The sequence below is a fragment of the Rhizorhabdus sp. GW822-FHT03C02 genome, assembly GCF_058801765.1.
On record NZ_JBXANN010000014.1, the window covers coordinates 109,637 to 165,482 of the forward strand.

Annotated in this window: 49 protein-coding genes and 1 riboswitch (2 of these 50 cut by a window edge); of the genes, 18 read left to right on the forward strand and 31 right to left on the reverse strand. The window is 68.9% G+C overall.

Annotation, left to right across the window (positions count from 1 at the left end; translation table 11 throughout):
* Nucleotides 1–562, forward strand: partial view of a PAS domain-containing hybrid sensor histidine kinase/response regulator gene (locus tag AC1RM6_RS26165; protein ID WP_493106781.1) — the 3' portion only. Its footprint begins 2,951 nt before the window's first position; the window shows 562 of its 3,513 coding nt (coding positions 2,952–3,513); the start codon falls outside the window, past its left edge; it ends in the stop codon at nt 560–562.
* 46 nt (nt 563–608) lie between these two features.
* Here the strand turns inward: AC1RM6_RS26165 and AC1RM6_RS26170 are convergent, their stop codons facing one another.
* The 5 genes from AC1RM6_RS26170 to AC1RM6_RS26190 are packed head-to-tail and all read right to left on the reverse strand — an operon-like array spanning nt 609 to nt 7,277.
* The gene (locus AC1RM6_RS26170) at nt 609–3,830 is read right to left on the reverse strand and encodes an efflux RND transporter permease subunit (protein ID WP_493106783.1); all 3,222 of its coding nucleotides are present in this window, start codon (nt 3,828–3,830) and stop codon (nt 609–611) included.
* Nucleotides 3,831–3,833: 3 nt separating this feature from the next.
* Complete coding sequence (locus AC1RM6_RS26175) at nt 3,834–4,979, reverse strand: efflux RND transporter periplasmic adaptor subunit (RefSeq protein ID WP_493106785.1); 1,146 nt, start codon at nt 4,977–4,979, stop codon at nt 3,834–3,836.
* Nucleotides 4,976–6,238: a TolC family protein gene (locus tag AC1RM6_RS26180; RefSeq protein WP_493106787.1), complete on the reverse strand. Its 1,263-nt coding sequence runs from the start codon at nt 6,236–6,238 to the stop codon at nt 4,976–4,978. Before AC1RM6_RS26180 ends, AC1RM6_RS26175 begins: the two co-directional genes overlap by 4 nt.
* A 53-nt stretch (nt 6,239–6,291) precedes the next feature.
* Nucleotides 6,292–6,642 (reverse strand): hypothetical protein, encoded by a 351-nt coding sequence (locus AC1RM6_RS26185; RefSeq protein WP_493106789.1) that lies wholly within the window; start codon nt 6,640–6,642, stop codon nt 6,292–6,294.
* Complete coding sequence (locus AC1RM6_RS26190; protein WP_493106791.1) at nt 6,639–7,277, reverse strand: cation efflux transmembrane domain-containing protein; 639 nt, start codon at nt 7,275–7,277, stop codon at nt 6,639–6,641. The genes AC1RM6_RS26185 and AC1RM6_RS26190 overlap by 4 nt, the downstream gene beginning before the upstream one ends.
* A 71-nt stretch (nt 7,278–7,348) precedes the next feature.
* On the opposite strand from AC1RM6_RS26190, the gene AC1RM6_RS26195 reads away from it, so the two are divergent.
* On the forward strand, nt 7,349–7,750 hold the full coding sequence (locus tag AC1RM6_RS26195; RefSeq protein ID WP_493106793.1) for a MerR family transcriptional regulator: 402 nt from the start codon (nt 7,349–7,351) through the stop codon (nt 7,748–7,750).
* Between the two features lie 46 nt (nt 7,751–7,796).
* Here the strand turns inward: AC1RM6_RS26195 and AC1RM6_RS26200 are convergent, their stop codons facing one another.
* From AC1RM6_RS26200 to AC1RM6_RS26215, 4 genes are all read right to left on the reverse strand, one after another.
* Entirely contained in the window at nt 7,797–8,453 is a 657-nt protein-coding gene (locus AC1RM6_RS26200; RefSeq protein ID WP_493106795.1) for a sulfite oxidase-like oxidoreductase, read from the reverse strand.
* Between the two features lie 55 nt (nt 8,454–8,508).
* On the reverse strand, nt 8,509–9,384 hold the full coding sequence (locus tag AC1RM6_RS26205; RefSeq protein WP_493106797.1) for an EF-hand domain-containing protein: 876 nt from the start codon (nt 9,382–9,384) through the stop codon (nt 8,509–8,511).
* A gap of 115 nt (nt 9,385–9,499) precedes the next feature.
* Nucleotides 9,500–10,534, reverse strand: a complete 1,035-nt coding sequence (locus tag AC1RM6_RS26210; RefSeq protein ID WP_493106799.1) for an LLM class flavin-dependent oxidoreductase — start codon at nt 10,532–10,534, stop codon at nt 9,500–9,502.
* A 113-nt stretch (nt 10,535–10,647) separates the two neighbouring features.
* Nucleotides 10,648–11,424 (reverse strand): class I SAM-dependent methyltransferase, encoded by a 777-nt coding sequence (locus AC1RM6_RS26215; protein WP_493106801.1) that lies wholly within the window; start codon nt 11,422–11,424, stop codon nt 10,648–10,650.
* 86 nt (nt 11,425–11,510) lie between these two features.
* On the opposite strand from AC1RM6_RS26215, the gene AC1RM6_RS26220 reads away from it, so the two are divergent.
* Nucleotides 11,511–12,323, forward strand: a complete 813-nt coding sequence (locus AC1RM6_RS26220) for an AraC family transcriptional regulator (protein ID WP_493106803.1) — start codon at nt 11,511–11,513, stop codon at nt 12,321–12,323.
* A gap of 18 nt (nt 12,324–12,341) precedes the next feature.
* Here AC1RM6_RS26220 and AC1RM6_RS26225 read toward each other — a convergent pair whose 3' ends face one another.
* The 7 genes from AC1RM6_RS26225 to AC1RM6_RS26255 form a co-directional block, all read right to left on the reverse strand.
* Complete coding sequence (locus tag AC1RM6_RS26225) at nt 12,342–12,770, reverse strand: hypothetical protein (RefSeq protein ID WP_493106805.1); 429 nt, start codon at nt 12,768–12,770, stop codon at nt 12,342–12,344.
* 83 nt (nt 12,771–12,853) lie between these two features.
* On the reverse strand, nt 12,854–14,155 hold the full coding sequence (locus tag AC1RM6_RS26230) for an amidohydrolase (protein WP_493106807.1): 1,302 nt from the start codon (nt 14,153–14,155) through the stop codon (nt 12,854–12,856).
* Between the two features lie 68 nt (nt 14,156–14,223).
* On the reverse strand, nt 14,224–15,000 hold the full coding sequence (locus tag AC1RM6_RS26235; RefSeq protein ID WP_493106808.1) for a hypothetical protein: 777 nt from the start codon (nt 14,998–15,000) through the stop codon (nt 14,224–14,226).
* A gap of 10 nt (nt 15,001–15,010) precedes the next feature.
* Complete coding sequence (locus AC1RM6_RS26240; RefSeq protein ID WP_493106810.1) at nt 15,011–16,399, reverse strand: hypothetical protein; 1,389 nt, start codon at nt 16,397–16,399, stop codon at nt 15,011–15,013.
* Nucleotides 16,396–17,037, reverse strand: coding sequence for an ATP-binding cassette domain-containing protein (locus AC1RM6_RS26245; protein ID WP_493106812.1), 642 nt, complete (start codon nt 17,035–17,037; stop codon nt 16,396–16,398). Before AC1RM6_RS26245 ends, AC1RM6_RS26240 begins: the two co-directional genes overlap by 4 nt.
* A 196-nt stretch (nt 17,038–17,233) precedes the next feature.
* Nucleotides 17,234–17,710, reverse strand: coding sequence for a nuclear transport factor 2 family protein (locus AC1RM6_RS26250; RefSeq protein WP_493106814.1), 477 nt, complete (start codon nt 17,708–17,710; stop codon nt 17,234–17,236).
* The gene (locus AC1RM6_RS26255) at nt 17,707–20,040 is read right to left on the reverse strand and encodes a membrane-bound PQQ-dependent dehydrogenase, glucose/quinate/shikimate family (protein ID WP_493106816.1); all 2,334 of its coding nucleotides are present in this window, start codon (nt 20,038–20,040) and stop codon (nt 17,707–17,709) included. The genes AC1RM6_RS26250 and AC1RM6_RS26255 overlap by 4 nt, the downstream gene beginning before the upstream one ends.
* Between AC1RM6_RS26255 and AC1RM6_RS26260 the strand changes: the two genes are divergently transcribed.
* Nucleotides 20,030–20,236 (forward strand): hypothetical protein, encoded by a 207-nt coding sequence (locus AC1RM6_RS26260; RefSeq protein ID WP_493106818.1) that lies wholly within the window; start codon nt 20,030–20,032, stop codon nt 20,234–20,236. The genes AC1RM6_RS26255 and AC1RM6_RS26260 overlap by 11 nt on opposite strands.
* Nucleotides 20,237–20,288: 52 nt before the next feature.
* Nucleotides 20,289–21,764, forward strand: coding sequence for an MATE family efflux transporter (locus AC1RM6_RS26265; RefSeq protein WP_493106820.1), 1,476 nt, complete (start codon nt 20,289–20,291; stop codon nt 21,762–21,764).
* Between the two features lie 171 nt (nt 21,765–21,935).
* Here AC1RM6_RS26265 and AC1RM6_RS26270 read toward each other — a convergent pair whose 3' ends face one another.
* Entirely contained in the window at nt 21,936–23,777 is a 1,842-nt protein-coding gene (locus AC1RM6_RS26270) for a methyl-accepting chemotaxis protein (RefSeq protein WP_493106822.1), read from the reverse strand.
* Nucleotides 23,778–23,906: 129 nt separating this feature from the next.
* Here AC1RM6_RS26270 and AC1RM6_RS26275 point away from each other — a divergent pair, with 129 nt between their 5' ends.
* The 4 genes from AC1RM6_RS26275 (at nt 23,907) to AC1RM6_RS26290 (ending at nt 32,454) form a co-directional block, all read left to right on the forward strand.
* A complete protein-coding gene (locus tag AC1RM6_RS26275; RefSeq protein ID WP_493106823.1) occupies nt 23,907–24,965 on the forward strand; it encodes a glycosyltransferase in 1,059 nt (352 codons plus the stop codon).
* A gap of 327 nt (nt 24,966–25,292) precedes the next feature.
* The gene (locus AC1RM6_RS26280) at nt 25,293–27,803 is read left to right on the forward strand and encodes a TonB-dependent receptor (RefSeq protein WP_493106825.1); all 2,511 of its coding nucleotides are present in this window, start codon (nt 25,293–25,295) and stop codon (nt 27,801–27,803) included.
* A 158-nt stretch (nt 27,804–27,961) separates the two neighbouring features.
* Nucleotides 27,962–28,206, forward strand: a riboswitch (cobalamin riboswitch).
* A 176-nt stretch (nt 28,207–28,382) separates the two neighbouring features.
* Complete coding sequence (locus tag AC1RM6_RS26285; protein WP_493106827.1) at nt 28,383–30,461, forward strand: TonB-dependent receptor; 2,079 nt, start codon at nt 28,383–28,385, stop codon at nt 30,459–30,461.
* Nucleotides 30,462–30,609: 148 nt separating this feature from the next.
* Nucleotides 30,610–32,454, forward strand: coding sequence for an eCIS core domain-containing protein (locus AC1RM6_RS26290; RefSeq protein WP_493106829.1), 1,845 nt, complete (start codon nt 30,610–30,612; stop codon nt 32,452–32,454).
* Nucleotides 32,455–32,461: 7 nt separating this feature from the next.
* On the opposite strand, the gene AC1RM6_RS26295 is transcribed toward AC1RM6_RS26290, so the two are convergent.
* The 9 genes from AC1RM6_RS26295 to AC1RM6_RS26335 all read right to left on the reverse strand — a co-directional run bounded on the left by AC1RM6_RS26295 (nt 32,462) and on the right by AC1RM6_RS26335 (nt 42,015).
* The gene (locus AC1RM6_RS26295) at nt 32,462–32,995 is read right to left on the reverse strand and encodes a CAP domain-containing protein (RefSeq protein WP_493106832.1); all 534 of its coding nucleotides are present in this window, start codon (nt 32,993–32,995) and stop codon (nt 32,462–32,464) included.
* 485 nt (nt 32,996–33,480) lie between these two features.
* Entirely contained in the window at nt 33,481–34,521 is a 1,041-nt protein-coding gene (locus AC1RM6_RS26300) for a DUF4198 domain-containing protein (RefSeq protein WP_493106834.1), read from the reverse strand.
* 190 nt (nt 34,522–34,711) lie between these two features.
* Entirely contained in the window at nt 34,712–35,173 is a 462-nt protein-coding gene (locus AC1RM6_RS26305) for a protein tyrosine phosphatase family protein (protein ID WP_493106836.1), read from the reverse strand.
* 17 nt (nt 35,174–35,190) lie between these two features.
* Entirely contained in the window at nt 35,191–36,471 is a 1,281-nt protein-coding gene (locus AC1RM6_RS26310) for a cytochrome P450 (RefSeq protein ID WP_493106837.1), read from the reverse strand.
* A gap of 19 nt (nt 36,472–36,490) precedes the next feature.
* Complete coding sequence (locus AC1RM6_RS26315; protein ID WP_493106839.1) at nt 36,491–38,089, reverse strand: GMC family oxidoreductase; 1,599 nt, start codon at nt 38,087–38,089, stop codon at nt 36,491–36,493.
* A 392-nt stretch (nt 38,090–38,481) separates the two neighbouring features.
* Nucleotides 38,482–38,853 (reverse strand): VOC family protein, encoded by a 372-nt coding sequence (locus AC1RM6_RS26320; protein ID WP_493106841.1) that lies wholly within the window; start codon nt 38,851–38,853, stop codon nt 38,482–38,484.
* 14 nt (nt 38,854–38,867) lie between these two features.
* Nucleotides 38,868–39,677 carry an SDR family oxidoreductase gene (locus tag AC1RM6_RS26325; RefSeq protein WP_493106843.1) on the reverse strand — a complete coding sequence of 270 codons (810 nt, stop codon included), beginning with the start codon at nt 39,675–39,677 and terminating at the stop codon, nt 38,868–38,870.
* 158 nt (nt 39,678–39,835) lie between these two features.
* A complete protein-coding gene (locus AC1RM6_RS26330) occupies nt 39,836–41,062 on the reverse strand; it encodes a PQQ-dependent sugar dehydrogenase (RefSeq protein WP_493106845.1) in 1,227 nt (408 codons plus the stop codon).
* Nucleotides 41,059–42,015, reverse strand: a complete 957-nt coding sequence (locus AC1RM6_RS26335) for an SMP-30/gluconolactonase/LRE family protein (RefSeq protein WP_493106847.1) — start codon at nt 42,013–42,015, stop codon at nt 41,059–41,061. Before AC1RM6_RS26335 ends, AC1RM6_RS26330 begins: the two co-directional genes overlap by 4 nt.
* A 177-nt stretch (nt 42,016–42,192) precedes the next feature.
* Between AC1RM6_RS26335 and AC1RM6_RS26340 the strand changes: the two genes are divergently transcribed.
* Together AC1RM6_RS26340 and AC1RM6_RS26345 are read left to right on the forward strand one after the other, a co-directional pair.
* Nucleotides 42,193–42,732 carry a hypothetical protein gene (locus tag AC1RM6_RS26340; RefSeq protein WP_493106850.1) on the forward strand — a complete coding sequence of 180 codons (540 nt, stop codon included), beginning with the start codon at nt 42,193–42,195 and terminating at the stop codon, nt 42,730–42,732.
* Between the two features lie 20 nt (nt 42,733–42,752).
* On the forward strand, nt 42,753–44,156 hold the full coding sequence (locus tag AC1RM6_RS26345) for an aldehyde dehydrogenase family protein (RefSeq protein ID WP_493106852.1): 1,404 nt from the start codon (nt 42,753–42,755) through the stop codon (nt 44,154–44,156).
* 238 nt (nt 44,157–44,394) lie between these two features.
* Here AC1RM6_RS26345 and AC1RM6_RS26350 read toward each other — a convergent pair whose 3' ends face one another.
* On the reverse strand, nt 44,395–45,441 hold the full coding sequence (locus tag AC1RM6_RS26350) for a Rieske 2Fe-2S domain-containing protein (protein WP_493106854.1): 1,047 nt from the start codon (nt 45,439–45,441) through the stop codon (nt 44,395–44,397).
* Between the two features lie 108 nt (nt 45,442–45,549).
* Between AC1RM6_RS26350 and AC1RM6_RS26355 the strand changes: the two genes are divergently transcribed.
* Nucleotides 45,550–46,461, forward strand: coding sequence for a LysR family transcriptional regulator (locus tag AC1RM6_RS26355; protein WP_493106856.1), 912 nt, complete (start codon nt 45,550–45,552; stop codon nt 46,459–46,461).
* Between the two features lie 4 nt (nt 46,462–46,465).
* On the opposite strand, the gene AC1RM6_RS26360 is transcribed toward AC1RM6_RS26355, so the two are convergent.
* From AC1RM6_RS26360 to AC1RM6_RS26370, 3 genes are all read right to left on the reverse strand, one after another.
* Nucleotides 46,466–48,202 (reverse strand): cytochrome c biogenesis protein DipZ, encoded by a 1,737-nt coding sequence (locus AC1RM6_RS26360; RefSeq protein WP_493106858.1) that lies wholly within the window; start codon nt 48,200–48,202, stop codon nt 46,466–46,468.
* Between the two features lie 261 nt (nt 48,203–48,463).
* Nucleotides 48,464–48,766 carry a UBP-type zinc finger domain-containing protein gene (locus AC1RM6_RS26365; protein ID WP_493106860.1) on the reverse strand — a complete coding sequence of 101 codons (303 nt, stop codon included), beginning with the start codon at nt 48,764–48,766 and terminating at the stop codon, nt 48,464–48,466.
* A 70-nt stretch (nt 48,767–48,836) separates the two neighbouring features.
* Nucleotides 48,837–49,658: an alpha/beta fold hydrolase gene (locus tag AC1RM6_RS26370; RefSeq protein WP_493106862.1), complete on the reverse strand. Its 822-nt coding sequence runs from the start codon at nt 49,656–49,658 to the stop codon at nt 48,837–48,839.
* A 366-nt stretch (nt 49,659–50,024) separates the two neighbouring features.
* Between AC1RM6_RS26370 and AC1RM6_RS26375 the strand changes: the two genes are divergently transcribed.
* The 4 genes from AC1RM6_RS26375 (at nt 50,025) to AC1RM6_RS26390 (ending at nt 53,785) form a co-directional block, all read left to right on the forward strand.
* Complete coding sequence (locus tag AC1RM6_RS26375) at nt 50,025–50,732, forward strand: sensor histidine kinase (protein ID WP_493106864.1); 708 nt, start codon at nt 50,025–50,027, stop codon at nt 50,730–50,732.
* Nucleotides 50,733–50,832: 100 nt separating this feature from the next.
* Entirely contained in the window at nt 50,833–52,701 is a 1,869-nt protein-coding gene (locus AC1RM6_RS26380; protein ID WP_493106866.1) for a PAS domain-containing sensor histidine kinase, read from the forward strand.
* Nucleotides 52,698–53,336 carry a response regulator transcription factor gene (locus AC1RM6_RS26385; protein WP_493106867.1) on the forward strand — a complete coding sequence of 213 codons (639 nt, stop codon included), beginning with the start codon at nt 52,698–52,700 and terminating at the stop codon, nt 53,334–53,336. The genes AC1RM6_RS26380 and AC1RM6_RS26385 overlap by 4 nt, the downstream gene beginning before the upstream one ends.
* Nucleotides 53,337–53,419: 83 nt before the next feature.
* Nucleotides 53,420–53,785: a response regulator transcription factor gene (locus tag AC1RM6_RS26390; protein ID WP_493106869.1), complete on the forward strand. Its 366-nt coding sequence runs from the start codon at nt 53,420–53,422 to the stop codon at nt 53,783–53,785.
* A 423-nt stretch (nt 53,786–54,208) separates the two neighbouring features.
* On the opposite strand, the gene AC1RM6_RS26395 is transcribed toward AC1RM6_RS26390, so the two are convergent.
* Nucleotides 54,209–54,838 (reverse strand): hypothetical protein, encoded by a 630-nt coding sequence (locus AC1RM6_RS26395; RefSeq protein ID WP_493106871.1) that lies wholly within the window; start codon nt 54,836–54,838, stop codon nt 54,209–54,211.
* 358 nt (nt 54,839–55,196) lie between these two features.
* Here AC1RM6_RS26395 and AC1RM6_RS26400 point away from each other — a divergent pair, with 358 nt between their 5' ends.
* Both AC1RM6_RS26400 and AC1RM6_RS26405 read left to right on the forward strand, forming a co-directional pair.
* Entirely contained in the window at nt 55,197–55,718 is a 522-nt protein-coding gene (locus AC1RM6_RS26400) for a DUF2975 domain-containing protein (protein WP_493106872.1), read from the forward strand.
* Nucleotides 55,718–55,846: the 5' portion of a helix-turn-helix domain-containing protein gene (locus tag AC1RM6_RS26405; RefSeq protein ID WP_493106874.1), read on the forward strand. The gene runs 81 nt beyond the window's last position; 129 of the gene's 210 nt are visible here — the first part of the coding sequence; it begins with the start codon at nt 55,718–55,720; its stop codon lies beyond the right edge, outside the window. The genes AC1RM6_RS26400 and AC1RM6_RS26405 overlap by 1 nt, the downstream gene beginning before the upstream one ends.

Genomic DNA, 55,846 nt, shown 5'->3' on the forward strand with positions numbered 1-55,846 from the left:
CACCACCAAGCCGCTCGGCCAGGGCACTGGCCTCGGCCTCTCGATGATCTACGGTTTCGCGCGCCAGTCCGAAGGCCATGCCCGGATCGAGAGCGAGGTCGGCCGCGGCACCACGGTGAAGATTCTCCTGCCGCGCCACCATGGCGATGCCGACGCCGCCGAAGCGGCGCGATCGGGCCTGAGCGACCAGCATCTGAGCAGCGGCCGCGAGCGGGTGCTGGTGGTCGAGGACGAGGCTGCGGTGCGTGCGCTGGTCGTCGATGTCCTCGACGAGCTCGGTTATGAGGCGATCGAGGCGGTCGACGGCCCGTCGGGGCTGGCGATGCTCGACCGCGACATGGCGATCGACCTGCTGGTCACCGACGTCGGCCTGCCCGGGCTCAACGGCCGCCAGCTCGCCGACGCCGCCCGGGTCAAACGCCCCGGACTCAAGATATTGTTCATGACCGGCTATGCCGAAAACGCCGCGATCGACGGGCTCGACGCCGGCATGGAGCTGATCACCAAGCCGTTCGCAATCGAGACGCTGGCGCAGCGGATCCGCGAGATCATCGACGGCTGATGCCAACGGTCGAAATGCCTGACTCTTTTTTCCGTTCGTGTCGAGATCACACTCCTCTGGTTCGAAGATCCGCGTCGGCGACGACGACCAGCGCTTTCGGCCGCCATCCCCCGAAGCGGGCGTAGAGCGTCGGCAGCACGAACAGGGTGAGCAGGGTCGCCGAGACCAGCCCGCCGATCACCACCGTCGCCAGCGGCTTCTGCACCTCGGCGCCGGCGCCATGGCCCAGCGCCATCGGCACGAAGCCGAGCGACGCGACCAGCGCCGTCATGACCACCGGCCGAAGCCGCGCGAGCGCGCCCTCGCGTGCCGCCTGCGCACGCCCGACGCCCTTCGCCAGCAAATCGTGGATCGACGACACCATCACCAGGCCGTTCAGGACCGCAATGCCCGACAGTGCGATCAACCCGACCGCCGCCGACACCGAAAAGGGCATGCCGCGCAGGACGAGCGCGAGCACGCCGCCGATGAGCGCCAGCGGCACGCCGGTGAACACCAGCACGGCGTCGCGCAGCGACCCCAGCGCCGCGTAGAGCAGCATCATGATCACCGCGAAGCAGAGCGGTACGACGATCAGCAGGCGATCGCGCGCCGACGCCAGATTCTCGAACTGCCCGCCCCAGATCAGATAGGTGCCGGGCGGAAGCTTGACGCTCGCATCGATCGCTGCGCGCGCGTCGGCGACCACGCCGGCGACATCGCGGTCGCGCACATTGGCCTGGATGACGACCCGCCTTTTGCCATTTTCCCGGCTGATCTGGTTGGGACCGTCGACGACGGCGATGTCGGCGACGGTGGACAGCGGAACGAACGTGCCCCCCGATGTCGGCACCGGGATCTGCGCGACCTGGGCCGGATCCGAGCGCGAAGCCTCGGACAGGCGGATGACCACCGGAAAGCGGCGATCGCCCTCGAAGATCATCCCGGCCTCGCGTCCGCCGATCGCCGCCGCGACCGTGTCGCGGACGTCGCCGGCGCTCACCCCGATTCGCGACATCGCCATCCGGTTGGGCCGGATATCGAGCATCGGCAGGCCCTCGGTCTGTTCGACCCGCACGTCGGCGGCGCCCGGCACCGCGCGCAGCGCCGACGCGATCTGACGGGCCGCGGCGTTCATCTCGCCGAAATCGTCGCCGAACAGCTTGATCGCGATATCGCCGCGCACACCCGCGATCAGCTCGTTGAAGCGCATCTGGATCGGCTGGGTGATCTCATAGGCGTTGCCCGGCAGCGTCGCGAGATGCGTCTCGATCCGTTCGACCAGCTCGGCCTTGGCGAGCCCGGGATCGGGCCATTCCTCCCGCGGCTTGAGGATGACGAAGGTGTCGGTGGCGTTCGCCGGCATCGGATCGCTCGCAATCTCGGACGTGCCGGTGCGCGAGAAGGCGAAGCGCACCTCGGGCTCGCGCGCGAGCATCTTTTCGACCTGGAACTGCATCTTCTGGCTCTGGTCGACCGAGGTGCCCGGAATACGCACCGCCTGGACGAGGATATTGCCCTCGTCGAGCTGCGGCAGGAATTCCTGGCCGAGGGTCGCGAACGCCCCGCCGGCGAGGACCAGCGCCCCGATCGCGATCCCGATCGTGGTGCGCGGACGCCCCATCGCGGTGACGAGGCCCGGCTCGTAACGCCCGCGCAGCCAGGAGACGACACGCCCTTCCTTTTCCGCGATCGGCCCGCTCAGGCCGATCGCGATGGCGGCGGGGACGAAGGTCAGCGACAGGACGAACGCGACGACCAGCGCGATGATCACGGTCAGCGCCATCGGCTCGAACATCTTGCCCTCGACGCCCGAGAAACCGAGCAGCGGCGCATAGACGAGGATGATGATCGCCTGGCCATAGACCGACGGCCGGATCATCTCGCGCGCCGAGGCCGCGACTATGCCGAGCCGCTCGGCCAGCGGAAGCCGCGCGGGCCGCTCATGCTGCGCATCGCCCAGCCGGCGCAACGCATTTTCGACGATGATGACCGCGCCGTCGACGATCAGGCCGAAATCGAGCGCGCCGAGGCTCATCAGATTGGCCGATACGCCCGCCCGCAGCATGCCGATGCCGGTCAGCAGCATCACGATCGGGATCACCAGCGCGGCGATCAGCGCGGCCCGGACATTGCCGAGCAGCACGAACAGGATGACGATCACCAGCACCGCGCCCTCGGCAAGGTTGCGCGCGACCGTCGCGATCGTCGAGTCGACCAGATCGGTGCGATCGAGCACCGGCTTCACCACGACGTCGACCGGGAGCGACCGGCCGATCTCGACCAGCCGCCGGCCGACCCCCGTCGACACGGTGCGGCTATTCTCGCCGATCCGCATGACCGCCGTCCCGACCACGACTTCATGGCCATTTTCCGAGGCCGACCCCATCCGCAAGGCCTGGCCGGTGCGGACGGTGGCGATCTGGCGGAGCAGGATCGGCACGCTTTCGCGCGTCGCGATCACGCTATCGGCGAGTTCGTCGGCGTTGCGGATGCGGCCGTCGACACGAACCGCGAGCCCTTCGCCATTGCGGTCGACGATCCCGGCGCCGGCACTGGTGTTGCTGCGCTCGAGCGCGGTCGCCAGTTCGTCGAGGCCGATCTTCATCGCCGCCATCCGCTGGACATCAGGCACCACCAGATATTGCTTGGTATAGCCGCCCAGCGAGTCGATGCCGGCAAGGCCGGGCGCGCCTTTCAGCTGCGGGGTGACGATCCAGTCCTGGACGGTGCGCAGATAGGTCGCCTTGTCCGCTTCGCCGACGAGATGATCGCCCTCGGGAGTGATATAGCTCCCGTCCTTCTGCAGCCCGGGTTCGCCGTTGCGATGGTTGACCTTGTCGAGCTCGCGATATTCGACGGTCCACATGAAAATGTCGCCAAGCCCCGTGGCGATCGGCCCCATTTCGGGATCGATGCCGTCGGGCAGGCTTTCCCGGGCGGTCCGCAGCCGCTCGGCAACCTGCGCGCGCGCGAAGTAGATATCGGTGCTCTCGTCGAACACCGCGGTCACCTGCGCGAAGCCGTTGCGGCTGAGCGAGCGCGTATGTTCGAGGCCCGGGATGCCGGCGAGCGCGGTCTCAATGGTGAAGGCGACCTGCTTTTCGATCTGGTCGGGCGCCAGAGCGGGCGCCACGACATTGATCTGGACCTGGTTGTTGGTGATGTCGGGGACGGCGTCGATGGGCAGGCGCTGGAGCGCGAAGATGCCCAGCAGCGCGGCGGAGGCGGTCAGAAGCAGGACGAGCCAGCGCTTCTCGACCGCGAAGGTGACGATGCGGCCGATCATGGTTCAGTCCTCGTCCTTCGCTTCGCCCTTGCCGAGTTCGGCCTTGAGCGTGAAGCTGTTCGAGGAGGCGATCCGCTCGCCGCCGTCGAGCCCGGCGACGACCACAACATTGCCGCCGATCGTCCGTCCCAGCGTCACCGGTACCGCGCGGAATCCAGTCGCGGTGCGGACGAAGACGAACGGCTTGTCGGCGATCATCTGGACCGCGGCCGATGGCACTGCGACGGTGCGATCGCCGGTCGCCGGGATCAGGATCGAGGCGGTGACGGTCTCGCCGATGCGCCATGTCCCCCTGCGGTTGTCGATGGTCGCGATCACCGGAACGAGCCGGGTGGTCTCGTCGAGGATCGGCGACACGAACGTCACCCGCGCGTCCTGCCGTCGATCGTTCTGGACCACCTCCACCCTGGCACCGGGACGCACCCGCCCCGCATCGGCCGGGAGCAGCGACATGGTGATACCGACCCTCGACAGGTCGGCGACCCGGAACAGTTCCGCATCGGCCGCCACCTGCGCCCCCAGCGTCGCCGAGCGGGCGATCACCTGCCCGGTCAGCGGCGAGCCTATGGCGATCCGGTTGAATCCGCCACCGGCGCTACCGGTCGCCGACAATTGCTGCCGCGCGAGCCGCAGGGCGATATCGGCTTCGGCCGCCGCCGTGCGCGCCGCGATCAGATCCTGTTCGGGCGACACGCGTTCGGCGAACAATCGCTCCTCCCGGCGCAGATGGGATCGGGCCAGCGCCGCCCGAGCCCGCGCGGCCTCGATTTCGGCGGCAAGCGATGCGGCTTCGCGGCTTTCGATGATCGCGAGCGTGTCCCCACGCCGAACCGACTGACCGAGATTGCGCGTCAGCGACACGAGGCGGCCGCCGATCGGGGCGGATACGACCTGCACCGCCTGCGGATCGCCCTCGATCGTCGCGGGGATTTCGATCGCACCGGCCTCACCGCCGATGGTCGGCCGGGTGATGGCGATGCCGGCATCGGCGATCTGCTGGGTCGACAATGTGACGACCGCAGCATCGCCCGGTTTCGCTTCGGCCTCGACGGCCTCCGGCGTGTCGCCGGCAGGGGCCGGCTTGCCGCAGCCCGCCAGCAGGACGGCCAGGATCGCGGGCGCTGCGGCCCGATGGAGGTTCATGCTCATTGGGCGGATTCCATGGTGGCGGACGCGGGCGTGGTGAGCCGTTCGAGGCGCGCCCTCGCGTCATGATAGGTGGAGAGCGCGTCGATCGCGGCGGCACGGGTGTCGGCGAGCGTGCGTTCGGCATCGAGCAGATCCAACTGACCGAACTTGCCTTCGCGGTAGCCGATGCGGGCGATCCGCGCGGCTTCGGTGGCGGCCGCCAGCGCCGGTCCCGCGGCATAGCGCGCGGTGGTCGCGGCATTGGCGACCTCGGCACGGGCCGAGGCGATGTCGCGCGTCGTATCGAGCAACGCCGCCCTGCGGATCGCTTCGGCCTGATCGCGCTGGGCGGTCGATACGTCGCGCGCGGCGCGGCCGCCGTTGAAGAGCATGAGCGGGATCGAGACGCCGACCACCGCGGCGGTGTCGTTGGTCTGCTCCAATCGTCGCGCCCCGGCGCTGAATATGATGTCGGGGACACGCTGGCTGCGCGACAGGTCGAGCTGGGCATTGGCGGTCGCGAGGTCGGCCCGCGCCACAGCGGCGGCGAGCGTATCGCCAGGATCGACGGGCCGCTCGGGGCCGACCGCATCGATGCGGTCGAACCAGCCGAGATCCAGCGCGCCGACAGGCCCGCCGACGAGCAGCCCCAGATTGCCGGCGGTCACCGCGGCGGTGCGCTCGGCGCGTTCGACGGTGCCCTGCGCGGCAATGCGCGCGACTTCGGCGCGCTGCTCCTCGAACGGCGACGCGCGTCCGGCGGCGACCCGGACGCGCGCCGCCCGAGACGCCTCGTCCGCGATCCGGACCTGATCTCGCGCGACCGCCAGCCGCCGATCGGCCGCGGCGGCCTCGGTATAGCTCCGGATGACCCGGACGCGCAGATCGGCGCGGGTGATCTCGGCGTCGAGCCCCGCCTGGTCGCGCTGGGCGCCGGCGACCGCGACCCGGGCGCCGCGCTTGCCACCCAGTTCCACCGGCCATGCGAGGCCGGCGGTCGTTTCCGATGCGCGCAGCCCCTTGTAGAGGCCGCTCCCCGCGACATTCTCCGACTGGACCTCGACGGCCGGGTTCGGGCGAAGCGCGGCCACCCGGCGCCGGGCCTCCGCCGCGCGGATATTGGCGGCGGCCGCCTCCTGTACCGGCGATGCGGCACCGGCCCGCGCCAGTGCCTCGGCCAGGGTGAGAACGGGCGCCGCCGTCGGGGGCGGACTGGTCTGGGCCTGCAGCGACGATGCGCAGACGCCGGCGGCCAGGACGGCCGCGACAATGCGTTGCATGGAATATGCTCCTGACGATGAAAGGAAGGCGCGAGGCGCGCCCGGTCCGGTCGTCAGGCCTGCGGCGGTCTCAGCGCAGGGCCGTCATGATGCCCGGCCAGTATCACCGACCGGCCGGACGCGAACCGGCGAGCGGCCGATGCGCGGGTCAGGCGAAGATCGTCGGCGACCGGGGTGCCGATATGATGGCCGTGGCATGCGGCATGGTGGTGCGGATAGCCCTTCTGATCGTCGGACGGCACCTGGTCGCCATCGCCGTCGACATGCGATGCAACCTCCGACTCCGACATCTCGCCGCACCCCACCGCCTCGACGGCATGGGCGACGCCGGACCAGCTTGTCAGGACCAGCATCAGGCAGGCGAACAGGGGCAACAGGCGACGCATCGGCCGCGTGCCTATCATGCCGCGATCCTTTTGGCAGGTCCCGATCGAGCCTGCGCCATGTCGCGTCGCGCGGCGAGCATGATCTGGAGACCGCCCGAAAGGCCGAGACCCGCCATGATCGCCGCGACGATGAGGTCGGGCCAGGCGGTGCCGGTGCCGAAGACGCCGACTGCCGCGAGCAGCACGGCGATATTGCCGATCGCGTCGTTGCGCGAGCAGATCCACACCGAGCGCATATTCGCGTCGCCGGTGCGGAAGCGGTAGAGCATGACGGCCACCGCGCCATTGGCGACCAGCGCGACGAGCCCCACCGCCCCCATCATCTCCGCCTGCGGGTGGGCGCCGTGCCCGATCGCCCAGAGCGTCGCGCCCAGCACATAGAGCCCGAGCAGGCCGAGCGTCGCGCCCTTGAACAAAGCGGCGCGGGCGCGCCATGCGAGTGCCATACCGGCGACGCCGAGGCTGATCGCATAGTTGGCGGTGTCGCCGAGGAAATCGAGTGCATCGGCCTGGAGCGCGCGCGATCCGCCGATCAGCCCCGCGAGCAGTTCGGCAGCGAACATCGCGCCGTTGACGGCGAGCGCGATCCACAGCGCCCGGCGCCAGCGGGGATCTTCATGGGGCTGGGGGGATGCGCAAGCCTTGCAGGCCATGGTCGTCGGCTTTCTCGAATCGATGCGACAGCCTATATGAACCCCGTAGTCGCTACAGGGTAAAGCCGAAAATGAAAGCATTGACGATCGGCAGGCTGGCCGCCGCCGCCGGCACCAAGGTCGAGACCGTGCGCTATTACGAGAAAGCGGGGTTGATCGCGCCGCCGGCGCGCACCGACGGCAATTACCGTTCCTACCGGCCCGACGATCTCGACCGCCTCGCCTTCATCCGCCGGACGCGAGCGCTCGGTTTCTCGCTCGACGAGGTGCGGGCGTTGCTCGACATGGCGGCGGAACGCGACCGCGACTGCGCCAGGGTCGACGCGCTCGCCAATGCGCATCTCGCGGCCGTCGACCGCAAGATCGCCGACCTCGTCGCGCTGCGCGAACGGCTCGCATCGGTGATTGCGAGCTGCGCCGGCGGCACCGTCGCGCAGTGCCGTATCCTGGAGGCTTTCTCGCCTGAACGATAATGGGCGGGCGATCGGCCGGACCACCGACGGCCCCTGCCCGCGCCGTTCAGGAATAACGCTGCTCGGTCCAGGGATCGCCGCGCATATGATAGCCGTTGACCTCCCAGAAGCCGGGCTTGTCGGCGCCGAGAAAGTCGATCCGCTTGATCCACTTGGCGCTCTTCCAGAAATAGAGATGCGGGATCACCAGCCGCGCCGGGCCGCCATGGTCGCGGGCGAGCGGCTGCCCCTGCCAGCCATGCGCGATCAGCGCGTCGGGGGCGGCGAAATCCTCGATCGGGACATTGGTGGTGTAGCCGTCATAGCCGTGCAGCATCAGGAAGCGCGCCTCGTCCTTCGGCCGGACGAGGTCGATCAGCGCGGCGGTGGCCACCCCGGCCCAGTCATTGTCGTAACGCGACCAGGTGGTGACGCAGTGGATGTCGGACCTTTTCTTCGCCTGCGGCAGCGCCATGAACCCCGCCCAGTCGAGATCGACCGGCCGTTCGACCATCCCGCCGATCGCCAGCCGCCAGCGATCGCGGGCGATGTCGGGCTGCTTGCCGAGATCGAGCACGGGCCAATTGCGCACCAGATGCTGGCCGGGCGGCAGCCGCTCGCTGTCGGGCCTCGCGCTATGGCCGGTGATGAAGCGGCCTTCGTCGGCCCAGCGCCGCTTGGAGCGGGTCAGCTTGCTGGGGTCGGGCAGTGGCTCGTCGTCCATGGCGCCGAGGTTACACGCTTGCGGCCGATGGCTCCAGACCCGGCCGCGATGACGATCAACGGCGTGGACGGTCCGGGCGTTTCGGCAGTTCGGCGCGCGAGAGCACCCCGTCATGGTTGGCGTCGAGCATCAGGAAGCGCTGGCCGGCCGCGGTGACGAACTCCTTCGCGCTGACCCCGCGGTTGAGGTCGGCGTCGGCGGCAATGATCGGTTCGGGATAGGCGAAGAAGCCGAAGCGCGCGGCGCCTTGCGGCCGCTCCGCCATCGCGCCGCCCGACGGACGGGAATTTTCGCCGCCCCCTTCGCCCCCGCCCCCTTCTCCGCCGCCTTCGCCACCGAAACCGCCGCCGCCGGGACCACCGCCACCGCCGCCCGGGCCGCCGCCACCACCGCCGGGACCGCCGCCGCCATGGCCACCGCCACCACCCGGGCCGCGCCGCCGGCCGCCGCCACCGGGCCGCCCGCCGCCTTCGCCGCCACCAGGGCCGCCGACCCGGATCTCGGGGACGATGGCGGTCTCATAATGGTCGAGCTCGTCGGGCGCGATCTCGCCATCCTTGTCGGTGTCGAGCGTGCGGAAGAAGCGCAGCGCATCGCGCTGGAACTCGATCAGGGTCAGCCGGCCGTCATGATCGGCGTCGGCGGCGTCGAACCAGGTCGTGACAAGCGCTTCGCCGCCGCCTTCGCCGCGAAACGGCTCGCCCATCGGGCTGATGAACAGCCCGCCGAACATCGGCCGCCCGCCCGGTCCGCCGGGGCCACCCTTATGCCCGCCGGGTCCGTCGCCATGCCCGTCGGGACCGCCGCCCGGGCCGCCGGGACTTGCCGCGGCGGGCGGGACATCGGCGTCGGGATCGGCCTGCCCGGCCCAGCCCGGGGACGTGCCCGCGGCCGCCGCCAGCAGCGTGAATATGACGATCGACCTGCGCATGGGACCCCGGACCTTTTCGATGATGATCGAAGGGCGGTTAGCGCGCGGTCATGTCAGGCGATTTCCATCATGTTGCAGGCTCGAAATGTTCGCCGCCCGGATTGCTGGCGCGATGTCAGCCGCCGACCGGCTCCGGCTCGCGGTCGCACGGCACCTGGCCGCCGATCCCGATGTCGCGCGCCGCCTCGGCGATCAGTTCGTAGGAGCGCAGCCGCTGCGCATGATCATAGACGTCGGAGACGATCATCAGCTCGTCGGCGCCGGTCTCGGCGACCAGCGCGGCGATGCCCGCGCGCACCGTCGCCGGCGACCCGTAGATCGCGCGCTCGAGCATCTGGCCCGCCTGCATCTTTTCGGCGGGCGACCAATAGGCGTCGATATCGTCGATCGGCGGCCCGCTGAGCCCGCGCGCGCCGCGGAACAGGTTGACGAACGACATCTGCTGGGTGGTGGCGAGCCGCCGCGCCTCGGCATCGGTCTCGGCGGCGATGATGTTGACCCCGACCATCGCGTGCGGCCTGGCGAGCTGCGCCGAGGGCTCGAAGCGCTCGCGATAGATGCGCAGCGCCGCCATCAGCTGCTGCGGCGCGAAATGCGAGGCGAAGGCATAAGGCAGGCCCAGCATCGCCGCGAGTTGGGCGCCATAGGTGCTCGATCCGAGGATCCACAGCGGCACGTCGGTGCCGGCGGCCGGCACCGCCTGGACCTGGGCCGAGGCGGCTTCGGCGCGGAAATAGGATTGCAGCTCGACGACATCCTGCGGGAAGCTGTCGGCGCCCATCGAGCGGCGCAGCGCACGCACGGTGATCTGGTCGGTGCCCGGCGCCCGGCCGAGGCCGAGGTCGATGCGGCCCGGAAACAGCCGCGCGAGCGTGCCGAACTGTTCGGCGATGATCAGCGGCGCATGGTTGGGCAGCATGATCCCGCCCGCCCCCAACCGGATATGCTTCGTCCCCGCGGCGATATGGCCGAGCACGATCGAGGTCGCGGCGCTGGCGATGCCGGGCATGTTGTGATGCTCGGCCACCCAGAAACGCCGATAGCCCCACCCCTCCGCATGCGCCGCCAGATCGCGCGCATTGTCGAGCGCCCCGCGCGCGTCGGTCTCCTGGGTAACGCGGACCAGATCGAGGATGGAAAGGGCGGTCATGCGGATCTCCTGCTGTCGTGCAGCATGTAGGGACGATCCCGAGCGATGCTAATGGGAGCGGAGATTTTTTAGAGCAATCGTCGCCCCGGCCTCCGCCGGGGCGACGGTGATTTTTACCGCTCCCACGCCATAATCGACACCGGGAAGAAGAACCTCACCCCATCCTCCGCCCGCCAGGCGCCGACCCCGATCCGGTCCTCGCCGCCGGCGATATCGGCGTCGAACATCGCCTCGAGCGCGGCCATGTCGGCCGGGTCGGCGAGCGTGCCGAGCGACGCCTCGAGCCGGTAGCCGTCGATCGCGACCTCGGTCAGCCCCGTCTCCCGCCCGATCGCACGCAGCTGGTCGAGGGTGAGCGCACTGGCGTGCGAGGGATCGCGCAGCGTCTCCATCCGGTCATAGGCGGCCTGGCTATCGGCGGTCGGGGTCGCGTCGATGACGACGATGCGGCCGCCGGGTCGGCAGACCCGCCGTATCTCGTGCAAGGCCGCCGCCGGATCGGGGAGATGGTGGAAGCTGTAGCGGGTCACCACCCGGTCGAAGGCGCCATCTGTGAACGGCAACGCAGTGGCGTCGCCGACCTGCCAGGCGAGATTGGCGAGCCCCGCCGCCGCCTGGCGCGCCCGCGCCTGCTCGATCATCGCCGGGGTCAGGTCGATCCCGGTGACATGGCCGGCATGCGGGGCGATCGCGCAGGCGACGATGCCGGGGCCGCAGGCGACGTCGAGGATCTCGTCGCCGGCCGCAGGCGCGATCGCGGCGAGGCTCATCGCCATCGCATCGTCGGCGGCGTGGAGCGGCAGATCGGCAAAGGGCTTCGCCCAGCGGGTGAACTGGTCGACGATGCGGCGATCATGGTCGGTTCGGTCGGTCGTGCTTTGAGTCGTCATGCTCTGCTCCTGTTGGCAGATCCCCTCTAGCTCTCCGCGATTTGGCCGACTAACGACATCCGGTCAAAAACAGGCGATTATCGGCCATGCGACATCTAGACGACCGACAGACGGTGGCGGCGCTCCACGACTATGGGCTCGATCGGCCAAGCGGGCCGGCGTTCGCCTTTCGCGACATGGCGCTCAACACCTTCTACGACTGGCACGACCATCCTTATCACCAGCTGATCTATGCGACCGGCGGGGTCACGCTGATCGAGACGCGGTCGGCACGCTACCTGCTGCCCGCGGGCCGCGCGGCGTGGATCCCTGCGGGGACGCTGCACCGCACCGGCGTGTCCGACCATGAAGGCGCCTCGCTCTATTTCGAGCCCGCCAGCATCGCCGATCCGGGCGACCGGCTGCGCATTCTGGTCGCGACGCCGGTGATGCGCGAGATGATCCTCCATGCGATGCGCTGGCCGCAGGGCAGCGCACAAGCCGACCCGCTCGCGGCGAGCTTCTTCGCCACGCTGGCGCTGATGTGCGGCGAATGGCTCGAAAGCGAATTGCCGCTGAGCCTGCCCGGCGCCAGCCATGCCGGGCTCGCCCGCGCGATGGACGATGCGCTCGCCGACCCGGCCGCCGCGACGATCGCGCGCGCCTGCGCGGTCGCCGGCATGTCCGAACGCAGCTTCCGCCGCCATTTCCTCGGCGAGACCGGCATGGGCTGGCAGCCATGGCTGGGCCAGGCGCGGATATTGTCGGCGATGACCCTGCTCGCGGAGGGCCGGCGGGTGACCGACGTCGCGCTCGACGTCGGTTATGCCTCGCCGAGCGCCTTCGCCAAGGCCTTCGCGCAGCTGACCGGCGAGAGCCCAGCCGATTATCGTCGACGGTGCCGGGCGGCATCGGGCTGAAGGTCCGGCGGTGTGGGCTCAGGTGTCGTCTTCGGACGCCGCCAGCGACGTGATCTGGCGAGAGCGGAACAGCAGCGATCCGATGTCGTCGAAGATATGGTCGATATCGTCGGCGGACAGGACCCACGGCGCCGCCGCATCCTGAAGAAATCGAGTCCTTTCCTCGATGGTCTTCGACCACCAGCCATTCTGGAAGCTGCCGTCGAATACCCCCTTGGCGATCAGCCGCAGGTCATCCCGCACGAAGCAACCGCCCGATGGCCGCAGTGGGTCCGGGAGTGCGCGATCGAGTTGGCGGATCAGATCGGTCACCCGCGCGTGAAAGAGGATCTCCGGATCGAAACGCTCCCCGAATTTGGCCTTCATCAAAAGGGTGAGCATGATGTCCGCACCGCCATTGAGGCGGATTGAATCGGTCGAGGGATCGTAGCTCGGGAACGAAGGCATCTGGACCTCGGATCGTGCAGCAGAGGATTTCTGGTCGGTATCGCCGACGGCCCACGGGCCGCCCCATTGTCAGCAGGGCCGCCCTATTTGAGAAGCCCGATCGCGAGCGCGGTCATCGATCGCACGCCCGTTTCGAGGGTCGGTTCGGGATCGGGCTGGAAATGGTCGTTGTGCGGGCCGGGCAGGCTCTCGCCCTTCGCGCTCGCCGCGGCGAAGCGGTCGGGGTTCATCGCGCCGAGCGTATAATAGACGATCGGGATGCGGTGATCGAGCGCGAAGCGGCCGACATCCTCGCTCGGCATGATCGGTTCCTCGACCACGACATTGCCGGCGCCGATCGCCGACGCCAGGATCGCCTGCGCGCGGGCGGCGAGCGGCTTGTCGTTGATCAAGGGCGGGGCCGATTCATTGGCGAGCACGGTGACGACCGGCGCCTTCTCCGGCGGCAGTCCGGCGGACAGGGCGACGCCCGCGGCCATCCGGCGGATGCCGTCGAGGGCGATACCGCGGGCCTTTTCGGAAAAGGCGCGCACGGTGAGCTGGAGCTTCACTTCCTCGGGGATGATGTTGCGCTTGGTGCCGCCGTGGATGCTGCCGACGGTGATCACCGCCGGATCGAGCGCATTCTCCTCGCGGCTGGCGATCGTCTGGAGCTGCGCGATCAGCAGTGCGGCGATCACCACCGGGTCCTTGCCGTTCTGCGGTTCGGCGCCGTGCGCGCCGACGCCGCGGACGAGGATGTCGACCGAATCCGCACCCGCCTGGACCGCGCTGGCGGCGATGCCGACCTTGCCCGCCGGCAGGCCGTTGCTGTCGTGGAGGCCGATGATCATGTCGGGGGTACCGAAGCGCTGGTAGAGCCCGTCCGCCAGCATCGCCGCGGCGCCGTCGACGGTCTCCTCCGACGGCTGGCCGACCAGCATCAGCGTGCCGTGCCAGCGCCCCCGCGCCGCGGCCAGCGCGCGCGCGACCCCGATCAGGTTGGTGGTGTGGATGTCATGGCCGCAGGCATGCATCACCCCGACCGACTGGCCGGCATCGTTCGTCGTCACGACATGGCTGGCATAGGCCACCCCGGTCTTCTCGACGATCGGCAGCGCATCCATGTCGCCGCGGATCAGCAGGGTCGGCCCCTTGCCGTTGCGCAGGATGCCGACGACCCCGAAGGCGCGGCTGCTATCGGCATAGACCCCGACATGATCGGTGACGTCATAGCCGGCGGCGCGCAACTCGGTCGCCAGCAGCGCCGAGGTCCGCTCCTCATGATGCGACAGTTCGGGATGGGCATGGATCGACCGGTAGATGTCGATCAGCGGGGTCGGCGGCGCCGCCAGCGCCGCGGCCGGAACCAGAGATGCGGACAGAGCCGCCACAAGATAGCGCATGAAGCCCCCGATAGCTGAGATCCATCTTGTCGAGCGAACGACGCGCGGCGGCAAGCGCAGATTGCGGTTCAGGCGAGCGGACCGATCCCGCGCGCCTGGAAAATGACGAAAGCCGCGAAGCTGACGATAGCCGCTGCGATCCACATTCCCGACCGCTCGACAGACATACTGTGATCGCGGCCCGTCGCCCGCACCGCCGGCCCCAGCGATATCCACAAGGGCGCCACCGCAACCCCGATCGTCATGAAACATTCGACCGCGGCGGCGACCGGCGCGCGCACCCAGCACAGGCCGGCGATGGTGAAGGACAGGGTCGCGGCGGCATGGACGATGCCGAAACGCCGGCGCAGCCCGCCCGGCGGATCACCCTGGCGAACGAAATCGATCAAGCTGTGTGCGACCAGCCGGATCGTGCCGGCATAGACCGCCAGCCCGAGCGCGAAGGCGATCGGCCGCCAGATCGCCGGCCAGTCGAACTGGCGCGCGATCGCCGCCTCGTCATAGCCGCCGACCAGCGGCGACGAGACCAGCTCGCCCGCGAACCAGCACAGGTTGATCCCGCCGAGCGACAGCAGGAACCAGCGCATCGTCACGGTCTTCGGCGCGCCGAACCGCAGCAGCGCGCAAGCGAGGCCCGCGAGGATGAGGTTCATCAGCGGCCCGGCGGCGTCGACGGCGATGCCGCCACCCGCGCAGGCGAAATGGGTCGCGGTCAGCAGCGAGATGCTGCCACCGACCGCAAGGCAGGCGCCGCCATGACCGAACGCCTCATGCCCGAACGCCGACAGGCAGGTCGCGATCACCCCGATCGCGGCGAGCGTCCAGCCCTTGTCGTGCCTGCTCATCCGCCTGCCGTCATGACGACAAATAGCCATACCACAGGATCAGCAGCACCAGCCGCGACGCGAACGCCGAGCGGCTGATCGTCGCGAGGCCGATCGAGATCAGGCTCGCCGCCGCGCCGGTCGCCAGCGCGAGCAACAGCGGCTGCGGCGACAGATGAGCGACCGCCGCCGGAATCGCGAGCAGCAGCGACCAGCCGAGCCCGGCGATCAGGAAGGCCACCCGGCGCGTCATCGGCGTGAACAGCGCGGTGTGGGTGAGCGCGAGCAGCCCGCGCGCCTCGCTGCGCCCGGCATGGGCGGCGAACCCGAAGATCAGCAGCAGCGCCGCGGCCGGGCTGCCGATATGGCGATAATCGGCGAGCAGCCCGGCTCCCGCGGCGGCGATCGCCAGCAGCTTGAAGATCCGCCCCGCGCCGATCAGCCGATACTCGGCGGCGATCAGCCCGGCGAACGGCATCGCCGCGCCGCGCGCGGGCGGTGCGGCGGGATCGGCCGGGCGCGGCGTGCCGCCGGCCAACCAGCGCGCGATCCGACCGCTGCCCTTGATCCGCCGCGGCACCCGGTGCGGGCGGTAGAGCAGCCCGGCGAGCCCGACCAGCGCGACCGCGATCCCCGCCCAGGCGAAGCGCGACGCGACATAGCCGGGCGAGGCGATATTGGTCATGACGTCGAGCGGCACCCGCCCCGGCCGGAGATCGTTGATGCCGCCGATCGCGAAATCATCGTTCTTGGGATGCGCACCGAGCAAAGGCCGCACATAGCCCGCGGCATCGTAGAGATTGGCGGTGAAACTCGATGGCTGGTCGCTGACCGCCGACGGCATGACGATCGACGCCATCCAGATGACGAAATAGAAGAATTCGCCCAGGCCCCGGCGGGCGATCGGCAGCGCGTCGAACAACAGCCGGACCGCCGCCAGCCCCATCAGCGTCGGCGCGGCGACCAGCCACAAGGTCAGGCTGATCTGTGCGACGTCATAGGGGCCGCTGACGATGAACCAGCCGAGCAGCCAGCCGGCCAGGGTCAGCGTCGCCAGCATCCCGAACAGTATCGCGACATCGGCGGCGAAGCGGCCATAGACGATCGCGATCCGCGAAGCGCCGCTCACCTCCTCGACCTGCCAGGGCTGGCGGCGGGTGACGTTCGACCGCAGATAGAGGAAGCCGACCGGCACCAGCAGCAGCGACACGACGATGCCGAGCGACACGCCGAGCGTCGCCGAGGTCATCACCGGCAGATGCTTGCCGATCGCGATCTGGACCCCCGATCCGTCGTCGCGGGCGATCATGAAGCGCGCGCCGACCGGACCGGCGAGCAGCAGCAGCCACAATCCCCAGCTGCGCGAATAGCGGGTCAGGCTGGTCAGCAGCGACGAGCGCGCGACCGCGAGCGCGGTCATTGCCGGACCACCTTGCCGCCCTCGACCCGCAGCACCGCCACCGCATGCGGCGCGAGCTCGTCGGCGAGATGGGTGGTCATCACCACCGCCGCGCGCTTCGCGCGTTCGAGGATCAGCGTGCCGAGCCGGCGCGCGGTGTCGCCGTCGAGTTCGGCGGTCGGCTCGTCGAGCGCGAGCAGTTCGGGCGCGCCGAGCAGCGCCTGCGCGAAGATCAGCCGCCGGCGCATGCCGCCCGAGAAGGTGGCGATGCGGTTGTCGATATCGGCATGGAGCCCGATCGCTTCGGTGATCGCCCCGAACTGGGCGTCGGCGGCGGCGAGATCGAGCCCCTTCAATGCCGCCATGTGCAGCGCGAAGCCGCGCGCGGTCAGGTCCTCGGGCAGATCGACCGCCTGCGGCGCATAGCCGAGCGACCGCCTCAGCGCCTTGCGCGCGCCCGGCAGTTTCTCCCCCTGCCAGAATATCTGGCCACTGCGCGGCTTCTCGGCGGTCGCGATCAGCCTGAGCAGGGTCGACTTGCCCGCGCCGCTCGGGCCGACGAGCAGGGTCAGCCCGACCGGAAAATCGGCGGTGACGCCGTCGAGCACGCGCTTGCGGCCATAGGATTTGGTGATGCTGTCGAGGCGGAGAATGGTCATATGGGTGTGTTATTGTAGCAATACGGATGTGGCAAGGGTGCGACCCTTCTTCGCGCCACAAACGTCATCCCGGTGGAGGCCGGGATCTCGGGCGGCAAGGGCGCGCGCTAACCTCCCGAGATCCCGGACGGTGCCTGTCCTCGGACGGGGCGAAGCCTCGATCCGGGGGCCGGGATGACGTCATCGGTAAGCTCCCTCACCCCCGCGCCACCACTTCGACCCGGATCCGCGTCAGCCGAATCGCCGCGATCCGCCAGCCGGCCGCGGTCCGCACATATTCTTCATGATAATGGCCATAGCCGACCATCAGCGCATAAGCCGCGCCCTCGGGCATGTAGAGGCGGTCGGTCATCGACCAGATGCCGGTCGCGCGGTCGCCGCCGTCGAACTCGACCTCGAACATATGGCCCTGGTGGACGCTGACGATGCCCGCCCTGGCGAGCGCGTCCATCGCCAGGATCTCGCCGCCGTTGCGGCGGATGACGACGTTCATCGCCGGCAGATGATCGATCCCGGTCGCCGGATCGGTGCAGCAGCCGCGATAGTCGAGCACGCAGTCGTCGGCGAGCACGGTCGCCATCAGCGCCGAATCCGCACTGTCGACCGCGCGGAAATAGCGGGCCTTGAGCTGGCGCAGCGCCTCGATCGCGGCGAGGCGTTCAATCTCGGTCATTTCGGCTCCTTCGGCAGGGCATAGGCGATCAGGCTGTCGCCGGTCTTGGTGCCGATGATGCCGTGGCCGCCGGCGGCGATCACGACATATTGCCGGCCCGCGGTGGTGACATAGCTCATCGGCGTCGCCTGGCCGCCGGCGGGCAGCCGGCTGCGCCACAGCTCGCGCCCGTTCGCGACATCGAAGGCGCGCAGATAGCGGTCGATCGTCGATCCGATGAACACCAGCCCGCCGCCGGTGACGACGCTGCCGCCCATGCTGGGCGTGCCGCCGGGCAGGGGCAGATGGGAGGCCATGCCGAGCGGCCCACTGTCGCGGCCGGTGCCGAGCGGCCGGCGCCAGACGATCTTGCGGTCGGCAAGGCGGATCGCGACCAGCTCGCCCCAGGGCGGTCGCTGGCACGGCATGAACAGCGGGCTGAAGAACGGCATATAATGGACCGCATAGGGCGTGCCTTCCTGCGGGCTCCAGCTCAGCGCTTCGAGCGGCGACAGTCCCGGATCGGGCGGCGCGCCCACCGCGGGCATCGCGCGCGCATGGCGCGGGGCGTCGCTTCGCCGCGCCAGCCGGAAACCGATCGCCTGCCGGTTGATATTGGCGATCGCGATGCCCCGTTGCGGGTCGATCGCGAGCCCGCCCCATTCGATCACCCCCATCGCCCCGGGAAAGGTGATCGAGGGCGTCAGGCCCGGCGGCGTATAGGGGCCGTCATAGCGCGCGCCGCGAAAGGCGATCCGGCAGGCGAGCTGGTCGAGCGGGCTCAGCCCCCACATATCGGCCTCGGTCAGGCGCGGCGGCATCAGGCTGAGGCTCGAAAAGGGCTGGGTCGGCGACAGCCGCTCGCCGGGGGCCGCCCCCTCCTGCGCCACCGGCCGCTCGACCACCGGCACCAGCGGCCGGCCGCTGCGCCGGTCGAGGACATAGATGTCGCCGGTCTTGGTCGCCTGGACCAGCGCGGGCACGCGCCCCTGCTTCGTCGGCCAGTCGATCAGCGCCGGCTGTGCCGGCACATCCTCGTCCCACAGATCATGATGGACCGTCTGGAAATGCCAGCGCGGCCGGCCGGTCCGCGCATCGAGCGCGACCACCGCGCTGCCATAGGTCTCGTCGAACGGCCGCCGCCGGCCGCCGAAAAAGTCGGGCGAGGGATTGCCGGTCGGGACATAGACCAGGCCGAGCTTCGGGTCGGCGGCGAGCGGCGCCCAGGCATTGGGGGTGCCGCGGGTATAGGTCTCGCCCGGAGGCGGCGCGCCGGCACGGTCGGGGCGGCCCATGTCCCACGCCCAGGCGAGCCGGCCGGTGACGATATCATAAGCGCGGATCACCCCCGAGGGAACGTCGACCGACTGGGCGTCGGCGACCTGCAGGCCCAGCACGATCCGATCGCCGATGACGATCCCGGGCGAGGTCGCCTGCGCGAAGCCCGGCCGGACCGCGCCGAGCCCGTCGAGCAGCGAGACGAAACCGCCTTGGCCGAAACCGGCGCAGAGCCGGCCGCTGCCGGCGTCGAGCGCCATCAGCCGCCCGTCGATCGTCGGCGCGAGGATACGCCGCGCGCAGGCGCCCTGCCTGCCGATCTCGGCATAGGATAGGCCGCGGCAGACGAAGCCGCCCGCGCGGCTGTCGGCCTTCGGATCGAAGCGCCAGCGCGGCTTGCCGGTCGCGGCATCGAGCGCGACCACCCGGCTGTCCGGACCGCACAGATAGAGCGTCTCGCCGATCTTCAGCGGGGTCGCCTCGAACATATATTTGGCGCCCGGCCGCGTCGCGAGCGCGGCGGTCCCCATATGATAGGTCCAGGCGACCTTCAGCCCGGCGACATTGCCGGCATCGATCTGGCGCGCGGACGCGAAATGGGTGTTGCCGGGGCCGTCGCCATAAGCGGGCCAGTCGCTCGCCGCAACCGCGGCCGGCGGCACGACCTCGCGGGTCGCGGGCGCGGCGCCCGTGATGAAGATCGTCGCGAGCGCGGCCAGCGCCGCGACCGAAGCCCCGCCGCCGACGAGCAGCCGGGTGCGCCGCGCGACGGGCCCCGCCAGCAGGATGACGATCAGCAGCACGCCCGGCGCGAGCAGCCGCGCCTGCAGTCCCCAGGGATCGAGCCCGATCTCGGCGAAGCTCCACAGCAGGGTCGCCAGCCAGCCGGCGATCGCGAGGCGCAGCGCCCAGCGGCTGCCCCGCCACAGCAGCGCCGCGAGCAGCGCGAGCACGAGGCCGGCGGCGAGATAATAGACCGATCCGCCCAGCACGATCAGCCGCGCCCCGCCCCACAGCAGGACCAGTGCGACGATCAGGCACAGGCCCGCCACCATTCGCCGGATGATCGTCATCGTCGCTCTCCCCTGCCCGTTCTTCGCGGATTCTGTTAACGGCTATTACACCGCGTCGGAGCGCCGCTTGTCCAGCGGGGAGTCGCGCGATGAGCGGATGCAGCGCCTCCGCCGTCATGCCGGCGGGTACGGCATCCCCCCTTCGGCCCGGACCTTCCTCGAGCCTGAAGCAGGCAACGGCATTGAGCCGGTTTAAATCTTGAACTAATGCCGGGCCAACCGCCAGAGTGCGGGCGGGGAGAACAGCATTGAGCGATGACGATATGCGCGACGCCGCGCCGACGAAACGCGGTCGCGCCCCGCTCGACCTGACCGACGGCCCGATCACCCGAACCCTGCTCGCGTTCGCGCTGCCGACATTGGCGTCCAGCGTGCTCCAGTCGCTCAACGGCGCGATCAATTCGGTGTGGGTCGGGCAGTTGCTCGGCACCACCGCGGTTGCCGCCACCACCAATGCCAATCTCGTCATGTTCATGGTGTTCGCGCTGAGCTTCGGGCTGAGCATGGCGCTGTCGATCCTGATCGGCCAGAGCATGGGCCGGCGCGATATCGACGGGATGCGGCGCTTCGTCGGCGCGGGCGTGACCCTGTTCGCCATGGCCGGCCTGATCGTCGCGATCGGCGGCTGGTATGCGATGCCGGCGATCCTCGGCGCGCTGCGAACCCCCGCCGACGTCTATCCGCTGGCGCTCGACTATGGGCGGATCTCGATGATCGGTCTGTTCCCGGGGCTGATGATGTCGTTCCTGCAATCGGCGCTGCGCGGCACCGGCGATTCGGTCACGCCGCTGCGGTTCATCATCCCGTCGACGGTCATCGACATCGCGCTCAACCCGCCGCTGATCCTCGGATGGGGTCCGGTGCCGGCGCTGGGGATCGCCGGGTCGGCGATCGCGGGGCTCGTCGCCAACGCCGTCGTGCTGCTGGTGCTGCTGCGCTTCCTCTATCGACGCGATCTGCCGATCAGGCTGCGCGGCGCCGAATGGCGCTATCTGCGGCCGTCGGCCTCGACGATCGGCGCGATCATGCGTCGCGGGGTGCCGATGGGGCTGCAGATGGTGGTGGTGACGCTGACCTCGCTCGCGACGGTCGGGCTGATCAACCGTTATGGCACGATCACCGTCGCCGCTTATGGCGCCGCCAACCAGCTCTGGACCTATGTCCAGATGCCGGCCTTCGCAATCAGCGCCGCGGTCAGCACGATGGCGGCGCAGAGCATCGGCGCCAACCGCTGGGACCGGGTCAACCGGATCATGATCAGCGGGGTCTGGCTCAACTTCGCGCTGACCGGCGGGCTGGTGCTGATCTTCACCCTCGCCGACCGGATGCTGCTCGGGCTGTTTCTCGGCAACGAACGCGACGCGGTCGAGGTCGCGCGTCACATCAACCTGCTCGCCGGCTGGTCGCTGGTGCTCGCCGGGGTCGGCATGGTGGTCGGCGCGGTGCCCCGCGCCAACGGCGCCACCGTCGTCCCGCTGATCATCACCTTCGTCGCACTGGTGCCCGGCCGGATCGGGCTGGCGTTGTGGCTGTCGGGGCGACAGGGCGCCGACGGGATCTGGTGGAGCTTCCCGAACGGCTATTTCGTCTCGCTGCTGCTGACCGCGCTTTATTATTGGCACGGCGGCTGGCGCCGGATCCGCCTGCTCGCCCCGGCCGCCGCCGAAGAGGTCCGCGAGATCGTCGCCGAGGACGAGGCGCTCGCCAGCCGGCCGCCGGCTTAGGGCGATTCTCCTCCCCTTCGTCGCCCCGCACTTGTTGCGGGGTCCATGGCTATCTCCGCGCACGCCGCCGCCAAAGATCGAGCGCAGCACAGCCGGCCCGCTTTCTTTTAGCCATCGCGCCAGGCGCACCAGCCATGGACCCCGCAACAAGTGCGGGGCGACGATAAGGTCCTAAAATTCCGACCAGTCCTCGTCGGCCGCCACCGCTACCGCCGCACTACCACGCGCGATCCGGCGCCCCGCCGAGGCGGCGCGCGCCTGGAGCTGGTGGACCGGCGCGGCCGATCGCGGCGCCGGCGCGGCCGCCCTGCCCTCGCCGACCGTGAAGCGCGCGACCTCGGCGGCGAGCGCATCGGCCTCGACCGCGAGGCTGCGCGCCGCGGCGGTCGATTCCTCGACCATTGCCGCATTCTGCTGGGTGACCCCGTCCATCTCGGACACCGCGCTGTTGACCTGCTGGAGCCCGGTCGCCTGCTGCTCGGCCGAGGCGGCGATCTCCGACACCAGGGTGCTGATCTCGGCGATGCGGCCGATGATCCGTTCGAGCGCCTTGCCGGTCGCGCTGACCAGTTCGACCCCGGCGTCGACCTGCTGGCCGCTCGCGGTCACCCGCGCCTTGACGTCCTTGGCGGCGTCGGCCGAGCGCTGGGCGAGCGCACGCACTTCGGAAGCGACCACAGCAAAGCCGCGGCCGGCGTCGCCGGCGCGCGCCGCCTCGACCCCGGCGTTGAGCGCGAGCAGGTTGGTCTGGAAGGCGATGCCGTCGATCACGCTGATGATCTCCGAGATCTCGGCCGAGGTCCGCTCGATCCCGCCCATCGCATCGACCGCACGGCGCACCACCTCGCCCGATTCCTCGGCCTCCTTGCGCGCCATGCCGACGATGCCGTTGGCGCGGTTGGCGCCCTCGGCGGTCTGGCGGACGGTGGTGGTGATCTCGTCCATCGCCGCCGCGGTCTCCTCGAGCGACGCCGCCTGCTGCTCGGTGCGCTGCGACAGTTCGTCGGATGCGAGCCGGATGTCGCTGGCGCCGGCATTGATGCCGCCGGTCGCCTGGGTGACGCTGGTCATCGCCTGGCGCAGCGCCGCGGTCGCGGCGTTGAAATCGCGCTTGAGCTTGGCGAACGGGCCGGTGAGTTCGGCATCGACCTGCGCGGTCAGATCGCCCTCGGCGAGCTGCGACAGGCCATGGCCGATACTGTCGCAGATCAGCGCCGCCTGGGCCTCCTTGGCGCGCTCGGCGGCGCGCAGCTGGTCGCGGAACATCGCCATCGACTGCGCCATCTGCCCGACCTCGTCGGCGCGGCCGCTGTGCGGCACGTCGATATCGGTGCGGCCCGACGCAAGCTGGCCCATGCTGGCGCGCAACTGGTGGAGCGGGGTCACAACGCTGCGCCGGGTGATCCAATAGCCGGCGACCAGCCCGGCGATCGCGAGGATCGCGGTCGCCGCGATCTGCATCGTCTGCGCGGCGGCGGCGGTCGCGTCGGCGGTCGCGCGCAGCGTCACCACCGCCTGCTTGAGCGCGTCGATCTTGGCGTCGGCGATCTTCGAGGCGGCGCGCTCGGCGGGCCGGACCTGGCTGTGGAAATCGCCGAGCGCACCCGCCTGGTCGCCGGCGGTCGCGCGCCCGGCGACCCTGGTCAGTTCCTCGACCACCATCTTCTGGCTGCCATAATATTCGTCGGGCAGCCCGCCATGATGGGGGCTCGCCTCGATCGCCGACAGATCGTCGGCCATCTGCTTCGTCCGCGTCGCGAATTTCTCGGCGATCGTGCCGCGCTCCTTGGCGTCGGTCTCGGTGATCAGGTTCAGCGCGTCGCGCTGCAGCGACCGGCTGAGCGAGCGTAGTTCACCCAGATCGAACACCAGCGCCTGCGCGTCGATCGCCGCCGCATCGGCCGCGGCGACATTGCGCTGCGCGTGCATGGTCAGCGCGGCGAGCGCGAGGAGGAGGAGCATCGAGATGATGAGCGGCGCCATCAGTCGCGCGGTAACACTTCGGTTGAACATGGTCGTCCTTCGGCTTCGGATGCCCAGCCCATGCCATGCAGCCCTTAGACAAAAGTGAATCCGCCTGCCCCCGCGATACGATTGATGGTTAACGCTTTATTGGCGAAAGGCCGGCGATAATGGCCGGCGATGGCGGCTTCCCAAGACATGACGGCCCGGCAGGGCGCACCCGTTCTCGCGGCGGTGCTGATCGTCCGCGACGAGGCGCGCTGCATCGCGCGCTGCCTCGCCAGCCTGACGCCGTGGGTCGATCGCATCACCGTCGTCGACACCGGATCGACCGACGCCACCGCCGACCTCGCCCGCCAGGCCGGCGCCGAGGTCCATCATCTCGCCTGGCCGAACGACTTCTCGATCGCGCGCAACCATGCGCTCGATCTCGCCGATGCCGACTGGAACCTCGTCATCGATGCCGACGAATGGATCGCCGCGGGCGGCGATGCCTTGCGCGCCTGGTGCGCAGGGCCGGCGCGGCTCGGCACGATCTGCGTTCATAGCGGCTATGACGCCCCCGGCGCCGCGGCGACCGGCGCGCCGTCGCCGACCAACCGCAGCTGGCTGACCCGGCTGCTGCCGCGCGGGGTGCGCTATCGGGGGCGCGTCCACGAACAGCCGGTGTCGGCGCTGCCGCGCCAGCGGCTCGATCTCCATGTCGGCCATGACGGCTATTTCGACGCGCAGATGGCGGGCAAGCGCGATCGCAATCGGCCGCTGCTGCTGCGCGACCTTCAGGATCATCCCGGCGATTCCTATATCCTCTACCAGCTCGGCCAGGACGCCGAGATCCGCCATGCCTATCCCGAGGCCTGCGATCGCTATGCCGCCGCGCTCGACCGGACCGCGCCCGACGCCAACTGGCTCCACGAACTGACGGTGCGCCATCTCCACTGCCTCGGCCAGGCCGGCCGCGCCGGCGACGCGATCGACCTCGCCCACGACCTGATCGACATCTGGCAGGATTCGCCCGACTTCTTCTTCACCTTCGGCAACCTCCTGCTCGAACAGGCGATCGTCGATCCCGCCCAGGCGATCGACCATTGGCTGCCGATGGCCGAGGCAGCGTGGGAACGCTGCCTCGAGATCGGCGAACGCCCCGACCTCGAAGGCAGCGTCGAGGGCCGCGGCAGCCACCTTGCGCAACATAATCTCGACGTCATCCGGTCGCAGATGGCGATGCTCGCAGCCTGAACCGACCTGCCGCCCCGATACGCGAAGTCAATCCGGGACATCAACGGCCCGGACATATCAGCGCCAGTCAAATGAGACTGCAGCGACAATAAAAATCAGATCATGTGATTTTCCGCGCTTCGGTTAGCTTCGCGATGCGCATATCAGCGAATGATAGTTCATAATCCGGAATAATCGGACAGATGGACGAAAGCGAGGGGAGGATCGTCACGCGGGGCCCGATCGGCCTGCCGCATCTGCGTCCGGGCGCGACATTGCGCCCGTGCACCGCCAACCACCTGAATATCCACCATAATCATATAAGCACTTTCTTTGGGGAGAGAGATCATGAACAGGACAGACCTGAAAAAATCGCTGTTGGGCGGCGTCGCATGCCTGAGCGCCGCGACTGCCGCGCCGGCCTGGGCGCAGAGCGACGACATCGCGCCCGAGGACATCATCGTCACCGCCCGCCGCGTCGAGGAGCGGCTCCAGGACGTGCCGATTTCGATCACGGTGTTCGACCCGAAACAGCTCGCCAACCGCAACATCACCGTCGCCAACGACCTGGCGACCTACACTCCGTCGCTGTCGACCAACGAGCGTTACGGCCCGGAGAAAAGCAGCTTCTCGCTGCGCGGCTTCAACCAGGACCAGTCGACCGCGCCGACGGTCGGCGTCTATTTCGCCGATGTCGTCGGCGTGCGCGCGCAGGGCGGCACCACCTCGGGCAACACCGTCGGCGCCGGCGCCTTCATGGACCTGCAGAATGTCCAGGTGCTCAAGGGCCCGCAGGGCACGCTGTTCGGACGCAACACCACCGGCGGCGCGATCCTGCTGGTGCCGAAGAAGCCGACCGGCGAATATGAAGGCTATGTCGAGGGGTCGGCCGGCAATTACGACATGAAACGGCTCCAGGCCGCGGTGAACCTGCCGCTCGCCGACAGCTTCCGGGTGCGGCTGGCCGGCGACCGGATGGGCCGCGACGGCTATATGCACAATCTGTCGGGGGTCGGCGCGAAGGACTATAACGACCGCAACTATCTGGCGCTCCGGCTCAGCGCGGTCGCCGACCTGACGCCCAATCTGCAGACCTACACGATCGCGCATTACAGCAAGTCGGACACCAACGGCTATGCGTCGCGGATCGTGTCGTGCGATCCCAACGCCACCACCGGCACCCGCGGCCTGACCGCGACCTCGGCCTGCGAGCAGATCGCCCGCCAGAATGCGCGCGGCGACAGCCTCTACGACGTCGAGACCGCGGTCACCAATCCCTATCTCAAGATCGACCAGTGGCAGGTGATCAACACCACCATCTGGAACGCGACCGACACGCTGACGATCAAGAATATCGCCAGCTATGGCGAGTTCCGCGAGCGCGGCCATTTCGACCTCTACACCACCAATTTCAGGGTGCGGCAGGGCGGCTTCAACATGGCGACGATCAACCCGCTGCTCGCCTTCACCGCCCCGGCCGGCACCCCGTATAAATATATCGAATTCGATGCCGCCCCCGGCCAGGACGCCTCGTCGCAGTCGACGATCACCGAGGAACTCCAGATCCAGGGGACCGGGCTCGACGGCAAGCTCAACTATGTGGTCGGCGGCTATCTCGAATTCAGCCGCCCGCGCGGCAACAGTTCGGGCCGCACCGGCATCTTCCTCAACTGCACCAGCCCCGAAAATCTCGCCTGCTCGAACCCGCTGCAGATCGGCTCGATCTCCGAATCGCGGACCCGGATATCGTTCGACAATCATGGCGTGTTCAGCCAGGCGACCTATAATATCGACGAACGCTTCGCGGTGACCGCGGGCGTCCGCTACACGTTCGACAAGATCGTCGGCAGCACCACCAGCACCCGCGCCTCGCTCGATCCGACCGGGCGCAACCCGGCCTCGTTCCTCGACGCGGCGACCGGGGTGCGCATCACCCGCCAGTGCACCGACACCTTCCGCCATGGCAGCGGCTTCGTCCAGGATCCCGAATTCTGCCGGACCGCGCTGACCAACAAGTCGACCGCGCCGACCTGGCTGATCGACCTCGATTACAAGCCGAGCGGCGACCTGCTGTTCTACGGCAAATATGCGCGCGGCTATCGCCAGGGCGGGCTCAACTTCACCAATCCGGGGCTCGAGACCTGGAAGCCCGAACATCTCGACTCGTTCGAGATCGGCAGCAAGACCTCGTTCCGCGGAACGGTGAGCGGTTATCTCAACGTCGCCGCCTTCTACAACAATCTGCGCAACCAGCAGGTGTTCGGCGGACTGACCTCGGGTGTGCCCAGCGTCGCCGGCGGCGCCGCGATCATCAACGCCGGCAAGTCGCGCATCTGGGGCGTCGAGGTCGACGGATCGGTGACCCTGTTCGAAAGCCTGCGCTTCGACCTCGGCTATGCCCATCTCGACACCAAGGTGAAGGAGATCGACATCAGCGGCATCAGCCTGGCCGGCACCCCGTTCATCGCGATCGCGCCGACGGTGTCGCCGGGCAGCGAGTTCACCTTGTCGCCCCGGAACAAGGTGACGCTGACCGGCACCTATACGCTGCCGCTCGACGCGAGCTGGGGTCGCTTCTCGGTCGCCGGCACGATGACCTACACCTCGCGCCAGATCGCCAATGGCAGCGTCCCCGCCAATGTCGGGGTGCTGCCGTCGCGCACGCTGGTGAACCTCAACATCAACTGGGAGAAAGTCGGCGGAACCCCGATCGACGCCGCCTTCTTCGTCACCAACCTCACCAAGAAGGTCTATGCGGTCAACACCGGCGGCGGCTACAACTCGGCCGGCCTCGGCGACCTGTTGATCGGCGAACCCCGCATGTACGGCTTCCGCCTGCGCTACAGTTTCGGGCGGTGAAGAGTACCGACCGCCGCTGAACGCGACCGGCATCCCGCATGGCGCGCGGCCATGCGGGATGCCCTTCCCCATCATCGCCACAGCGACGCGAACGGGCTTGCGCATCGCCCGGCGGCTCCGTAACGACACCGCGTCCGTCGGCGGTTGAACCGCCAGGGCGGACGTCAGATCGCGCCGGTGCCCCGCGAGGGGCTTGAAAGGGAATGCGGTGCGGGAGGCTGGCCCTCCTCAATCCGCGGCTGTCCCTGCAACTGTAAGCGGAGAGCGAGACGCACATCGCTTCCTTCCCGAGGTGGAGGGAGGCAGCCACTGGGCCGGACGCTAAATCCTGCGAGGCCTGGGAAGGCCGTGCATCGAGCGACGACCCGCGAGCCAGGAGACCTGCCGGCGTCTGGTCGCTCTTGCCCTGGCCCAGGGGATGGCCGCGGCACGGTGAACTCCGTCTGAGCGACGAAGCCGAGGCGGGGGCCGCGTCGGTTCGTGCCGCGGGCGCTCGACGGCGTCCGCCCGCCGGCGCGCGCCGACCGTTGATCGACGGCACGCCCCTGCCCCATGTCGCTCGACGCCGGGGGAAATATGATGCGGAATATCGGATATGGACGACCGGCACAGTGGCTGGTCGCCGCGGCGGCACTGACCTGCTGGACGCATAGCGCGCTCGCCGCGGAGCGTGACGAAGCGACGGCTACGGCCACAGCGCCGGCAACCGGCGAAACCCAGCCGGGAAGCCAGGCCGAGAAGGAGATCGTCGTGTTCGGGCGCGGCGAGGCCAAGATCGGCCATGCCCATGCGGCGAGCGAAGGCACGGTCAGCGGCGCCGACCTGTTGGTGCGGCCGCTGCTGCGGGTCGCCGAACTGCTCGAGGCGGTCCCCGGCATGATCGCCGCCCAGCATTCGGGCAGCGGCAAGGCCAATCAATACTTCCTGCGCGGCTTCAACCTCGACCATGGATCGGACTTCACCACCTATATCGACGGGGTGCAGATGAACCTGCGCACCCATGGCCATGGCCAGGGCTATCTCGATCTCAACGGGCTGATCCCCGAGATCGTCGCGCGCGAGGATTTCCGCAAAGGCCCCTACCGCGCCGATGGCGGCGATTTCGCGCTGGCGGGCGCCGCCTATATGACCACGGTCGAGGGCTATGACCGGCCCTGGGCCTCGCTCGAGGCCGGCTCCTATGGCTGGCGCCGGGTCGCCGCCGGCGGCACGATCAAGGATATCGGCGGCGGCGCGCTGACCCTGGTCGCGCAGGCCAAGGCCTATGACGGGCCGTGGCAGGAGGCCGAGCATCTCCGCCATTATTCGGGCTTCGGCAAATATAGCGTGCCGACCGGCGCGGGCGAACTCGATCTGACGCTCCACGCCTATCGCGCGACCTGGCGCCCGACCGAGCAGATTCCCGAGCGGATCGTCGGATCGCCGGTCTGCAAGGACATCTTCTGCTCGCCCGATCCCTCGGCGCGCGGCGAGACCACCCGCTTCGTCGGCAATGTCGCGCTCGACGGCGCCAACGGCCGCGGCAATGTCTATGCGCAATATTATGACTGGTCGATGTATTCGAACCCGACCTACGCCAATCCCGACGGCAGCAGCGCCCAGATCCGCCAGTTCGACCGGCGCTGGGTGTTCGGCGCCACTGGCCAGCGCCACTGGGATCTCGCCCCCGGGTTGCAGGCGACGATCGGCACCGAGAACCGCTATGACGACATCGCCAATGTCGGGGTCTACCAGACCGCGCAGCGCGCCTTCGTCGACTCGCTCGGCGCCTTCCGGGTGCGCGAGCTGTCGGGCGCGCTCTATGCCGAGACGACCTGGACCCCGCTTGCCGGGCTGCGGCTGACCGGAGGCCTGCGCGGCGACTATTATCATTATGACGTCGCCGCCCGCGATGCGGCGGCCACCGCGCTCGGCGAGGGCAAGGGCCATGACGCGATCGTCTCGCCCAAGGCGTCGGTCGCCTATGCGGTGAGCCCGCAGGTCGAGCTTTACGGCAGCTGGGGGCGTGGCTTCCATTCGAACGACGTGCGCGGCGCGGTCAACGAACAGACCCCGGTGCCGGTGCTGGTCCGCGGCACCGGCCGCGAGCTCGGCGCGCGCTACCAGCATGGCGGGCTCAGCCTGACCGCGACCTGGTGGTGGCTGACGGTCGCCAGCGAACTGAAGTTCGTCGGCGATTCCAACGCGGTCGAGCCGTCGGGCGCGAGCAAGCGCCATGGCTATGAGCTGGTCGCCTTCTGGCGCCCCGCCAAATGGCTGGCGATCGACGGCAACTACACCGCGAGCCATGCCCGCTACGACAATGGCGACCATATCCCCAACGCGTTCGAGAACGCCGCCTCGCTCGGCGCGGCGATCGTCCTCGACCGCTGGGAGGCGAGCGTGCGGCTGCGCCATCTCGGCCCCTATCCGCTGATCGAGGACAACAGCACCCGCGACAAGGGCAGCACCGTCGTCAACGTCCGCGCCGGGTGGAAACGATCGCGGGTCGAACTTTATGGCGAAGTGCTCAATATCCTCAACAGCCGCGACAAGGACATCGCCTATCAATATGAATCCTATATCCCGGCTTTCGACGCCGCGGGCCCGGTCGACGGCCGGCTGAGCCGGGTCGTCGAGCCGCGGACGCTGCGCTTCGGCACCAGGGTCAGCTTCTAGAACTGGGCAGGACGGTGGCGGGCGGCCCCGTCGCTCGCCGCCCTTTGCGCTTCGCGGCCGCCGGTATCTTGTTTCGACATGGCGCGCAAAAGCCGATACCCTGTTCGATATCGAACCCATAGCGGATCCGGTACGGCAGGGGATGGCGATGGCAGAGCATGCGATGCAGGCACGGCCCGACGCGCGGCAGGACACCGCCGACCATGCCGGCCGCGCGACTGCGGAGCGATCCGGCGCGTCGTCGTTCGGGGACATGCTCAACGCCAGCCCACGGGTCGCCGCCCAGCGCAAGCTCGCCGAGGATATCGGCAACGGCCCGCGCGCGGCGGAGCTGCGCGGTACCGATGCGAAGATCAACGCCGCACCGCCGCCTGCCCCGCACAGCCGCGGCGGCCTCCCCCATCAGCTCAAATCGGGGATCGAGGCGCTGTCGGGAATGTCGATGGACGCGGTGAAGGTCCATTATAATTCGTCGCAGCCCGCGCAGCTCAATGCCCATGCCTTCGCCCAGGGCCGCGACATCCACCTCGCCCCGCGCCAGGAACAGCATCTGCCGCACGAGGCGTGGCACGTCGTCCAGCAGGCGCAGGGCCGGGTCCGCCCGACCGCGACGATGGCGGCCGGGGTCCCGCTCAACGACGACAAGCACCTCGAGGCCGAGGCCGACCATATGGGCGCGCGGGCGCTGCAGGCGGCGCCGCGGCAGCTGACCGCCCGCATCGGCCCCGACCGGTCGACCGGCGAGGCGCCGCGACAGCTGCGGGCGATCAACCTGGGCGGCGGCACGGGCGTCGTCCAGCGCAGCCTCGGCTTCGAATATGAGCTGGGGACGGTCGAAACCTATACGAAGGGCGATGGCGGCGTGAAGGCGCCGCTGGCCAAGGCGACCATCCTGCAGAATCGGGGGCTGTTCAATGCCACCGCCGACGATCCGCCGACCGGATCGGCGCCGGGTGCCATGTCCGATCTCGAGCTGATCACCCCGCCGATCAACGACACCATTCCCGCCAACCGTGCGGTGCTCGAGCGGACGCTGACCGCGATGACCGGCTATTTGCGGACGCTGCGTCGCCATCCGCTGGAGACCGCGACCGGCGGCGGGCGTTTCATCGGCGCCGCGAACGCCGTCGCCTATGACACCGGCGTGCTGCAGGCGACCGCGGGGCTGAGCATCGGCGGCCTCGCCAACCTCGCTTCGGACGATACCGCCCAGGCCGCCCATGCCGAATATCAGGCCCGGCAAACCGACAAGGATACGCTGGCCGGACGCCGCTGGGTGTGGTGGCGCGGCGCCAAGAATCGCGCGCTCGACGCGCGGGCGGATCATGCCTCCAAACAGCGGGACTATGCCGCTGGTGCGACCGACCTGCCCTTCTATGCTGCCGTGCGGGCACGGCTCGGGGCTCTGCCTGCAGCCGATGCACGACTGATCGCCGCGGTGATGAGCCGGATCATCGCCATTCCGATCACCGCCCGGACCCGGGCTCTGCCCTATCCGAAGGCCGCGGCCGGCGGGCTGTTGTCCCGCAGCGACTTCGCCACGATCATCACCGCGATGCCGGCTGGACTCATGGACCATTTTCCCGATGCCGGCGCGTTCAAGGCGCCGATGCTGGCCGCGATCCGCGCGATGGTCCCCGCTCTGGATGTGCAACTCGGCGACCCGGTCTTCCCCGGACCGGTCGATGGCAAGGACCAGATCACCCTCACGCTGGATGAGTGGTTCGACGGCCTGTACGACGCCGGCGAGGGCGCACGCGTGGACCGGCTGACCGAAGCGAACTATCCCGGCGACGACGATGCCGATCCCGAGAGCGAGCAGCTCGAATCGCTCGGTGCTTACGGCAATCGCACCGATGCGCCGGCGGCCGGCGTAACCCGCCGCCCGATCTTCGAATTCCGCAATCTCGGCTCGGTCCCGGCGAGCGACCTCGTCGCCCATGGCCTGGCGATCTGGGACCTGGTGGAGCGCGCCAATCGGGGCACCGAATGATCGCGGATCAGAACGGCCGCTCGCCGATGATGTTGCCGCCCTCCAGATAGCGGCAGACCAGGAACTGGTCGTGGCGGTTGCGCGCCATCGCGCAGCCCATCGACCCGGTCGATCGCCACATCATCTGGGTATAATGGCCGACATTTTCGAGATTGCGGCTGCGGCTGTTGTCGGGGAAGATGCCGGGCCGGTAATCGCGCCGCTCGCGCGCCCAATAGAGCGCGCCCTGCTCGACCGGATAATAGCCCGCGGTCCCCATCCACAGATTCTCACCCTCGGGATCGGGGTCGCCGGGATCGCTCTGCGAATGGACCAGCCGCCCGGTTCGCGCGAGATGCCGCGCCCACAGATCGGCCTCGCCCGCCAGCCGGTCGCTCCAGCGCAGCGCGCCGATGCCGAGCGTCGAGCGCTCGCGGTTGTGCACCGCCAATATCCGCGTCTCGAAATCCGCCGCCGGGTCGATCGCGCCGACCAGCAGCGGCCATAGCAACAGTCCGGCCAGAACCGGCCTGCGCGCAGGCGTGAAAACATAGGTCATCATCCGCGAAATTGCATCGCGTGCGAAAGCCACCGCCATCGGTGTTTCCCATGATAAGGCATCGATATTTCCACCGAGCTGCCGAAGCGCCGGCCGTTCACCATGAATTACATGCGAACGGCGGAATTCAAAGCTTCGTTCCGGGAAAGGGAGGACATTATTGGGTTCTGTCCGGTTCTAATCAGAACCTATTTCGATGGACTGGTCGCGTGCGCCATCCCAAAATCCAAGCTTCGCTATATGCGCAGCCAGCCCCCCCACCCGTCGCCCTGGCCTTGTGCCGGGGTCCATGGCTGGTACGTCCGGCATTCCGGGCGGAGGAGAAAAGCCGCCGGCTGCGGCACGCTATCCTCGACGGCGGCCTGCGCGGTGACAGCCATGGCCCCCGCAACAGGTGCGGGCGACGATCATCTTGACGCAACCGCTATATCTCTTGCGGGTCCGCATCGGGCGAACGCGGCCGGCCCGCCGGACCGACCGCGTGCCGATCAGGGGGCGACCACCTCGAGCGTCGCGGTGTAGCTCAGCCGCCGCTTGGTCGCCTTGGGCGCGCTCGGCTTGTCGTCGGCGACATTGGCGTTGAGCCAGTAGAAGCCGGCGACCGGCCAGGCCACGGTCACCACGCCGTCGGCATCGGCGACCAGCTCCTGCGCCTTTTCGCCGTCGCGATAGCGCTGGCCGCCGGGGACGACCGTCACCTTGAGCGCCACGGCGGGCTTGCCGTCGACGAGGAAGCGGAACTTGCCCGGCTCGTCGGCGACCAGATCGTCGGGATGGGTGATCGGCACCATCTCGAGCCCCTTGCCGGTCGGGCGCAGCACCGTGTCGGTCGGCGCGCCGGCGGTCACGAAGAATTCGTTGCGATTCTGGCTTTCGGTCAGGACGAGATCGGTCGCATTGGCGGGAATGTCGGCGACGGTGGCGACATTATGGCCGGGGGCGATCGCCTGGCGCGGCGGACCGCCCTCGCCTTCGCCTGGTCCTCCCGGTCCCTGGCCGGGCGCCTGGCCTTGACCGGCCCCTTCACCGCCTCCGCGCGGACGATTGCCGCCCGGGCCGGCCCCCTCGGGACCGCCGGCCGGACCGGCGCCGGCCATGCCGGGACCGCCCGGACCACCGGCACTGCCAGGTCCGCCCGGACCACCCGGGCCGCCGCGCCCGCCACGGCCGACCGACCAGGGCTCGCCATCGACCTTGAACGTCCCCGACACCGACGCGTTGCTCGTCCCGATCCGCCAGGTCCCGGGCTTGTCGATCGCGACATCGAAGGTCGACCGGTAACGGCCGCGCGCGGCATTCTCGATCTTGCCCATGGTTCCGTCGGGCGCCCATACCTTGATACCGTCGGTCGGCATGGGGAAATGATCGGCGCGGAACACCTGCGTCGAGGTGCCGGCATCGACCGCGACATAGTCGCTGGTGTCGGCCAGGGTCGTCGTCGACGGCAACAGCCAGGCGCGATGCGCGCCGGCGGGGGCAGCCAGCGCGACGATCGCGACCGCCGCGCACAAAATCCTCTTGTTCAGCATGATCCGGGCCTTTCGCGGCAATGGGGGTCGGTCGGAACGGATCGCCGGGCGCTCGGCGCGCCATCTGCACGGCGGGCTCTGCCCCACCTGTCCGATGATATCGTCATTGCCGATCCCGCCCCGTCCTCGCCTCCCTACTAATCATGGGCCATGGTTGTTGCAACTGCCTATCAAAAGCAAAATACGACGCTTATTCCTCTGCCGTCTCGGCGATGAACTGGCGCCAGCGATCGTCCATCGTGAAACCGGGACGGCTGGTCCACACCCTGTCGATCAGCGCCTGTGCCCGCGCGCGGGACCAGCCGAGCCGTGCCGTCGCATAGAGTGCGTAGAAGGCGGTCACCCGGAAATTGGCTTGGCAATGGACCAGCACGCGGCGCCCCTTCGCCGCCTCCATCAGCGCGATGAAATCGGCAAGCTGCTCGCGCCGCGGGTCGGTCCAGGCGACCGGGATATGCGCATAGTCGATGCCGAGCGACACGAGCAGTTGCGCCTGATCGGGCAGGGATGTCGGCAGCCCGTCGGGCGCGAGGTTGATGACGAGGTCGTAGCCCGCGTCGCGGGCATCGGCGAACTGCGCGGCGGTGGGCTGGCCGCCCAGCGCGGTCGCCGCGTCGATCTGGATGAAGTTGAGGATGTCCGCGATCGCCATGCCCCGCTCGTCCCTGCCTATGTCAGCAGCACCGGTAGCGCCGACATGCCGCGCTGCTCCAATCCGCCGGTGATGAAGGGCGGCGGCGCGTCGGGGTCGAGCCGCAGATCGGGGAAGGCATCGAGCAACCCGTTGATCGCCGCCTGGATCTCGCTGTGCGCGACATTCTTGCCGAGGCATTGATGGGTGCCGATCCCGAAGCCGAGATGATGCTGGCGCTTGCGGTGGAGGTCATAGGCGTTTGGATCGTCCCAGCGCGCCGGATCGCGGTTGGCGGCGCCCAGGCAGATTTCGAGCACCGATCCCGCCGGGATCGCGACCCCCTCGAGTTCGGCATCGGCGGCGACCAGCCGGCTGAACACCGGGTCGGTCGGGTTCCAGCGCACCGCCTCCTCGATCGCGTCGTCGATCAGCCGGCGGTCGGCCCTGACCGCTTCATACTGGTCGCGGTGGGTGAGCAGCGCCCACAAGGTGATCCCCATCTGCCGCCACGACGTGCCGCCGCCGGCGAGCATCACCAGCTTGGCCTGGATCAAGATGTCGCGATCGCTGAGCGTGCGCCGCTCGCCGTCCAGGTCGAACTCGGCGGCGATCAGCCCCGATATGACGTCGTCCTGCGGGTCGGCGCGGCGCCTGGCGATCAGATCGGACAGCATGCGGTCGACCACCTGCCCCGCCGCCTGACGCTCTTGCGGGGTCACCCGCCCCGGCGCGCCGCTCTTGAGCAGCGCATGGCGGAAGGTCAGCGCATCGTCGCCCTGCAGGCCGATGCCGCGGGTGACGGTGTGGACCGGGATCCGCGCGCACAGCTGCAGGTTGAGTTCGGCGCGGTCGCGCCCGCGCAGGCTGCCGATCAGGGTGGCGACGATCTCGTCGATCCAGTTCTGCCGCCACCATGTCATCGCCCGCGGGCGGATGAACATCCGCTGGAGGGTGCTGCGATAGGCGAGATGCTCGGGCTCGTCCATTTCGAGGATGCCAAGCGTCTTCTCGGGCTCGTCGGGCGAGCGATGCATGATGCGCGACGAGAAGGTCTTATGGTCGCGGAACGCCGCGTCGCACGCCTTCCACGACAGCGCGGTATAGCCCTGCCGGCCCTTCGCCATCGCATGGCGATGATGCTCGGGCAGGCCGAGCAGATCGCGCAGCAGCCCCTTGTGGACCGGGGCGCGGTCGCGCAGCCCGTTCAGGCCCGGATAGATGTCGCCCTCGACGAGATTGCCCATCTCCTCGGCCTCGCGGCGGACGTCGTAAAGCTCCTCGTAGATGTGGTCGTCGGCGACCAGGACATCGGCCATCTTCTCTTTCCTTCCAGCTTCAGCCCGCGATCACCAGGTCGGCGCCCTTTTCGCCGACCAGGATCGCCGGGGCATTGGTGTTGGCCATCGGCATCAGCGGCATGATCGAGGCGTCGATCACCCGGAGCCCGGCGACCCCGCGCACCCGGAGCGCCGGATCGACTACCGCCGTGGCATCCCCGCCCATCCGGCAGGTGCCGACCGGGTGGAAACCGATCCCGACCCGCGAGCGGATCAGGGCGGCCCATTCGCCGTCGTCGGCGGGCGGCGCCGACGGCGAATTCATGCCGGTGACGAAGCGCGCCAGCGCGGGCGCGCGATAGAGGCGGTCGACCGCCTTCACCCCGCTGACCAGCGCCCGCATGTCGTCGGCATCGCCGAGCAACCGGTGGTCGATCAGCGGCCGCTCGTCCGGGTCGCGGCTGCGCAGGGCGATGCGGCCGCGGCTCTTGGGCGGGCTGACATTGGCGAAGATCGTCATCCCCGGCCGTTCGGCGGGGCGCATCGTCGTCATGTCGTGGCAATTGGGGCTCATGCTGAGCTTGATGTCGGGATGCGGATTGGCGGGATCGGAGCGCAGGCTCGCCATCGCCAGCACCGGCGAGGTGGTCAGCAGCCCGCGCCCGAGCAGAAAATAGCGGGCGAGGTGCGCCGGCATCCGCATCGCACCCGCCATCACGTTGAAGGTCGGGACATTGACGAAGCGGCTGGTCGCGAAGCTGGCATGTTCCTGCAGATTGCGGCCGACCTCGGGGCGATCGGCGACCGTCTCGATGCCGAGCTCGCGCAATTCGCCGGCCGGCCCGATCCCCGATCGCAGCAGGATCGCCGGCGACTGCATCGTGCCCGCGCTCAGCAGCACCTCGCGGCGCGCCCGCACGATCTGCGTCTCGCCGTCGCGGCGGAACGCGACCCCGCTCGCCCGGCCGTCCTCGAACAGCACGCGGTCGGCCTGCGCCTCGGTCAGTATCGTCAGATTGGGGCGCTTGCGGACCGGGTCGAGATAGGCGCGCGTCGTACTGTGGCGGGTTCCGTGCGCCTGGGTGACATGGTTTTCGAAGCTGCCGTCGATGTCGCCGGTGCAATAGTCGGCGATCCGCCGCAGCCCGGTCTCGCCGCAGGCGGCGACGAACGCCTCGACCAGCGGATGGCGGTTGCGCGAGGCCGCGACCGCGAGCGGTCCGTTCCTGCCGAGCACCGGCGCGCCCGGCCCCTCATAGGCTTCGGCGCGCTCGAAATAGGGCAGGACGTCGGCCCAGCCCCAGCCGGTGCAGCCCGCCGCCGCCCAGCCGTCATAATCATGGCGGGCGCCGCGGGTATAGACCATGCCGTTGATCGACGAGCCGCCGCCGAGCATCCGCCCCGAATGCCAGACGATGCTGCGCCCATCGATCGAGGGATCGGGCTCGGTCCGGTACATCCAGTTGCGGTCGCGATTCCCCATCAGCTTTGCGACCCCCGCGGGCATCTTCGCGAACAGCCCGGTCGGCCGGCTGCCCGCCTCGATCAGCACCACCCGGACATCGGGGCGCGCCGACAGCCGGTTGGCGAGCACGCACCCCGCACTGCCGCCGCCGACGATCACATAATCGGCCTCGATCCCGATCGGCCCGGTCATCGGCGGATCCCTCCCCCGGCGCGGCGCTTGCCCATGACGCTCTCCCGCTCCGATCGGAGCATAAGTTCATATATATGAATTTTATTTCGCTATATAGCCACTTCTATTGCGTCGGCGCGGCGCGTCAAGGGGCTTGGCGCGAAGGCGCAAAAGCAGGGCACGAAAAGCCCGTCGTTCCGGCGGAGGCCGGAACTGCCCAAGGCAAAAGCGCGACGTTGAAGAAAGGAAGACCGCCGCCGGCCGCAGCCATACGAATGAGCTTGGCCTGCGTCGTACGGCGATCGCGCGCTTGTCTGCTGCATGCCCGCCTTGGGCGGCTCCGGGCGATGCCTGTCCTCGGACGGGCAACGCATCGATCCGGGGGCCGGAGCGACGGGTGATCGGTGCGCCCGCTATTCCCCGGTGAAATTCAGCTCCAGCCCGACACCGTGCGGATCGGTGACGAACACCTGGGTGAGCCCGGGCGACAGCCCCTCGAACACCGAATAATCGCGCCCCTGCGCGGTCAGCCGCGCGAGGGTGCCGGTCTTGTCGGTGCAGTTGAGCGCGACATGGTCGAACGGCCCGGTCGCGGTCGATCCGGGGTCCATCAGCCGGAAATGGATGATCGGCTCGCCATTCTCGTCATGGAGCCAATGGCCCTGCTGCCCCATCACCATCGGGCTGCGGCCGTAGGTGAGACCGAAGACGTCGACATAGAAGGCCACCGACGCGGCGATGTCGGTGGTGCGGATATTGATATGGTTGATGCCGCGGACCGCCATGACGCCCTCCCCGCCTATCGCAGAATCTCGGCGAGGGTGCCGCCGTCGACCTTGATGTCCGAGCCCGACAGATAGGAGGCCCCCGGCGAGCACAGGAACACCGCGACCGCGGCGATCTCGTCGGCGTTGCCGTAGCGGCCGAGCGGCGTTTTTGCGAGCATCGCCGCCATTTGCGGGCTCGCCTGCTGTTCGGCGCGGCCCATCGCGGTGTCGATCAGCCCCGGCGAGATCGACATGATCCGCGCGCCGCGCGCGCCGAACGCCATCGCCTCGCGCTCGACCATGCGCAGCACCCCGCGCTTCGACAGCGAATAGGCCGGCCCGGGGTTCGGCATCATCGCCAGCAGATCGCCCGAACTGCCGGCGGCGATCGCCGCGTCGAGCGCGGCGTCGATCTCGGGCGAGCGCATCATATAGCCCGACGACGAGGCGATCAGCACCGCGCAGCCGCCGGCGACGATCCGCGGCCGGACCAGATCGACCAGCCGCGCGGTCGCATCGAAATTGACCGCGAAGATCGTCGCGGCATCGCCCATCGTCGGCGACAGGCCGGCGCTGTGGACCAGCGCGCCGATCGGCCGGTCGCCAAGCGCCGCGATCAGCCGCGCGCCGAAATCGGCATCGGCGATATTGCCCGCGAGGATCTCCGCCGATCGGCCGGGCCCGCGCAGCGGCGCCGCCACCGCCTCGAGCCGCCCCGCATCGAGATCGCACAGCAGCAGCGACCAACCCTGCGCGGCAAGCTGCCGCGCGCTGGCGGCGCCCATACCGCCCGCGGCCCCCGTCACGATCGCCAGTCCTGGGATATTGTCCTGCGAAGCCATGCCGTCCTCTCCCGGCGCCGGTCCCGTTCATGCGGACTCTGCGGCGCCCGACCGGCATATCAGCTGCGGGCGCGCCTCAAAAGGCCGGCGGCCGCAGCATCGCCGCGACGATCCCGCGATCCCCCGGATGTCTTAGCATCGTCGGGATCGCAGGATCGTCAGCGCTTGTCGGCGGAGGCCGGCACCAGCTTCAATATCTCGCCGTCATTGCTGTCGGTCAGCACATAGACCGCCCCGTCCGGCCCCTGGACGACGTCGCGGATCCGCTTCCTGAGATCGCCGAGCAGCCGCTCCTCGCCGACCACCGTGTCGCCCTTCAGGGTCAGCCGCGTCAGCCGCATGTCGCGCAGGCCGCCGACGAACAGGCTGCCCTTCCACGCCGGGAACAGCTTGCCGGTGTAGAAGATCATCCCGCTCGGCGCGATCACCGGGTCCCAATAATAGACCGGCTGCTCCATCCCCGGCGCCTGGGTGATGCCGCCGGTGATCGTGCCGCCATTATATTCGATGCCATAAGCGATCGTCGGCCAGCCATAATCGCGGCCCTTGCGCGGGATGTTGAGCTCGTCGCCGCCATTGGTGCCATGCTCGATCTCCCAGATCTCGCCGGTCTTCGGGTTGATCGCCGCCGCCTGGACGTTGCGATGGCCGTAGGACCAGATTTCGGGCCTGACCCCGGGCTTGCCGACGAACGGATTGTCCCTGGGGATCGAGCCGTCGGGATTGATCCGCACCAGCTTGCCGAGCAGCCCGTCGAGCCGCTGCGCCTGCATCCGCCCCTCGGTGATCGAGCGTTCGCCCATCGTCACGAACAGGGTGCCGTCGGGCGCGAACACCAGCCGGGATCCGAAATGCAGCGTCGAGGCCAGCGACGGCGCCTGGTGGAAGATCACCTCGACATTCTCGACCTTGGGCGCCGACCCGTCGACCAGGCGCCCGCGCGCGACCGCGGTGTTGTTGACGCCATTGCCGCGCGGCTCGGAATAGCTCCAGTAGATCAGATGGTTGGTCGCGAATTTCGGATCGAGCGCGACCCCGAGCATCCCACCCTGGCCGCGCGCGTCGACCGCGGGGGTGCCGTCGATCGCCGGCGACAGCGCGCCGTCCTTGCCGACGAGCCGCAGCCGGCCCGGCCGCTCGCTCACCAGCATCCGCCCATCGGGCAGGAACGCCATGCCCCAGGGAAAGGCCAGCCCCTTGACCGCGGACACCACGTCGAACGCGACCCCGGACTTGTCCTCGGGCGCGCGGGTCTGCCCGGCAAAGGCCGGCTTCTGGGTGGTGCCGTGCGGCGGCGCCTGGTCGAACGACGCGACCTGCGCCGATGCGGCGATCGCGGTGGCGGCGAGCGTGGTTGCCAGAAGGGTCTTCTTGAAGTCGATCATCGGGATTTCGCCGCCTTGGGTAGGGTATAGGATATCGCAACGGCACCGAAGCTGCCGGCATTGGCCGGTTCTCGCATCGCGGCCCATTTCGCCTGCACCACATAAGCGGTGTTGCCGACCAAAGTCACCCCGGTCGGACTGTCGGGCAGATCCGCTTTGAGCAGGTGGATCGTCGCACCGTCGCCGTCGATCGTCAGTTCGACCAGCCGGCCCTCGCCCTCGACCAGCAGCAGCGTCTTCGCGCCGACCGCGCGCATCCCGTCGGGCTTCACCAGCGGCCGCCCGGTCGCGATCGTCACCGGCTTGCCGGCCGTTCCGTCGGCCTGCACCGGCACCCGCACCAGCGCCCCGGTCTTGAAATTATTCGCATAGAGCGCCCCGTCGGCAAGCTGGACGAGCCCGTCGATCCCGGCGCCGAGATCGCCTGCCCAAGGTCGGAAACGGTCGTCGCTCTTGCCCAGCCGCATGATCCGGCCGCCGTCGAAATCGCTGGCATAGAGGCTGCCGTCGCGCGCGATCGTCAGGTCGTTGCAGCGCCCGCCGCCCTCGAAGCCGAAGCTCGCGCGAAACGCCCCGGTCCTCAGGTCGAAGCTCTTGATCGCGGTCGCCTCGGCCGGCTGGTCGGCGGTCGCGCGGGCGCCGGGGGCACACACCCACAACAGGCCCCGCTTCGCGTCCGCCCACAACCCCATCGACTGCTTCATGCCGCCGGTGCCCGACGCGATCCACGCCTGCGCGGCCTTCGAACCGGGCAGCGCACGGTAGATCGTGCCTTTGGTGACGCTGCCGAACCAGACCGTTCCGTCGCGCGACGAGGCGATGTTCTCGGGGAACACCGCGCTGTCGGCGATGACGATATCGCCGGCCGGTTCGTCCGCCATCGCCGCCATCGGCAGCAGCGCCGCCATGAACGCCATCCCCACGGCTCCGCGCCGATATCGCCACTCATCCATCGTTACGTCCCCCGATCATGGCCCCTTTGGCGGCGTACACCGCGCGAACTACAGCGCGTCGCAGACGGTCGCCGTTCCTCGCTGATGCTTGTAGCTATATATTTCCGTATATATCACTAGGGAATCAGCGGCTCCGGCACCAGCCCGCTTTTGGGCGTCCCGGAACGGGAGGATGTGATGGCACGCAAGGTGAGGATCGACATGACCGGCGTCCGCCATGGCCGGCTCGTCGGCATCGACTATTCGCACAGCCACGGCGGCCATGCCCATTGGCTGTTTCAGTGCGACTGCGGCGATGAGGCCGTGATCAATGGTGCGGCGGTCCGATCGGGCAAGACCGCGAGTTGCGGCTGCCTGCACAGCGAGATCTGCGCGGCGCGCCTGCTCAAACATGGCCGGCGCGCGAAGAAGCGCCACGACGCGACCTACCGCGCCTGGCAGGAGATCAACGACGCCTGCCGCAATCCGGCCTCGGCGCGATATCCCGGGTGCGGCGCGATCGGGATCGCGGTCTGCGATGCCTGGAGGAGCGACTTCGAAAGCTTCCTGCGCGACATGGGCGAGCGACCCGACGACATGATCCTTGCCCGGCGCGACGATATGGCCGATTTCTCGCCCGGCAATTGCCTGTGGGTCGGCAACCGATCGCGATCCGCGCGCGCCGAAGCGGGCTGGAAAAAGCGCCAGGCGCCCGACGGCGCCGTCGCGGCGGCATGACGGAAATGGAGAGGATCATCATGGACTATCGGCTGTTGATCGACGGCGCGCTGATCGCCGGGGAATCGACCCTCGACGTCATCACCCCCGCGACCGGGCAGGTGCTGGCCGCCGCGCCGCGGGCCGGTGCGGCGCAAGCCGAAGCGGCGATCGCCGCCGCGAACCGGGCCTTTCCGGCATGGTCGCGGCTGGGCTTCGCCGAACGGCGCCCCTATCTCGAACGGCTCGCCGCCGCGATCGACGAGCGCGCCGACCAGTTCGCGCGGCTGCTGACCCAGGAACAGGGCAAGCCGCTCGACCAGGCCCGCTACGAGGTGATGGGGACGATCGCGGTGCTGGGCTATTATGCCGGCCAGGAACTCGCACCGCGGATATTGCGCGAGACCGACGACGTCCGCATCATCGAGCAGCGCTATCCGCTCGGGGTCGTCGCCGCGATCACGCCGTGGAATTTCCCGCTGCTGCTGCTGATGCTCAAGATGGCGCCCGCGCTGATCACCGGCAATGTCGTCATCGCCAAGCCCGCCCCCACCACCCCGCTGACGACGCTGCTGCTCGGCGAGATCGCCGCGCAGATCCTGCCGGCCGGGGTGTTCCAGACGCTGGTCGACCAGAATGATCTCGGCGCGCTGCTGAGCGGCCATCCCGACATCGCCCATGTCAGCTTCACCGGATCGACCGCGACCGGCAAGAAGGTGCTCGGCAGCGCCGCCGACAGCCTCAAGCGCTTCACTCTCGAACTGGGCGGCAACGATGCCGCGATCATCCTCGACGATGCCGATCTCGACAAGGTCGCGCCGAGCATCTTCCAGGGCGCAACCGCCAATGCCGGGCAGATCTGCCTCGCGGTCAAACGCGTCTATGCGCCGCGATCGATGGTCGATGCGCTGTGCGATGCGCTCGCTCGGCTGGCGAAGGACGCCGCGGTCGGCGACGGGCTGCAGCAGGGCACTACGATCGGCCCGATCCAGAACAAGGCGCAATATGAAAAGCTGCTCGCGCTGATCGAGGAATCGCGCGGCCAGGGCACGATCGTTGCGGGCGGCGAGCCGATCGCCGGCGACGGCTATTTCATCGCGCCGACCATCGTCCGCGACCTCCCCGACGACGCCCGGCTGGTGCGCGAGGAACAGTTCGGGCCGGTGCTGCCGATCCTCGCCTATGACGATCTCGACGACGCGATCGCCCGCGCGAACGACAGCGACTATGGGCTGGGCGGCACCGTATGGACATCGGACGTCGCCCGCGGGATCGCGGTCGCCTCGCGGATCGAAAGCGGCACCGTGTGGGTCAACAAGCATCTCGACCTGCCGTTCGACATCGCCTTCGGCGGCGCCAAGCAGTCGGGGATCGGCCGCCAGCAGGGGATCGAGGGCATGGAGGACTTCACGCAGATCCGGATCGTCAACGCCGCGCTGGCGTGAGTTTTCGGGGCCGAACGCCCTCTCTTCTCCGCCCTTTCTTCTCCGTTCGTGTCGCGCGTAGTTGAAACACGTCGTACTGGTGGCACCTGTCCCGACTACGCTCGGCACGAACGGATTGGGCGTTTCGGCGGTTGGTACGAGATCAAGATGGGGCGCCACCGGGTATCGGCCGCTCACCGAACCGCCGAACCAGCGGCGACGCGAGGTGGCTCTCGTGGTCCGATGCCTGCGCCGCGTCTCAGGCGATGAAGAAGCGGCTCAGCCCCATGTCGCGCAGCCCCCGCCGATAGGCCATCGAGCTGCGGTCGGCCGGGATATGCGCCTCCATCTGCGGGTCGAGCGGCAGGCATTCGGGGCGTTGCGCCTCGACGATCGCCCTGTCCTCCTCGAACACCCGGCGATTGAAGTCGTAGACGTCCTCGACCGGCCGGTCGGTGTCGAAATTGCGCGCGATCGGCGCGAACAGCCGGGTCACCCGCGCCGATACCGGGCTCGCCGCGTTCATGATGACGAGACGCCCGTCGTCGGGGAAATGGACGGTCAGGGTCGCGGTGAACGGCAGGTGCACGCTGAAATGCCGCAGCCATTCGAACCCGGCGCGGCCGCGCTCGACCGCGCCGATCGGATAATTGCCGACCGAGCTGCGATAGTCGACCGCGAAGCCATATTCGTGCCGCACCGGCTTATAGGCCGGCACCTCGACATTGTCGGGATCGCCGAAGGTCGCGCTGTGGACGAAGCCGAAATGGGCAACGTCGAGAAAGCCTTCGAGCTGGCGTCCGGCAAAGCCGAAAATATCCATCCACGGGCAGGTGATCTGCTGGAAGCCGGCATCGTTCCAGTGCGGCATCGGCGGCAGGATCGCCGGCCCGTCATCCTCGGGCGCGAGGCAGGTCCAGACCAGGCCATAGGCCTCGACCGCGGGATAAGTGGCGAGATGGAATTGCGCCGGGATCGCCTTGTCGGGATGCGCCGGAATCCTGATGCAACGGCCTTCGGCGCCGAAGCGCAGGCCATGATAGGCGCAGGCGATCGCATGGCCGTCGAAGCTCCCCATGCTCAGCGGCACCCCGCGATGCGGGCAGAGGTCGTTGGCGACGGTGAGCGCGCCGTCGGCGGTGCGATAGACGATCAATTTCTCGTCGAGCAGGGTCGCCCCGACCGGCCCGGCATCGACCTCGCGGACCAGCGCGACCGGATACCAGTGGCGCGCCAGGATATGCCAGTCGGCCTCGTCGAAGGTGCAGCCGCGCGGCAGCGCACGGCGTTTCACGATATCCAGCATGTCGATCGTCCCCGGCCGCGTCATGCGGCGCGCGACACTCTTGCTGGACGGGTGCGATGAATTCCATATCATAGAATTCCACCACCCGTTGCAAAAATGAGCGCACCCATGACCCCGGTCAGCTTCTCGCGATTCCTGCGCTATTTCGTGGTGGTGGCGCGGCTCGGATCGATCCGGAAGGCGTCGGAACAGCTCAACGTCTCGGCATCGGCGATCGACCGCCAGCTGCTCAAGGCCGAGCGCGACCTCGGCATCGCCCTGTTCGAGCGGCTGCCGACCGGGGTGCGGGTGACCGCGGCGGGCGAGATGCTGCTCGACGCCGGGCAGCGCTGGCACCGCGAATTCGACCAGGTCGTCACCCGGATGGACGATCTCAAGGGGCTGCGGCGCGGCCATGTCCGGATCGCGGTGATCGACGCGCTTGCGCAGGCGCTGGTCCCCGGGATCGTTCGCGACATCCGCGCCGAGCTGCCGGGGATCACCTTCGAGATCAACGTCCGCGACAATCGCGAGGTAATGCGCGCGATATCGTCGGGCGATGTCGATTTCGGGATCGCACTCGACCCGCAATCGGCCCGCGACCTGCAGGTGCGCGCGCATGCCGACATCCATCTCGGCTTCGTCACCCCGGCCGACCATGCATGGACGGCGCTCGACAGCGTGCGGTTCAGTCGCTGCTCGGGCGTCGACATGATCGCCCCCGCCGAGCCGCTGGCTTTGTGCGATCAGGTCAAGGCGCTCGAGGCGAGCAGCGGGGTGGCGATGCGCGCAGCGGCGCGATCGGACAATATCCAGCTGATCAAGACGCTGGTCCGCGAACGGGTCGGCATCGCCATCCTCGCCTGGATCGACGTCGTCGACGAGGTCCGCCGCGGCGAACTCGGCTTCGTGCGGCTGAGCGACGCGGTGCTGCGCCCGCTCGCGCTCGCCTTGTGCGTCGATCCCGCCCGCCAATTGTCGGTCGCGGCGCGGATGGTGCTCGACCGGGTCGAGGCGCAGCTCATGCTCCTCGACGCGTAATCCCTCACCCGAAAGTGAAGGCGAAGGCCTGGACGCCCGGATCGAGGAACTCGATCGCGAAGCTGCGCTCACGCACCCCGCCCGCCTGGCGGACGAGCTGGTAGAGCCTTTGCCCGGTCACGGTGCCGCTGCCGTCGGCGGCGACATCGACGCCATGGTCGGCGCCCGGCGCCTTGCCGTCGATCGTCACCCGGAAGCGGATCGCGCGGCCGTCGCTTGCAGGACCCAGCACCAGATGGACGTCGCGCGCGGCGAAGCGGTAGACGATCCGCGCCGGCGCGGCATCGGCGGTGGCATGCTCGCGGCCGACCGTCCAGCGGCCCGCCAGCCCCCAGGCGTTGAGCTTGCCGAGCGCCGGCGCGGCATAATCATGCGCGACGTTGCGGACCGCGCCGCCGGGGGAGGCGAATTTCGCCGCGCGGGCATAGCCGATATAGGTTTCGGGCGAACCGACCGCGCGCCCGGCGCCGGCGGCCCCGACCCCTTCGGCGGCGACCCTGACCGTGCGCATGTCGCCGACCGCATCGCCATTTTCGGCGAGCAGCCGCTGGATCAGCTTTTCCGATCCGGCATAGTCGCCCTCGCCGAAATGATGGTGGCGGATGCGACCGCGGCCATCGATGAAATAATGCGCCGGCCAGTAATGATTGTCGAACGCGCGCCAGATCGCCCGGTCGTTGTCGAGCGCGACCGGATAGGCGATGCCGAGATCGGCGACCGCCTTGCGGACATTGGCGGGATCCTTCTCGAACGCGAATTCGGGGGCGTGGACGCCGATCACCACCAGCCCCTGCGCCTTGTATTTCTCGGCCCAGGCCCGGACATAGGGCAGGCTGCGCAGGCAGTTGATGCAGCTATAGGTCCAGAAATCGACCAGCACGACCTTGCCGCGCAGCGCTTCGGGGGTCAGCGGCGGCGAATTGATCCAGCCGGTGGCGCCTGCGAGCGACGGAAATGTCCCCTCGCCCCCGAGCGGCCCGCTTGCGCGCATCGCCGCCGACGGCATGTCGTCGGCCGGGTGGAAACGATCGAGCAGCGACTGTTCGACGCGCGCGGTGCCCGACAGCGAGATTCGGGTCAGCAGCCCGGTGTCGAGCCCGAGCGCGATCGCCACCACCCCGACCAGCACCGCGGCGCCGAGCGCGCGCCGCACCCATTCGCTGATCCCGAGCGAGCGCTTCATCGCCGCGAACACCCGGCCGCCGACCAGCAGCGCGAGCGCGAGCGAGGTCGCCGCCCCCGCGGCATAAGCGAGCAGCAGCAACGAGGTGCCGACGCTCGCCCCCTGCAGAGCGGCCCCCGTCAGCACGAGCCCGAGCACCGGCCCCGCGCACGGCGCCCACAACAGCCCGGTCGCGACCCCGAGCAGCAGCGAGGCGGCGAAGGTCGAGGCATTGCTCCGGCCGTCGGTCGCCGACTGCGACAGCCGCGACCCGAGCGCCACCAGCGGCCGGGTCGCGCGATCGGCGAGTGCGGGAAACAGCAGCAGCAGCCCGAAACCGGCGAGGATCAGCAGCGCCGCGATCCGGCCATAGCTGTTCGCCTGCACCGCCCAGCCGCCCCCGACCGCCGCCAGCGTCGCCACCCCCGCGAAGGTCACCGCCATGCCGAGCAGCAGCGGCAGCCCGCTGCGCAGGAAAGGCTGATCGGCGCGCGCGAACACGAACGGCAGCACCGGCAGGATGCACGGACTGACGATCGTCAGCGCGCCGCCAAGATAGGACAGGAGCAGCAAGATCATCGGGGCGGTCGTCCTGGTTTGGGGGTGTCGTCGATCGCTATACGGGGCACGAGCGGCGTGGGTTACGAACGACCGAATTCGGGGTTAAGCGAGATTCCGATCCTCCCTGAAGCGAAGCTTCGGGGAGGGGGACCACCGAAGGTGGTGGAGGGGTCTTCCAACCGCAAGATCACCTCAGTCGTCGAGGCTCTGCGCGACCCCTCCACCGCCCTAAGGGCGGTCCCCCTCCCCAGCAAAGCCGGGGAGGATCTGAAAGCCGCCTCACACATAACGCGGGATCGGCCCCCATTGCGGGGTCTGGTCGGGCAGATCGACCTCGATCTCGTCGACATAGCACCAGCCCCAGCCCTCGGGCGGGTCATAGCCCTCGATGATCGGATGATGGGTCGCATGATAATGAGCGGTGGCGTGGCGGTGCGGCGACTGGTCGCAGCAGCCGACATGGCCGCAGGTCCGGCACAGCCGCAGATGGACCCAGGGACTGCCGATCTTCAGGCACTCCTCGCAACCCTTCGCGCTCGGGGTCACCTCTTCGATCGTCCTGCTGTGGCTGCAACCGCTCATGCGCATGATTCCCCTGTGATGGTGGTGTGACGGTAGACGCCGCGCATCCTCGGGATGCGCGGCGCGGGTTTCAACCCCGGATGAACGCCAGCAGATCGGCGTTGAGCCGGTCATGATGGGTGATCGGCAGCCCGTGCGGCGCGCCCGGATAGACGATGAGGGTCGCGTTCGGGACGATCTCGGCCGATCGCCGGCCGGCGGCGTCGATCGGGACGATCTGGTCGTCGTCGCCATGGACGACCAGCGTCGGCACGTCGATCTTGCGCAGATCGGCGGTGTAGTCGACCTCGGAAAACTCGCGGACACAGTCATATTGGCCCTTGATGCCGCCCTGCATCCCCTCGCGCCAGAATTCCTGGCGGGTGCCTTCGGAGCGCACCGCACCCGGACGGTTGAAGCCGAAAAAGGGCAGGCTCAGGTCGAGGTAGAATTGCGAGCGGTTGTCGAGCACCGACTGGCGGATGCCGTCGAACACCGCGATCGGGGTGCCGGCGGGATTGGCGTCGGTCTTGACCATCAGCGGCGGCACAGCGCTGACCAGCGCCAGCTTGGACACCCGCGCCGAACCATGGGTCCCGACATAATGGGCGATCTCGCCGCCGCCGGTCGAATGGCCGACCAGGACGATGTCCCTGAGGTCGAGATGCTCGATCAGCTCGGCGAGGTCGGCGGCATAGCGGTCCATATGGTTGCCGTCCCAGCTCTGGTCCGACCGGCCATGGCTGCGCCGGTCATGCGCGATCACGCGAAAGCCGTTGCTGCCGAGAAACTGCATCTGCGCATCCCAGGCGTCGCCGCTCAGCGGCCAGCCATGGCTGAACAGCACCGGCTGCCCCTGCCCCCAATCCTTGTAGAAGAGCCGGGTGCCGTCGCTGGTGGTGAAGTAGGCCATGATATCCTCCGTAACCGAGCGGACCTGGGCGGCATGCCCGTCCGATGAGCCGGATATCGGCGTGGGGCGGTGCGGGCGGTATCATATGAAGGTTTGGGACGGGCGGCTGCCGCTGGGTCGGAAGCAGGGAGGAGCGCCGCCCCACCCTCGTCATCCCGGCGGAGGCCGGGATCTCAGGAGGCAAGCGCGCGCCTTGTCCGCATGAGATCCCGGCCTCCGCCGGGATGACGAATGTGGACGGACCATGCCCCACCACCCCGCCACCAAAGTCGGTGCCACCCCAAACCTGCGTATGATGGCGACGGCCGCTGCGATGCCCGATCACATGCTCCGTCAGCAGGGCAAGGCTGACGGGAGGACCAGCCGATGACCATGACCGACTTCGCGACCCACGCCGCGCCGATGATGGTGCTGCCGCCGCTCGCCGACCCGAGCAGCGCCGACGAGATCAACCACCGCATCGCCAACAGCCTGCAGCTGATCTCAGCGATGATCTCGATCGAGGCGCGTGCGATCGTCGATCCGGTCGCGCAGGTCGCGCTCGACCGTACCCGCCAGCGGATCGGCGCGATCGCCGGGGTCCATCGCCAGCTCTACCAGGCGGGCGAGACCGGCGCGGTCGACCTCGCGGTCTATCTGCGCGATCTCGGCCGCGACCTCGAACAGGGTTGCGCCGACAGCGATGCCGGGCGCCAGATCCTCGTCGAGGCGGCGCCGGTGGTGGTCGCCCCCGAAGAAGCGACCTCGATCGGCATCATCGTCTCCGAACTGGTCGGCAATGCCTGCAAATATGCCTATGCGCCCGGCCAGGCCGGCGACGTCCGCATCCGCCTGGCGGCCGCGCCCGGCGGCGGCTACCGGCTCGAGGTCGAGGATGACGGGTGCGGCATGGTCCCCGGCCAGGCGCCGCAGGGCAGCGGCCTGGGCGGGCGGCTGATCGAGATGATGGCGGCGCGGCTCGGCGGGCGCCCCGACTGGGACGAGGCCCATGCCGGCACCCGCTTCGTGATGCGCGTCCACGCCCCCGCCGGGCCGGCCGGCCAGGCCGCCGCTCCCTATCACGCCGCGCGCTGAGGCTTTGTCGTTGCGCCCCCGACCGCCTTTCGCCAATTTACCCGCCGCCAGCGTGGAACCCGTGTGGCTGTCCTGGAACCGGCCCTGGCGTGGAGCGACGATGAGCGGATATGCGGAGGCGCGCCGGCAGACGGCGCGGTGGCAGAGCCTGGCGGCCGGGATCATGGCGTTCGCGATCTTCGCGCTCGACATCGAAAGCCCGCTGCAGGGCGCGGTCGCGGTGCTCTACACCACCGTGGTGCTGCTGGTCGCGCTGACCAATTCGCGCGAGGTGGTCGCCGCCGCCGGCCTGGTCTGCTCGGGTCTGGCGATCGCCGGCTATTGCGACAGCCATTGGTCCGAACCGCTCGGATCGGCGGCGATGCGGCTCGGGGTCAGCCTGTTCGCGATCGGCGTCGCGACGATCCTGTCGGTGCGCAACCGGTCGGCGCGCGACACGCTTACCGAACAGGCGCGGATGCTCGAGCTCACCCATGACACGGTGATCATCCGCGACCGCGACGACAAGATCCTCTACTGGAACGATGGCGCGCAGCAGCTTTATGGCTGGCGCCGCGACGAGGCGCTCGGGCGCACATCGCATGACTTGCTCGCCACCGACGGCCATGAGGATGCCGCCGCGCATATCGCCGGCGCCGACAGCTGGTCGGGCGAGATCAGCCGCACCCGCAAGACCGGCGAGCGCATCGTGCTGGCCAGCCGCTGGCTCGCCCGCCACGACCATGAAGGCCGGACGATCGGCGTGATCGAGACCAGCGCCGACCTCACCGCCCAGCGCGAGGCCGCCGAGGAGCGCCGCCGGTCCGAAGAACGCTATCGCACGATCTTCAACGCCGCGGGCTTTCCGATCTGGGAGGGCGACTGGTCGACCGCTTATGCGCTGCTGCGTCCAGGCGAGACGCCGACGCCCGAGACGATCGACCTTATCGCCCGCACCGCGACGATCCGCGACGCCAACGACGCCGCCGCGCGGCTGTTCGGGCTCGCCGGCCGCGCCGATCTGATCGGCGGCACGATCGTCGCGCACCACAGCCCGGCGTCCGAGGCGACGCTCGGCCATATCCTCGCCGCGCTGCTCGCGGGCGACGGCACCGTCGAGGAGGAGACCCGCTTCGTGACCGCCGCCGGTGAGACGATCGACGTGCTGCTGCGGGTGACGCTGCCGCCCGATCATGACGGCTGGAAAAGGGTGCTGGTGATGGCGATGGACGTCACCGAACGCAACCAGGCCCAGGCACGGCTCGCCCAGGCGCAGACCGAACTCGCCCATGTCGCGCGGGTGACGATGCTCGGGCAGCTCGCGGCGTCGATCGCCCACGAGGTCAACCAGCCGCTGTCGGCGATCATCACCTATGCCAAGTCGGGCAAACGCTGGCTGGCGCGCGAGGCCCCCGCCGCCGCCGAGGTGTCCGACTGCCTCGACCATATCGGGTCGAACGGCACCCGCGCCGCCGAGGTGATCGACCGCATCCGCACGATGGCGCGCAACGCCGATCCGAAGCAGAACCGGATCGCGCTCGCCCCGCTGATCGACGAAACGATCGCGCTGCTCCACCGCGACCTGCAGGCGCACGACGTCGCGATCCGCCGTTCGGTCGCCGCCGAACTGCCCGCGGTGCTCGGCGACCGGGTGCAGATCCAGCAGGTGCTGATGAACCTGATGCTCAACGCCGAACAGGCGATGGCCGAGCTGCCACGGCGCGAGCTGTGCGTCGAGGCGCGGCGCGAAGGCGACGGGGTGGTGGTCGAGGTCCATGATTGCGGCCATGGCCTGGCCGGCAAGGATCCCGACGCGCTGTTCCAGCCCTTCTTCACCACCAAGGCCGACGGCATGGGCATGGGCCTGTCGATCTGCCGCTCGATCGTCGAGCGGCATGGCGGCACCCTCACCGCCGCCGGCAACGACCAGGGTGGTGCGACCTTCCGCTTCCTTCTTCCCGTGGCAGATGATGAAAGGGCAGCGGCATGACCGAAGACGGCTGCGTCTGCGTGATCGACGACGATGCCGAGGTGCGCGGTGCGCTCGGCAGTCTGTTCCGCTCGACCGGGCTCGCGGTCGCGCTCCACGAATCGACCGAGGCCTTCCTCGCCGCCGGGGTGCCGGCGATCGCCTCGTGCCTGGTGCTCGACATCAGGCTGCGCGGCGAGAACGGGCTCGACTTCCAGGAACGGCTCGCGGCGGGCGGCCATGCGATCCCGGTGATCCTGATGACCGGCCATGGCGATATCCCGATGACGGTGCGCGGCATGAAGGCCGGCGCGCTCGACTTCCTGCCCAAGCCGTTCAGCGACGACCAGATGCTCGCCGCGGTCGCCGCGGCGATCGAGAAGGACCGCGCGCGCCGTGCCGAGGCCGCGGGCAACGCCGCGCTCGAGGGCCTCTATAAAGGCCTGACCCCGCGCGAGCGCGAGGTGATGGGCTTCGTCGTCACCGGGCTGATGAACAAGCAGGTCGCGGCGCGCATGGGCCTGTCCGAGATCACCGTGAAGATCCACCGCGGCAACGTCATGCGCAAGATGGCGGCGCAGTCGCTCGCCGACCTCGTCCGCATGGCCGAGCTGCTCGCGATCCGCGACGAGAACATCCACCGGTATAATATTTGAGTATGATACCGGCAGCGCCCGGACCGGCCCATCTGTTGCCTTTGCAGGGCCCCCGCCCTGCCGGTTCCTTCGGAGTTCAGCCCGTGAGTCAGTCCCCCATCATCGCGATCGTCGACGACGATGCCGACGTGCGGGGCAGCCTCGACAGCCTGATGCGCTCGGCCGGCTTCGTCGCCCGCGGCTTCGCCAGCGCCGAGGCGTTGCTCGGTTGCGGCACCGAAGGCGAGCTGGCCTGTATCGTCACCGACCTGCACATGCCGGGGCTGACCGGGCTCGACCTCCAGGCCGAGATCGGCCGGCGCGGCTGGCTCCAGCCGATCATCCTGATGACCGCCTACCCGACCGACGCCGCCCGCGACCAGGCGCTGCGCGCGGGCGCGGCGGCCTTCCTGGCCAAGCCGATCGATCCCGACGCGCTGCTCGACGCGATCGAGCGGGCAGTGGGTTAGGCGGCGGCGAGCATCCGCGGACACGGCGCCAGCGCATTACAACGACTTACCGTCACCCCGGACGTGTTCCGAGGTTCACTGTGCCGGTATCGCCAGACTTGCGATCTTTGCGAGCGCGATCCGGTGGACCTCGGAACACGTGCCATAGGTGCTAACATAGCCGCGGGGGCGCTTCTTCTGAAGCCTTCTCCCGCTCTTTGCGGGAGAAGGTTTGGATGAGGGTCTTCTTCTGTTTTCTCTGTCTCACCGTGCAGCAGATAGAAGAAGAAGAAGACCCTCACCCGGCCTCTCCCGCGAAGAGCGGGAGAGGGGAAGAAGAAGCGCTCCATCGGCTAGTTAGCGCCTATGGGAACAAGTCCGGAGTGACGGCCGTGGGACGCGGTTCGTTGGCTCAAACATTACGGACGCCCGCGCCCCGCCCCCTCAGGGCAGCAGCTTCGCCGTCGCCACGAACGGCTTGGCCTCGACGATCCCCCAGGCGCCATAGCCGTCGGTGGTCGTGAACTGGATCCAGATGTCGCGGTCCTTCTGGTGGATCAGGAAGGTCTCGACCGGTTCGCTGCCGATCGAGCTGACGCTGTCGTCGAAGGTCTGGCGGGCGTCCTGGATCGCCTTCTGGTTCTCGTCGGACACCTTGCCTTCGGAGATTTTCACCCCACCGGCGAGCGCGACCAGCGCCTCGACATTCTTCTGCAACTCGTAGCGCGAATAATCCTTGCCCTCGGCATTGTGGATGCCGGCATCGTAGACCTTGCCCTCGACCCATAGGAAATGGTCGCCGACCCAGACCGGGTAGCGCGCGATATCGAGGGTCTTCTCGCTGCGCGGCGCATAGCCGGTCGGCAGCGACAGATAGGGGAAGCTGCCGAGCTTGACCGTCGAGACCGCGACCTTGCTCATGTCGAACGGCGCGGCCGGTGCGGCGACGGCATTGGCGGGCTCGGCCGTGGCGTCGACCGGCGGCGCCTCCACCACGGGCGTAGCGGCATTGGCCGCGGCTTCGTTGGTGCCAGCGGGATCGGCCGGCTTCTTGTGGCACGCGGTGACGGTCATCGCGCCTACGCACGCGATCGAAAGCATCCATCGCTTCATCTGGAAATACCCCGTTCTACACGAGCCGCCCGGGATGGCGGCCCGGCGCGAGATGGATGGCCTCGGCGCGCGCGGGTCCAGAGGGCTTGCGACGAAGCGTGGCCTCGTGCGGTTGTGGCGATGGCTGCGTAACGGACTGTAACGGAAACAGCAGGAATCCGGGATTTCGGCGGACTTCACGGCATCGCCATCCCTGACGTGAATCGGAATCTCGGCGCCTACCGGATTCATGGTTCGACCGAAATTTATCGTTTTTCGATAAAATCCTTTGACGCACCCACCGACCTTCTTTATCGAATATCGATAAGGAGAAAATGCCATGATCCATCGAAATACCCTGGTTCGTTCGTCGGTGCTGGCGGTCCGCGCCGCATCGGTCGCCAATATGATCTTCCTCGCCGCCGCGCTCGCCGGGCTCGCCGCTTCCTGGCTGTTCGCCGGGCAGTTCACGACGATGCTGCTCGGCGAGGGCACCGGACCCGACGTCGCATCGCGGGTGATCGGCGGGCGCTGGATGCTGCTGCTGGGCGTGGCGATGGCGGCAGCGATCTTCGTGCTGCTGCGCGCGCTCGGCGAGATGGTCGCGACGGTGGCGGCAGGCGACCCCTTCATCGAGGCCAATGCCGGGCGGCTGCGCCGGATCGGCTGGGCGTTGCTCGCGCTCCAGCTGCTCGACCTGCCGGCCGCGCTCATCGGCCGCGCCTTCCCCAGCCTCGGCGACGCCGCCCCCGATGTCGGCATCTCGCTCGGCGGCTGGATCTCGGTGCTGATGATCTTCGTCCTCGCCCGCATCTTCACCGCCGGTGCCGTGATGCGCGAAGAGATCGAGGGGACGATCTGATGCCGATCATCGTCACCCTCGACGAGGTGCTCGAACGCAAGGGCATGAGCCTCACCCAATTGTCCGACGCGATCGGCGTCACCCTCGCCAATCTTTCGATCCTCAAGACCGGCAAGGGCAAGGCGGTC

Excerpts from the sequence above, each read along its gene's own strand:
- AC1RM6_RS26170 (WP_493106783.1), bottom strand. The coding sequence starts at position 3,830 with ATGATCGGCCGCATCGTCACCTTCGCGGTCGAGAAGCGCTGGCTCGTC.
- AC1RM6_RS26175 (WP_493106785.1), bottom strand. The coding sequence starts at position 4,979 with ATGAGCATGAACCTCCATCGGGCCGCAGCGCCCGCGATCCTGGCCGTC.
- AC1RM6_RS26180 (WP_493106787.1), bottom strand. The coding sequence starts at position 6,238 with ATGCAACGCATTGTCGCGGCCGTCCTGGCCGCCGGCGTCTGCGCATCG.
- AC1RM6_RS26185 (WP_493106789.1), bottom strand. The coding sequence starts at position 6,642 with ATGATAGGCACGCGGCCGATGCGTCGCCTGTTGCCCCTGTTCGCCTGC.
- AC1RM6_RS26190 (WP_493106791.1), bottom strand. The coding sequence starts at position 7,277 with ATGGCCTGCAAGGCTTGCGCATCCCCCCAGCCCCATGAAGATCCCCGC.
- AC1RM6_RS26195 (WP_493106793.1), top strand. The coding sequence starts at position 7,349 with ATGAAAGCATTGACGATCGGCAGGCTGGCCGCCGCCGCCGGCACCAAG.
- AC1RM6_RS26200 (WP_493106795.1), bottom strand. The coding sequence starts at position 8,453 with ATGGACGACGAGCCACTGCCCGACCCCAGCAAGCTGACCCGCTCCAAG.
- AC1RM6_RS26205 (WP_493106797.1), bottom strand. The coding sequence starts at position 9,384 with ATGCGCAGGTCGATCGTCATATTCACGCTGCTGGCGGCGGCCGCGGGC.
- AC1RM6_RS26210 (WP_493106799.1), bottom strand. The coding sequence starts at position 10,534 with ATGACCGCCCTTTCCATCCTCGATCTGGTCCGCGTTACCCAGGAGACC.
- AC1RM6_RS26215 (WP_493106801.1), bottom strand. The coding sequence starts at position 11,424 with ATGACGACTCAAAGCACGACCGACCGAACCGACCATGATCGCCGCATC.
- AC1RM6_RS26220 (WP_493106803.1), top strand. The coding sequence starts at position 11,511 with ATGCGACATCTAGACGACCGACAGACGGTGGCGGCGCTCCACGACTAT.
- AC1RM6_RS26225 (WP_493106805.1), bottom strand. The coding sequence starts at position 12,770 with ATGCCTTCGTTCCCGAGCTACGATCCCTCGACCGATTCAATCCGCCTC.
- AC1RM6_RS26230 (WP_493106807.1), bottom strand. The coding sequence starts at position 14,155 with ATGCGCTATCTTGTGGCGGCTCTGTCCGCATCTCTGGTTCCGGCCGCG.
- AC1RM6_RS26235 (WP_493106808.1), bottom strand. The coding sequence starts at position 15,000 with ATGAGCAGGCACGACAAGGGCTGGACGCTCGCCGCGATCGGGGTGATC.
- AC1RM6_RS26240 (WP_493106810.1), bottom strand. The coding sequence starts at position 16,399 with ATGACCGCGCTCGCGGTCGCGCGCTCGTCGCTGCTGACCAGCCTGACC.
- AC1RM6_RS26245 (WP_493106812.1), bottom strand. The coding sequence starts at position 17,037 with ATGACCATTCTCCGCCTCGACAGCATCACCAAATCCTATGGCCGCAAG.
- AC1RM6_RS26250 (WP_493106814.1), bottom strand. The coding sequence starts at position 17,710 with ATGACCGAGATTGAACGCCTCGCCGCGATCGAGGCGCTGCGCCAGCTC.
- AC1RM6_RS26260 (WP_493106818.1), top strand. The coding sequence starts at position 20,030 with ATGATCGTCATCGTCGCTCTCCCCTGCCCGTTCTTCGCGGATTCTGTT.
- AC1RM6_RS26255 (WP_493106816.1), bottom strand. The coding sequence starts at position 20,040 with ATGACGATCATCCGGCGAATGGTGGCGGGCCTGTGCCTGATCGTCGCA.
- AC1RM6_RS26270 (WP_493106822.1), bottom strand. The coding sequence starts at position 23,777 with ATGTTCAACCGAAGTGTTACCGCGCGACTGATGGCGCCGCTCATCATC.
- AC1RM6_RS26275 (WP_493106823.1), top strand. The coding sequence starts at position 23,907 with ATGGCGGCTTCCCAAGACATGACGGCCCGGCAGGGCGCACCCGTTCTC.
- AC1RM6_RS26280 (WP_493106825.1), top strand. The coding sequence starts at position 25,293 with ATGAACAGGACAGACCTGAAAAAATCGCTGTTGGGCGGCGTCGCATGC.
- AC1RM6_RS26285 (WP_493106827.1), top strand. The coding sequence starts at position 28,383 with ATGCGGAATATCGGATATGGACGACCGGCACAGTGGCTGGTCGCCGCG.
- AC1RM6_RS26290 (WP_493106829.1), top strand. The coding sequence starts at position 30,610 with ATGGCAGAGCATGCGATGCAGGCACGGCCCGACGCGCGGCAGGACACC.
- AC1RM6_RS26295 (WP_493106832.1), bottom strand. The coding sequence starts at position 32,995 with ATGATGACCTATGTTTTCACGCCTGCGCGCAGGCCGGTTCTGGCCGGA.
- AC1RM6_RS26300 (WP_493106834.1), bottom strand. The coding sequence starts at position 34,521 with ATGCTGAACAAGAGGATTTTGTGCGCGGCGGTCGCGATCGTCGCGCTG.
- AC1RM6_RS26305 (WP_493106836.1), bottom strand. The coding sequence starts at position 35,173 with ATGGCGATCGCGGACATCCTCAACTTCATCCAGATCGACGCGGCGACC.
- AC1RM6_RS26310 (WP_493106837.1), bottom strand. The coding sequence starts at position 36,471 with ATGGCCGATGTCCTGGTCGCCGACGACCACATCTACGAGGAGCTTTAC.
- AC1RM6_RS26315 (WP_493106839.1), bottom strand. The coding sequence starts at position 38,089 with ATGACCGGGCCGATCGGGATCGAGGCCGATTATGTGATCGTCGGCGGC.
- AC1RM6_RS26320 (WP_493106841.1), bottom strand. The coding sequence starts at position 38,853 with ATGGCGGTCCGCGGCATCAACCATATCAATATCCGCACCACCGACATC.
- AC1RM6_RS26325 (WP_493106843.1), bottom strand. The coding sequence starts at position 39,677 with ATGGCTTCGCAGGACAATATCCCAGGACTGGCGATCGTGACGGGGGCC.
- AC1RM6_RS26330 (WP_493106845.1), bottom strand. The coding sequence starts at position 41,062 with ATGATCGACTTCAAGAAGACCCTTCTGGCAACCACGCTCGCCGCCACC.
- AC1RM6_RS26335 (WP_493106847.1), bottom strand. The coding sequence starts at position 42,015 with ATGGATGAGTGGCGATATCGGCGCGGAGCCGTGGGGATGGCGTTCATG.
- AC1RM6_RS26340 (WP_493106850.1), top strand. The coding sequence starts at position 42,193 with ATGGCACGCAAGGTGAGGATCGACATGACCGGCGTCCGCCATGGCCGG.
- AC1RM6_RS26345 (WP_493106852.1), top strand. The coding sequence starts at position 42,753 with ATGGACTATCGGCTGTTGATCGACGGCGCGCTGATCGCCGGGGAATCG.
- AC1RM6_RS26350 (WP_493106854.1), bottom strand. The coding sequence starts at position 45,441 with ATGCTGGATATCGTGAAACGCCGTGCGCTGCCGCGCGGCTGCACCTTC.
- AC1RM6_RS26355 (WP_493106856.1), top strand. The coding sequence starts at position 45,550 with ATGACCCCGGTCAGCTTCTCGCGATTCCTGCGCTATTTCGTGGTGGTG.
- AC1RM6_RS26360 (WP_493106858.1), bottom strand. The coding sequence starts at position 48,202 with ATGATCTTGCTGCTCCTGTCCTATCTTGGCGGCGCGCTGACGATCGTC.
- AC1RM6_RS26365 (WP_493106860.1), bottom strand. The coding sequence starts at position 48,766 with ATGAGCGGTTGCAGCCACAGCAGGACGATCGAAGAGGTGACCCCGAGC.
- AC1RM6_RS26370 (WP_493106862.1), bottom strand. The coding sequence starts at position 49,658 with ATGGCCTACTTCACCACCAGCGACGGCACCCGGCTCTTCTACAAGGAT.
- AC1RM6_RS26375 (WP_493106864.1), top strand. The coding sequence starts at position 50,025 with ATGACCATGACCGACTTCGCGACCCACGCCGCGCCGATGATGGTGCTG.
- AC1RM6_RS26380 (WP_493106866.1), top strand. The coding sequence starts at position 50,833 with ATGAGCGGATATGCGGAGGCGCGCCGGCAGACGGCGCGGTGGCAGAGC.
- AC1RM6_RS26385 (WP_493106867.1), top strand. The coding sequence starts at position 52,698 with ATGACCGAAGACGGCTGCGTCTGCGTGATCGACGACGATGCCGAGGTG.
- AC1RM6_RS26395 (WP_493106871.1), bottom strand. The coding sequence starts at position 54,838 with ATGACCGTCACCGCGTGCCACAAGAAGCCGGCCGATCCCGCTGGCACC.
- AC1RM6_RS26400 (WP_493106872.1), top strand. The coding sequence starts at position 55,197 with ATGATCCATCGAAATACCCTGGTTCGTTCGTCGGTGCTGGCGGTCCGC.